The following is a 53,938-nucleotide window of genomic DNA, read 5'->3' as shown; positions in this document are numbered from 1 at the left end:
TTTACATAGTTATTAATAACGATTTTTTTTGGAAAACAGAGAAAGAAACTAAATTTCAACATGTTACTTATCCCTTATAAAATCAAAATAATTTCGCTACTCACAGAGGAATCTGCAATTTTAATATAAAAAAACCGATTACCTTACGATAATCGGTTTAATAAGTGGCTCATTTTAGAGATAAAAGTCGGAACTAATCTCTCAAAGAGGCACCGAACTTCTCACCAACAGAAGCGACAATTGAATCTACTGCCGCAGAAATATCCGCATCTTCTAGAGTACGTTCTGTTGATTGCAATGTCAGGGCAATGGCTAAACTTTTCTTGCCATCCTCAACGCCCTGTCCTTGGTAAACATCAAACAGTTTCGCTGCGGTAAGCAGTTCACCACCTGATGCCAAACATTCGCTCACAATGTCACCTGACTGAACATGTTCACCCACAACAACCGCAATATCACGGCGGTTTGCTGGGAACTTAGACAGTGCAACTGCCTCAGGAATAACGCGTGTATTAATGGCATCCCACTCGATTTCAAACATAATAGTACGACCATTCAAGCCAAATTTACGCTCTAGCTCTGGGTGTACCGTACCGATGAAACCCACTTCTTTTCCACCAACAACGATAGCCGCTGTTTGGCCTGGGTGAAGGGCCGGGTGCTTAGCGGCTTTAAACTCATACGCTAATTCGTTAGCAGTGAGTTCAAGAACAGCTTCTAAATCACCTTTAAGATCAAAGAAATCAACGGTGTTTGTTGCAATATCCCAGTGCTCTTCACCACGAGTACCAGCGATAATACCCGCAAGCATCATCTCTTGACGCATACCGTTTTCTGCTGATTCTTCAGGAATAAAACGTAGACCCGATTCGAACAGACGAACACGTGGTTGCTGACGTTTTTGGTTATGAACAACGGTATTGATCAAACCCGTCCATAGACTAAGACGCATCGCTGACATATCCGCAGAAATCGGGAATGGCAGAATCAGCGGCTCAACGCCAGGCACAATCAACTTTTGCTGTTCTGGCTCTACAAAGCTGTAAGTAATGGCTTCGTGATAACCACGATCAACCAGAAGATCACGAACGCGCTTCAGCGGTTGGTTTGCTTCTTTGTGATCATTCATCTTAAGCGCAGCAACAGGTGCTTGATTTGGAATGTTGTTGTAACCGTAAATACGACCGACTTCTTCAATTAGGTCTTGCTCGATGGCAATATCAAAACGCCATGATGGAGACGTTGCCGTCCAACCATTATCCGTTGATTCTACAACACAACCTAGACGAGTTAAGATCTCAACCACATCCGTGGATGGAATGTGATGACCTAGCAGACCATCTAACTTACTGCGACGTAATTCAACCGTGTTTGCTGTTGGAAGATCGGCTTCAGATTCTGCTGCAGAAATAGGACCGACTTCACCACCACAAAGCTCAACAAGAAGCTGTGTTGCACGCTCCATCGCTGTTGCTTGTAATGTAGAGTCGACACCACGTTCAAATCGTAGAGATGAATCTGTGTGTAGACCGTATGCGCGCGCGCGACCTCGGATATGATCTGGTGCGAAAAATGCACACTCAAGCATAATGTCCGTGGTTTCAGAGGTCGTAACACCTGATGCTTGACCACCAAAAATACCCGCGATAGCCAGTGCTTTAGTGTGGTCAGCAATCACTAAAGTATTGCTGTTTAATTTCGCTTCGTTGCCGTCAAGAAGAGTCAGTTTCTCATCTTGCTCTGCCATACGAACCACGATACCGCCGTTGATCTTCGCAAGATCAAACGCGTGCATTGGCTGGCCTTGTTCAAGCATCACGTAGTTGGTGATATCAACAATTGCATCGATTGAACGAATACCACAACGACGCAATTTCTCTTGCATCCAAATTGGTGTTTCCGCTTTTGCGTTTACGTTTTTGATAACACGGCCAAAGTAACGTGGACACGCTTCAGCTGCTTTAACATCAATGGAAACAGTATCGTCGATACTTGTTGTTACTGCTTCTACTGTTGGCTCTGTTACGTCCGCACGATTAAGCACACCCACTTCACGAGCTAAACCACGAATACTGAAACAGTCCGCGCGGTTTGCTGTTAAGTCAACATCGATTGCAACGTCGTTCAGCTCAAGAAGCTCACGAACGTCCATACCGAGTGCAGAGCCTTCTGGCAGTTCTAAAATACCGTCAGATTCAACATCAATACCAAGCTCTGAGAAAGAACAAAGCATACCGTGTGATGGTTGACCACGCAGTTTTGCTTTCTTGATTTTAAAGTTACCAGGTAACACCGCACCAACCGTTGCCACAGCAACTGTCAGGCCTAATCGGCAATTAGCGGCACCACAAACAATGTCTAATAACTCTTCTGCGCCAACATCAACTTTTGTTACTTGCAGTTTATCGGCATCAGGGTGTTGTCCACACTCAACCACTTTACCCACTTTAACGCCGGTAAACTCACCCGCAACAGGTGCTACTTCATCAACTTCCAAACCAGCCATGGTGATTTGGTGAGCTAGCGCTTCGCTGTTAATAGCAGGTTTAACCCACTCGCGTAGCCAAGATTCACTGAATTTCATAAATTTCTAGCCCCGAATTACTTGAATTGTTTAAGGAAACGAAGGTCGTTCTCGAAGAACGCACGAAGGTCATTTACGCCATAACGAAGCATAGTTAGACGTTCAACACCCATACCAAACGCAAAGCCTGAGTATGTTTCAGGGTCGATGCCAACAGAGCGAAGTACGTTAGGGTGAACCATGCCACAACCTAATACTTCTAACCATTTTCCATCTTTACGCTTCACATCCACTTCCGCTGAAGGCTCTGTAAATGGGAAAAATGAAGGACGGAAACGCACTTCCACTTCTTCTTCAAAGAAATTACACAGGAAATCGTGAAGAATACCTTTAAGCTGTGCAAAGTTCACATTCTCATCAACTAACATGCCTTCCACTTGGTGGAACATTGGTGTGTGAGTTTGATCGTAATCGTTACGATAAACACGACCAGGGGCAATGAAACGGAATGGGGGTTTGCCATTTTCCATGGTACGGATCTGAACACCTGATGTGTGCGTACGCAACATTAAATCAGGGTTAAAGAAGAACGTATCGTGGTCAGTACGTGCAGGGTGATCGTCTGCAATGTTTAGCGCATCGAAGTTATGAAATGCATCTTCGATTTCAGGTCCAGATTCAGTGCTAAAACCAAGCTCACCAAAGAACTGCTCAATACGTTCAACGGTACGAGTCACAGGGTGTAAACCACCGTTCTCAATACGACGGCCTGGCAGGCTTACATCGATCGTTTCAGCCGCAAGTTTTGCTTCAAGCTCTTCACGTTGTAGCGACGCTTTGCGCTCAACAAGAAGGGCTTGTACCGCTTGCTTCGCTTTATTGATCTCTTGACCCGCGGTGCGACGCTCTTCTGGTGGTAGTTTACCTAGGCTCTGTAGTTGAAGGGTTAAGTGCCCTTTCTTACCTAAATACTGAACTCGGACTTCGTCCAGAGCGACTAATGAATCAGCCTGCTCAATTGCTGCCGTAGCATTGGCAATGATCTCTTCTAGATGTTGCATCGTTTCCTCATCCACTTCAAAGGTGGTGTCCATAGCATCGTTAAAATTTTATCGATATATAGTAAAGAAACATGAGGATAAAACCAAACTGAAATGAGGGTTAAACAGGTTAAAAGTGAAATTAATTGCCATTTTAAGCGCAGATGGGGTAAAGCGTAGAGAAAATGGAGGTTTTGTTTACTTAAAATAAAAAAGGAGAGCTATAAATAGCTCTCCTTCGAAATTTAAGCGTTAAGGCTAGTAAGCCTTGTCTGTTCTAATTACAGAGCAGCTTTTGCTTTTTCAACAAGTGCAGTAAATGCAAACTTGTCGTAAACAGCGATGTCAGCAAGAATCTTACGATCGATTTCGATAGATGCTTTCTTAAGGCCATTGATTAGACGGCTGTAAGACATACCATTTTGACGTGCAGCAGCATTGATACGAGCAATCCAAAGTTGACGGAAAACACGTTTCTTCTGACGACGGTCACGGTAAGCGTATTGACCAGCTTTTGTAACTGCTTGGAAAGCTACACGATAAACACGTGAACGTGCTCCGTAATAACCTTTAGCTTGTTTTAGAACTTTCTTATGACGTGCACGAGCTTGTACACCACGTTTTACGCGAGGCATTATGTCTCTCCTAAACTAAATTAAATAAATACTAAAAAATTATGCGTATGGAAGCATACGAGCAATTGCAGCTAATTCACATTTTGGAAGTAGTGCATTTGGACGAAGCTGACGCTTGTTTTTAGTAGTACGTTTAGTAAGGATGTGACGCTTACCAGCGTGCTTAAATTTGATACCACCAGCCGTTTTCTTGAAACGCTTAGAAGCACCTTTGTTTGATTTCATCTTAGTCATGATGAATGTAACTCCGCATTGTTGCGTTAATAAACATAGTAACCAGGCGAATAAAACGGCGCTGCCCTAAAGCCGCGCCGTGCTTATTACTTGAATGCCTTAATTACTTCTTTTTCGGTGCAATAACCATGATCATCTGGCGACCTTCGATACGCGTTGGGAAGCTTTCAACTACAGCAATTTCTTCTGTATCAGCTTTCAAACGGTTTAGAACGTCAACACCAATGCTCTGGTGAGCCATTTCACGTCCGCGGAAACGGATCGTTACTTTGACCTTATTGCCCTCTTCAATGAAGCGAACCAGGTTGCGTAGTTTTACCTGATAGTCGCCTACATCTGTGCCAGGTCGGAATTTGATTTCCTTGATCTGGACCTTAGTCTGTTTTTTCTTTTGCTCTTTAGCAGCCTTGCTCTTCTCGAACAGGAATTTACCATAGTCCATCACACGACAAACTGGTGGCTCGGCATTCGGGCTGATTTCAACTAAATCCACACCAGCTTCAAGCGCAATTTCTGCAGCTTCGTTTAGAGAAACGACACCAAGAGATTCGCCATCAAGGCCTGTAAGACGTACTTCTGATACGTCAGTAATTTCACCGTTTAGACGATGTGCATTTTGTTTAGCCGGCTGTTGGGCTCTTTTTCCGCCTTTAATACCTTATTCCTCCACAATATTGAGCTTTCGGGTGCTAACGTCTTGCTGCAATAGTGCAACAAAATCATCAATCTTGAATTTACCCAAGTCTTTACCTTTACGAGTACGTACTGCTATTTCGCCAGCTTCCATTTCTTGGTCACCACAAACTAACATATACGGAACACGCTTTAATGTGTGTTCACGGATTTTAAAGCCTATCTTCTCATTTCTCAAGTCTGCTTTTGCTCTAAAACCACTTTTTTGCAGTTTTTTCGCAACTTCTTGAACATAATCAGATTGTTTGTCCGTAATATTCATCACAACGACCTGTTCTGGAGCCAACCACGTAGGGAAGAAACCAGCGTACTCTTCGATGAGAATACCGATGAAACGCTCAAGTGATCCTAAAATCGCTCGGTGAATCATTACAGGAGTATGGCGCTCATTGTCTTCGCCAACATAAGTTGCACCCAGACGTTCTGGAAGCGCGAAGTCTAACTGAACTGTGCCACATTGCCAAGCACGATCTAAACAATCGTGCAAAGTAAATTCAATTTTTGGTCCGTAGAACGCGCCTTCACCCTCTTGAACATCATATTCAATGTTCATCGACTCAAGTGCTAGAGTCAGGTCAGCTTCTGCTTTGTCCCACATTTCGTCGGTGCCAACACGCTGTTCAGGGCGCGTTGAAAGCTTAACCACAATGTTTTCAAAACCAAATGTTTGATAAACATCATAAACCATTTCGATACAGCTCTTCACTTCCGCTTGTACTTGAGACTCTGTACAGAATACGTGTGCATCGTCTTGCGTAAAGCCACGTACACGCATAATGCCGTGTAGCGCACCAGAAGGCTCATTACGGTGACAACTACCAAACTCCGCCATGCGAAGTGGCAAATCACGGTAAGATTTTAGGCCTTGGTTAAAGATCTGAACGTGTCCTGGACAGTTCATTGGTTTAATTGCGTACTCACGGTTCTCAGAGCTTGTTGTAAACATCGCTTCTGCGTATTTGTCCCAGTGACCAGAACGTTCCCAAAGTACGCGATCCATCATTAATGGACCTTTTACTTCTTGGTAATCATATTCAGTCAGTTTTTCACGAATGAACACTTCTAAGTCACGGAATATTGACCAACCGTTGTGGTGCCAGAAGACCATACCCGGCGCTTCTTGTTGCATATGGAAAAGGTCTAAATGTTTCCCAATTTTACGGTGATCACGCTTAGCCGCTTCTTCAAGGCGCACTAAGTGCGCTTTAAGCAATTTCTTATCTTGGAACGCGGTACCATAGATACGCTGCAACATTTTATTGTCGCTGTTACCACGCCAGTACGCCCCAGCAACATTCAGAATTTTAAAGTTCTGGCAGAAGCTCATGTTCGGTACGTGAGGACCACGACACATGTCGATGTACTCTTCGTGATGATATAACCCTGGACGATCGTCTTTCGACACGTTCTCATCCAAGATGGCAATTTTGTACTCTTCGCCACGCGCTTCGAACGCATCGCGAGCTTCTTGCCAGCTGACCGTTTTTTTCACAACTTGATATTTTGTTTTTGCCAGCTCTTTCATGCGCTTTTCGATCGCATCAAGATCTTCTTGAGTGAATGAGTGCTCAAGATCAATATCGTAGTAGAAGCCATTGTCGATGGTTGGACCAATCGCCATTTTTGCTTCAGGGAAAAGTTGCTTAACCGCATGACCTAAAAGGTGAGCGCAAGAGTGACGTAAAATTTCTAAACCATCTTCATCACGAGCGGTGATGATTTCAAGTTGTGCATCGTTTTCAATCAAGTCACAAGCGTCTACACGAACACCATCAACACGACCAGCGATACAAGCTTTCGCAAGACCAGGGCCGATGTCTGAGGCAACATCCATAGTAGATACAGCATTATCGAATTGACGTTGACTGCCGTCAGGAAGAGTAATTACAGGCATTGTTAGTCCTTCACAGTGGTGCTGCATACCAAGCAGCACATGGAAATTATTGTATTAATATTATTTAACTGATTATCGAGTAAAACAGCTTAAACGTTAATATGAAGTACAACGTTAAGCGCAAATACAGATGCACTTAATGTATGTATCTGCGCATTTTAAACAAATAGGAGAAAATCACAATGGCAAGATTGAGTTAACGCTTATAAACCGCCCGCTGTATCAATAAAGCTGCCCGTGGTAAATGTTGATTTATCACTGGCTAACCAGTAAATCGCTTCAGCTACCTCTATAGGCAATCCACCTCTTTGCATTGGTATTTTGCTTTTTAAACGCTCTATCCGATCAGGCTCCCCACCGTCAGCATGCATATCTGTATAGATCAAACCAGGACGGACACCATTGACTCGTATCTCTTCCGCAGCGACCTCTCTCGCAAGCCCAATGGTAAGCGTATCAATTGCCCCCTTGGATGCTGCATAGTCGATGTATTCATTCGGAGAACCCGATTTGGCAGCACCGGAAGAGACATTAACAATGGCACCTCCTGCCCCACCATACTTGGTCGACATTCTCTTCACCGCTTCTTTGCTACATAAAAAATAGCTGGTGACGTTATTGATTAAAATCGAATTGATTCGCTCGGCACTCATTGCATCCAATCGTGTCTGGGGCTTCAAAATACCCGCATTATTGACCAACACCGATACTCTGCCCAACTCTTGGTCTACCGTTGCAAACAGTCGCTGCACATCCTGCTCATTAGAGACATCAGCTTGAACGGTAATACAGCGCCCACCTTGTTCGATAATTTGGCGTGCTAGCTGTTCTGCAGGTGCTGATTGCGATTTGTAATTGATACATACCGCATACCCTTGTTGTGCAAATAGCTGAGTGGTGGCAGCACCAATCCCGCGGCTGCCCCCTGTTATGATTGCGATTTTATCTGCCATTGTTATGCATGCCCTAATAATCGATAATTCCAGTTTTCTAACTCACCCGTTTGCAAGCGCTTCGTTACGGTATTTTGCCAACTTTGTGAGAGTTTTTTCACTCCCTGTAAGCGTAAGAGCCCCTCTTGATTAAGCGGATCAGAAAAAAACAGTTCGCACACTTGTTTCACCGTTAGCGCGCTCTCTTCTCTCTCTATTAGGGTCAAGGGACTGTCGAAGCTAATCTTACCTGGTTTGATCACTCGATAGAGCCAACCACAACGACTTAGCTGCTGCATTAAGACGGACACGTCAACAGCCTCCCAACGTTGGTTTAACTTGTAACAAGGAGAGCGAGGTTGGCTTACCTCAATGATTGCCTCACCCCACTGGTATCGATCACCAATGCAGACATTCTCTTCATTCATGCCTAGTGTACTGAGATTTTCACCCATCCCTGGCGCTTTCCATTTCTCTGCAGGCTCCGCATACTGATGTTGCCAAAAGTGATAGTGCTCCGCGGGATAGTGATGCAATGCCCGCTCTGTACCTCCATGGAATTTGTGCTCCGCACACTCATCACCTTCTAAGCCTAATTCAGACAAAAATAGGGGCTCTGTCACCTGTTGCTTATTGATAGCACTCGTTAAACCAAATATCTGTTCAACCTTACCTATAAAAACGCGTGTCTCTATCGCTGGACTGTTTGCATCGCTCATTCGTTTTCTCTTCTATCGGTTGGGTTCATGCTTCTCATATCTAGGTAAGTTAGCATCCAACTCTTCCCAGTTTGCTTTAGACGGTATGAAGTTGTGTGAGATCGGTCTTTCGACAATATCAGAATCTAACGCGCCAAGTCGTAATCGAATTCTTTGGGGATCGTTTGCATTGGAGCTGAAGATAGGAGTGGCACACACTGAGCAAAAATGGCGCTTCATACCCACTTTTCGTTCAAAGTACTTGAGGGAAGTACTGCCTTTCGTAATTTCAAAATCTGATTGTTCAACAAAACCATTGGTCGCAAAAGCCGTACCTGAGGCTTTTCTACATAGTGAACAGTGACAATGGATAATGGAGGAGATCTCACCATTTACAGTGAATGCAATCTCCCCACACAAGCAACTTCCTTGATACATCTGACTCTCCGAAAATGATACACATTCTTATAGAGAATAAAGTATTCAGATATATCAAGTTCGTCAAGTATTAAGGTTTGCTCATCATAGGGGCAATATCGCCACTTGCGATAGGGTTGCTTTTATCTTCGCTCCATTCAAACCAGCCACCATCATATAGGCTGATGTTTTCCCACCCCATGACATATGCGTAAAAGAGCGTTTCTGATGCACGCCAACCAGTGCCGCAATAGAAAGAGACCTGTTGTTGCGGCTGAATACCCCAATCCCCCCATAATTGGGTTATCTCTTCTGGACTGCGCATTGTATTGTCTGGATTTCGGAAATCTTCCAGCGAGTTGGCGTTTGAGCCCGCGTGCCCCCATTTTGAACCATCAATCCGGCCTTTAGTCGGTATATATTTATAACCACTGGTATCTCCAATAAACTCTTCCCAGCTGCGTATACTGACTAGTGAACTCTGTTCAGGCGTTTTCAATATCTTTTTTGCCTGCAGAGTATCAATGATCACCTCTGGCTTGGCTGGAATTGCTCTACCAAAATCCACCGGTGTTAATGCTTTTGGCAACAAGGATTCGGTTTTATACCCTTCTTTCACCCATGCTGCCATGCCACCATTTAGCAAACGTACATCCTCTACGCCTGCATACATCATGGTTGTGGCTGCACGTGCGGCTGGCATAGTATCTCTGCCATATAATATCACCGTAGTATCATAACGAATCCCAAGGTTGGCAATGGTCTCCGTTAACTTCTCATCAGAAACTAAGTTCCACAGCGGCTCCTCTTCAATATTATTGGTGTTTAGATAGTACGCTGTTGGTATATGAGATAGTGCAAACTTAGCAGGAGGGCCCCAAGCTACTTCAACTAAACGATACCCATTTTTAGGCGCATGTTCGGTCTTCTCGCCATTAATTACTTTATTGACCCATTGTGGCGTCACCAACTGCTGATAGTTAGGTTGTGCCACCAGCTCATTTGGGTAGTGAGTCAATGGTTCATCGATGCTATAAATTTTATCAAAACCGACTGATTGCAACTTTTTAGAGATTCCCGCCAGACTCCCTGAGGCACAATAGAGATACGTCGGTTTATCCTTAACAATATTTTTTTTAGCGATGAGTGATTCGAGCTGCTTTTCGTTCAACTTGGTTAACCATTGAGCATCAATATTGATAGCACCTTGAATATGACCACCTCGACTCATTCCTTGCTCTGGCCATCCATTAAAAAAGTTACTCGATCGGCAATCAACAATCTGAATATCATCCTTATCTAACAAGGAAAGTTGTTCAAAAGAGGTGGCTGAAACAGACATGCTGGTCGCGACAGATGCCACGCTTAAAAATGTTAATATTTTCATTGCTACTACTTAATGGTTAACAGTCATTGGATGGAAAAAATATATACATAATGCCTCAATAAAACACACGTTTAGATCTCGTTCTTTAAAACTAGTACAAGAAATCATTGAAACATTTGACCTAGTTATCGCCGTAAATAGAAGCCCATATTACTGACACTTTTAACAGAATTAACTGCTCTTATCTTTTCAATTTATAAACTGAAGATTTAGTAAGAAGAACCTACAAATATTAAAAGTCGTAAAACCCAACCTATACGAAAATATCAGTTATTTGAACTGGATAAATACCAATAATGTGAAGTAAAAGTCAAAATTACGGCGATATATCCACTATTATCCGCCRCGTAAATTACTGGATAATTCGCTTATTTTTGGTGGGCTATATAGATGAACAACAATCAAAATCCTTCTTCCTTATATCTATTTTATACGATCATCGCAGCGACAAGCTTAGGTGCCGTAGCGACAATAGCAAAATACGCACAAGTGACCTCTGAAACGTTAACTTTTTATCGTATTTTTTTTGGTCTGGTTTTTTTAGCCCTCTATCTATTGAAAAGTAAACAGACCAATTTAATGTTCAAAAAACCAACCTGGTTACTGTTACTAAACGGTGTGTTTATCGCCGGAATGATGTCTACGTATGTTCAAGCAATGGAGTACATGGACATGGTGACAGTCATCATGATGATCTACCTTGCTCCCGTTGTTGCGTCATTGGTGGCACACTTCTGTATGAATGAGCGTTTAAGCTCTCTGCAGTTCACCACCATTATGTGCGCATTTTTAGGGTTTTCGATGGTCATGGAGTTTCAACTGTCCCTTTCTGGTGCTGAACTACAAGGCTTCATCTACTCCTTTATTGCACTAGGTTGTTACACCTCTTTTATTATTGTTAACCGATTGGTTGATGAGCGTATTCATGACTTTACTCGTAGTAGTTACCAGTTAATCGTTGGATCAATTTGTATGCTACCATTTGCCTGGCAAGATATGTTTGACCTCAGTATTGCTCAGTTTGGTTGGATGGTACTGGCCGGATTGATCCCTGGATTTTTAGGCATCGTATTATCTATTGTGGCATTAAGAAAAGTCTCTGCTGCCACATTTGGAACCTTAGCCTATATGGAGCCAGTCACGGTCATTGCTTTAGGTTGGTTGCTGTTTGGTCAGACCCTTTCATTCATGCAAATTTCAGGTTGTCTTGTCATTATCATGGCTGGCCTATTACAAGCAAAACTAGCACTTGGACAGCAGCAACAAATGGTTGCCGCCAACGACGCGATATAACGCGAAGGATGACCACAAAAAAAGCGTGTATGGGGGAACATACACGCTTGATTAATTAGCGAGAATAAAACAATCTACTCCGTAATAAGACCTTCTACTTTTTCACGGTACTCATTGAGTAAATTCATTGCATCTAAATATTGATAAAGGCTGTTACCGTCTAATTGCGATAAAGTAATTTGACCATTTTCAAATTGAAAGCCGTTCCCTTCCGCTTCTTCCCCAAGACCTGTTGCTTCAAGGATTCGGCATAGATTACCTCGGCAGTGATCTTCGACCTCTGCAATTTCAACTCTTAACTTATTATTTAACTCAAACAGGTCATCACGCTCTTTTGGAATCACTATCGATGGAGAGAAGCGATTGTGCATAAATTGTGAAAGAAAATAAGCGACAATAAGACCTGCAGCAGTGTATAAGTTTACAGCCCCAAGAACGACACTGATCAGAATAACCGATGTTGACAGTCCAACAGTCCAACCGAGGTGATAAAGCGTCTGTTTGTTCATCTGCTTACGCTGCGCTTTCACCAAATATGCATTGAGCTCTAATAACTGCTTACAGCCATCTTTTAGTGAACGATCATACAAGTTTAATGATGAGGTAATATCGGAATCTTGTACATGGCTCATTGAACGGACATCTTCATCACATCGAAAATCCTCTGGACTCACCACTGATGATGTGCCACAACCGCTCTGCCCAAGAACACCATTAATAGCGGAAGAGTGATCGCTTGGATTATCAACAATCAGACCCATTTTACGCCAAAATGTCACTCTACGGCCATGAGAGCTACTGCTATCATCACCAATGTCTGAAAGCTCACCTTTCACTTTAACCACTTCATTACTTAATAACTGATGATTGAAGTGGTACTGAAAAAATACCAGCGTCGAGTGTACCAACACAGATCCTTGATCTTGATTGCTCAAGTCCGTCTCCTCTGCTTTTCCGGTAAGATCGGTTAACTCAATGGCTGACAACTTATCGCCGTCAAACGCTAGATTACCCTGAAAGTGAATCCGCTTATCTTCAGGCTCAGCGTTAATATAAAGCCATGCATCAAAATGACCATCTTGATGTGGGAACTCAATTTCAATAATTTGCCCGTTCTGTCTGATGCTGTATTTTGTCTTCATTGGTACCCTCTTAGATCTTTGATAGAGGTAGGTAAATTACCTCGAGCAAACTCATCTGTTTCAGTAGATATTATCAGTAAATCAATTCACTGTTGTTGGCGTGATAACAAAAAAACACGCTTCAAAAAGCATTTTTGGTTTTTATGAATTTAATATCAAAACTCATTACATATTACCGCTTTGGACTCGGTAATAGATGTAAGCAAAGGAACCAACTGCAACCAAAAGAGTAATCGCAAACTTTATCCAAATATATTTCATATTAAGCCTGTTAAAAATATCCAACACTCTTGAAACTATGCCGACTTGAGCTCTACATAGCAATGCAATCGACCACTAAGTTTCATTTAATCTATTAAATTTTCGCCAACTAATTGAGCAAATTTTTCTGTCCGCGATGTAAACCTTTTGATACCACTTGATAATCTTCAAAACCAGTCGTTCGGTATCGCCTCTGAATAATGACTCTATCATCATCAACCTTTCTGCCTACACCGCCGCTGCTCTCAAGAGCCCCTCAGGGGCGCACTAAGGGGATCAATTTTTTTATTGATATACGGCGAGACTGACAGTAAAGAAAGTCTCACTACGGGCCCTCTAGCCCCCTTAAATTGGCTATTTTGATGATTTTAAGTCGCTGATTTGTATGGTGTTGTTTTTATTGCCATTTCACATCTAAATGATAGTCTCCTATTTCATTCAACGAGGGCTATATATGTCAAAAGATAATGAAGTATTTGATCAGGTCGATTTCTCGAATCAGGACTTAAGTGACTCCTATTTTTACCAGTGCAAATTTTATAGATGTAATTTTAGTCACTCCAATCTCAAAGACATTCGATTTGTTGATTGTGTTTTTATCGAACCAGGTGCTATCGAAGGTTGTCATTTTGATTACTGTGACCTGCGTGATGCGTCTTTTAAGGGCTGTCAGCTTTCAATGTCTAATTTTTCAGGAGCAAATTGTTTTGGCATTGAGTTTAGAAACTGTGATTTAAAAGGGGGGAACTTTAATCGTGCTAGTTTCGCTAATCAAGTAAGCCATAATTTCTATTTTTGCTCTGCTTATATCACTGGCTGTAATTTATCTTACGCAAATTTTGAAAGGCAAAACCTCGAAAAGTGTGAGCTTTTTGAAAATAGATGGATTGAGACTAACCTGCAAGGCGCTTCTTTAAAAGAATCAGATTTAAGCCGAGGGGAGTTTTCTGAAAGCTGCTGGGGACAGTTTAAAATACAAGGGTGTAATCTAAGTAACTCGGAGTTAAATGGACTCGATCCAAGAAAAGTTGACTTAACAGATGTCAAAATCTGTACTTGGCAGCAGGAGCAACTACTAGAACATTTAGGTGTTATCGTACTGCCAGATTAAGCAGAGTGTACTGGTGATGTCGCCAGTACACTGCCCTTTAAAACTCTACAGCTGGTTTTTAAGAACCTAATTAAAAATCGATAACAGCTGATTAGATGACTGAAGCAAAGCCTTTCTAATGAGATATTTTAAGTCGGTCGAAACATCCATTTGAAATCGTATTGGGAAGAGTTTGGCGGTAAGTCGAGAGAGTTTTCATTTATACAAATTAACAATTTAGTTGGATTTTCGAAATTCAGCCTATCAGACTGTTTTTATTTCAGATATCCTAATATCTTATAATTGATACTAAGCAGAAATATCCCTACTCTTCTTCAAATCTCCCATAACGTAACCAACTAACTTGCATTCTTTATATAACTATTACATCATTTGTATAGTCAATTACTATTTGGTCAAGCCCTATGAGCAATTCTCCCCGATATATTCAGATTCGCGACTTCATTAGTGAAAAGATAAGCTCGCACACCTGGATACCCGGAGCAAAAATCCCAACTGAGCTTGAGCTTACCAAACAGTTTGGTGTCAGCCGTATGACAGTAAACAAAGCGATTCGCGATCTGGTTAATGACGGGCTATTAGAAAGGACCCCTCGCTTAGGTACCTTTGTCTGTAATAAAAAAGTGGAGTCCCCCCTCAGTGATATCCGTAACATTGCTGATGAAATTCGCCAACGTGGCAAAACCTATAGTAATAAAGTACTGACTCAGATTACTTTACTTGCCGATGATGAGATGGCGATAAGGCTAGGAGTGAAAATTGAAACCCCTATCTTTTTTAGTGAAATCATTCATCTTGAAGATAACATCCCTCTTCAACTTGAATTACGATGGGTAAACCCTGAATTTGCACCTAACTACATTGATCAAGACTTCACTCAAGCAACCCCCAATGAGTATTTAACAAAAAACTGCCCTCTCAGTTCCATAGAACATACTGTTGAAGCCGTTATGGCCACAGATCACGTTCAAAAATACCTACATTTATCCAATTTTGAGCCCTGCCTCCTTCTGAACCGCAGGACCTGGAGCAGTCAAGATCTCATTAGTGTCGCACTACTCTATCACCCAGCAGATAAGTATAAGCTCAGTTTAAAAACCAACGTTTAACACAGACTGTTTCTCACCATTAGTGCCAATTTATTTCAACTGGCACTTTTCATCTTTTGCTCTCTTTTGTTTAACAAATAACGAACTTCATCACAACTTTTCGATCTAAAACTTGCCAATTGTATGTAAATTGTCTATTTAATTGTATATACATTTAAATGCGGTGAAAATCTGATGAATTTACTGTTAACTAACGCAACGATTGTCTCCATGGATCAAAGCGATTCTGATTACCAAGCTAAGCCAAATTCATTTATTGTCATTAACGACAGTAAAATTGAACAGATCGGCGATATGCGCCAACTCCCTTCGGATATCTTTGATCAAACGATCGATTGTAAAGGTCGTTTGGTGACACCAGGTCTTATCGACAGTCATACTCATCTTATCTATGCAGGCTGTCGTGCCAAAGAGTTTGAGCAAAGGTTAACGGGCGTACCTTATGAAGAGATCGCTCGTCAAGGTGGCGGTATTCTCTCTACGGTTTACGCAACGCGTGAAGCGAGTGAAGCGCAACTATTAAAGCTGGCACTAAAACGTCTTTCCGCCCTAATTAGTGACGGCGTCACGACTATTGAGATCAAGTCTGGATATGGATTGACGTTAGAAGATGAACTAAAAATGCTACGTGTTGCGAAACAGTTAGAACAGCATACTCGTATTAAAGTCTCGACCACGCTGCTGGCTGCCCACGCCGTTCCTCCAGAATATAAAGACGATGCCGTGAACTATATTCGTTATGTCTGTGACACCATTATTCCTGCGGCAGTAGAGGCAAAACTGGTCGATTATGTCGATGTTTTCTGTGAAGGAATAGGCTTTAACCTCTACCAAACTCAAGCGGTATTTGAAGCGGCGATTGCCCATGGCCTTGGCATAAAAGGCCATACCGAACAACTGAGTAATCTTGGTGGCAGCATGCTTGCCGCCAAAATGGGTGCATCATCAGTGGATCACGTTGAGTACCTCGATGAGAAAGGCGTGAAAGCACTCGCCAAACATGGCACCGTCGCCACGTTACTGCCAGGGGCTTTTTACTACTTAAGAGAGACCCAGCTGCCTCCTATCGAATTATTGCGTGAACACAAGGTTCCTATGGCATTAGCGACCGATTTTAATCCTGGAACTTCCCCAATCGCCTCATTAACTATGATGATGAATATGGGATGTACCTTATTTAGACTAACCCCTGAGGAAGCACTGCGTGGAGTGACTTGCCATGCCGCTCAAGCACTTGGTTTACAAGCGAGTCGAGGTCAAATACGTGTTGGATATGATGCTGACCTTGCTTTATGGAATATCGAGCATCCGGCACAATTAGCTTATGAAGTGGGAACCCCTCGACTTCATTTACGAATCGTCGATGGGGAGATCTGTCATGACTCATAAACAGAACAATCAACAGGCTTATGCCCCTACTGACTCATCCGTTTGGCAGGGACGCATTGACAGCGAAGATGGTCAAGCTGGCATGCGTTTTCACCAAAAAGTGAACCTGCTGCACCATGTGTCACAGATTGCTGAGCAACAACAATCTGGTGTCGCTCTGTTAGGTTTTGCTTGCGATGAAGGGGTAAAACGCAACAAAGGGCGCGTGGGAGCTGCTCACGCTCCTGATCAAATCCGTAAAGCATTGGCGAATACTGCTTGGCACCACGACTGTTCTAATCATGCTTCTCATCTCGTTGATGTCGGTAATGTTTATTGTTCAGATAGCGATCTTGTTAGCAGCCAAAAACATCTGGCGACTCATGTTGAGACGGCACTCAATCACAGTAATAAAGTGATTGTACTTGGCGGCGGACACGAGATTGCATGGGGAACCTTTCAAGGGCTAGCCCAACATTTCCAACATACTGGTATACGTAAACCAAAGATTGGCATCATTAACTTTGATGCGCATTTTGACCTACGTGCCTACTCTACTGACGATAAAAAATACCCCACCAGCTCTGGTACACCGTTCAATCAAATAGCAAACCACTGTCAACAACTAGGATGGGATTTTAATTACGCCTGCCTAGGTGTGAGTCGTGCCAGTAATACACAAGCACTGTTTAGCATGGCAGAGCAGTTAGGGGTGTTTTACATAGAAGATCATCAGCTTACCACTCAGCACCTTGCTGAGCGTATTGAGGAGTTAGCGGAATTCATTAGCGACGTGGATTATCTCTACTTAACCATAGATATCGATGTGTTCTCTGCCTGCACCGCCCCCGGTGTGAGTGCTCCAGCAGCACGGGGAGTGCCTTATGAAGTCATCGATGCACTGCTTCAACCTATTTTTAACGCCACCGATGAGCTTGGTCAAGCCAAACTCCTCGTGGCTGATTTAGCGGAATTCAATCCCAAATATGACGTTGATAATCAAACGGCAAAAGTGGCTGCTCGATTAACGTGGGATATTTCACGCGCCATGTTTCAACATAACGAATCGTAATTTTTAACACTCACCATTTACGTTACAACGTAGCGGGCTGCATGCCGCACGTTTAAAAAGGAAATTGTAATGACTGATAAACGTTTAGATACATCAAGGACTATTCTGGCCCCTCACGGCACCGAGTTAACCACTAAATCGTGGCAGACCGAAGCACCGTTAAGAATGTTAATGAATAATCTGCATCCTGATGTTGCTGAGCACCCTCACTCTTTAGTTGTTTACGGCGGTATTGGTCGTGCAGCTCGTGATTGGGAGTGTTACGACAAAATAGTAGAAGTATTAACGCGTTTAGAAGACGATGAAACCTTAATGGTTCAATCTGGTAAACCTGTCGGCGTATTTAAAACCCACAGTAATGCCCCACGTGTGCTTATCGCCAACTCTAACTTAGTTCCTCATTGGGCAAACTGGGAACACTTCAACAAGCTCGATAAAGAGGGCTTGATGATGTACGGACAGATGACGGCTGGCTCTTGGATCTACATTGGTTCACAAGGCATCGTTCAAGGTACTTATGAAACCTTTGTTGCCATGGCTAAACAGCATTTCGACGGCTCAGCAAAAGGCCGTTGGGTACTGACCGGTGGTTTAGGCGGCATGGGTGGTGCTCAACCACTAGCGGCAACCATGGCTGGTTTTTCAATGATCGCCGTTGAGTGCGATGAGTCACGTATTGATTACCGTCTACGTACGGGTTATGTCGATAAAAAAGCGACTACCCTTGATGAAGCGCTTGCCCTACTTGATGACGCTCTAAAAACGGATACCCCAACTTCAATTGGTCTTTTAGGTAATGCAGCGGATATTTTCCCTGAACTTGTTAAACGTGGCGTAGTGCCAGACTGTACCACTGACCAAACTTCAGCACACGATCCGCTCAATGGCTATCTGCCTCAAGGCTGGACCATGGAACACGCCGCAGCAATGCGTAAAGAGGATGAAGCTGCGGTAGTTGATGCGGCTAAAAAGTCGATGGCTATACAAGTACAAGCGATGTTGGATCTGCAAGCAGCAGGGTCCGCGACAGTAGATTACGGTAACAACATCCGTCAGATGGCACTCGAAGAGGGAGTCGAAAAAGCGTTTGATTTCCCAGGCTTTGTTCCCGCTTATATTCGTCCACTGTTTTGTGAAGGCATTGGTCCTTTCCGCTGGGCTGCGCTATCTGGCGATCCAGAGGATATTTACAAGACCGATCAGAAAGTCAAAGAGCTTATCCCTGATAATCCGCACCTGCACAACTGGTTAGATATGGCCCGTGAGCGTATTCAATTCCAAGGCTTGCCATCACGTATCTGCTGGGTCGGTCTCAAAGATCGTCAACGTTTAGGTTTAGCCTTTAACGAGATGGTAAAAAATGGCGAGCTGAAAGCGCCGATTGTGATTGGTCGTGACCACTTAGATTCAGGATCCGTTGCTAGTCCGAACCGTGAAACAGAAGGTATGATGGATGGCTCTGATGCCGTCTCAGATTGGCCACTACTGAATGCCCTGCTTAATACTGCGAGTGGCGCAACATGGGTATCACTTCATCATGGCGGCGGCGTAGGAATGGGCTTCTCTCAGCACTCAGGTATGGTGGTTCTGTGTGACGGAACTGATGATGCGCATGAGCGTGTTGGCCGTGTACTTCATAATGACCCAGCAACAGGTGTTATGCGTCACGCTGACGCAGGTTATGACATCGCAAAGAAATGTGCAAAAGAGCAGAACTTAGATCTGCCAATGCTTAAGTAATTAATGGAGACCAATATGTATCAACTTACTCTTAAGCCAGGACACCTTACACTGGCACAGCTTCGTCAAATTAGCCGTTCTCCAGTCACGTTATCCCTTGATCCTAGCTGTCATGCCGATATCCATGCTAGTACTGATATCGTTAACAATGTGATTGCTGAAGATCGCGTTGCCTATGGCATTAACACTGGGTTTGGCTTACTGGCTAATACTCGTATTGCCCCAGAAGACCTGGAAACACTGCAGCGCAGTATCGTTCTCTCTCATGCAGCAGGGATCGGTGAGTTCATGAACGACGAGACCGTACGTGTCATGATGGTACTAAAAATCAACAGCCTAGCTCGTGGTTTTTCTGGTATTCGCCTCTCTGTTATTGAAGCACTGATCCAACTGGTCAATGCAGAAGTTTACCCATGTGTCCCTAAAAAAGGGTCTGTGGGTGCTTCTGGCGATTTGGCACCTCTTGCACATATGAGTACCGTACTACTTGGTGAAGGTGAGGCTCGCCATCAAGGAAATGTGATTTCAGGTGCAGAAGCCCTTAGCATTGCTGGTATGGAGAAAATCACCCTTGCTCCGAAAGAGGGACTGGCACTACTGAATGGTACCCAAGCATCAACCGCCTTTGGTTTAGAGGGCCTATTTGCTGCTGAAGACCTGTACGCCTCTGCAACACTGTGTGGCGCAATGACGGTAGAAGCCGCGCTTGGAAGCCGCCGTCCGTTTGACCCGCGTGTACACCGTGTACGTGGACATCGCTCACAGATGGACGCTGCAGAGATGTATCGTCATATTCTGGATAGCCACAGTGATGTTGGAAACTCTCACACAGTCTGTGAAAAGGTTCAAGACCCCTATTCACTGCGTTGTCAACCTCAAGTCATGGGAGCATGCTTGCAGCAGATCCGCAACTCCGCAGACATCTACGAAGTTGAATCTAACTCGGTATCCGATAACCCGCTAGTGTTTGCTGATGATGGTGACATTATCTCTGCCGGTAACTTCCACGCTGAACCGATTGCCATGGCCAGTGATAATCTCGCACTAGCCATTGCGGAGATTGGCAGTTTGTCAGAGCGTCGTATGGCACTGCTTATCGATAGCGGTTTGAGCAAACTTCCTCCATTCTTAGTGAATAATGGCGGTGTAAACTCGGGTTTTATGATTGCGCAAGTCACCTCAGCAGCATTAGCTAGTGAGAATAAATCTCTAGCGCACCCTGCTTCTGTAGACAGTTTGCCGACCTCTGCTAACCAGGAAGACCATGTCTCAATGGCTACCTTTGCCGGTCGTCGTCTAAAAGACATGGCTGAGAATACTCGTGGTATTTTAGCGGTTGAATTGCTAGCTGCAGCACAAGGACTAGACTTCAGAGCACCGCTTAAGTCTTCCCCCTTGATTGAGCAAGCTAAAGCAGAACTTCGTGAACGCGTCGACTTTTATGACAAAGACCGTTATTTTGCACCTGACATCGAGAAAGCGAACCAGCTTATCCTTGAAGCCGCGCACAATAAACTGGTCTCTGCTGAGATGCTACCGAGTTTCTAAGAAATTGTGAAAAATAGAGACAATAAAGGCTTAAAAGCGTGCTGCTTTTAAGCCTTTTCTTTACCGCATTACTCTCATGGTAATAAGCTAGATCAAATGGTAGGAGATCACATACAGTTGCCCCAAATCAGGGTAAATCTCTTTAATCACCGCCTTTAATTCGCCTAATGTCATGTTCTCTTGCTTCGCATGATATTCAGCCAGGTCGTCAAACAAGATTGGCTCAACCGCATCTATCTGCAACTGACAGAACCAACGGGACTCTTCCAGCGTCTGTACATCGACCACGGATCCTACTTGGTACCCTTTTTCAGATTCATCGCGTATGGTGATCACTTTTTTACCTGACAAAATATCGGCTTCAAATCGCGCAAAAAATGTCAGGATCGTCGGTGGCTGTTGTAACTCTGTCATTATCTAAAACACCTCTCTGCCCAGTAGGTTAACCCTGAGGTAACCGATCCAAAATAGTCTCCCCCAATAATCTCTATATTTGGTAGCTGTTGCTGCAGAGCATTACGCAGAATCGGCGAACGCGCAGAGCCCCCTGTAATATAGATAACATCAGGTTTCACTTGTGCTTGTTTGATCGCTTCATCCACCAGCTCATTAATCTTTTGCTGAGGAATGGCAATCGCCTGCGCAAGCTCGTGCGCATTGATTTCTAAACTCTCATTAATATAGTCCAAATTCACACTATGTTGATTGTGCTCCGAGAGCGCAATTTTGGTTTTCTCTGCGTCACGCACAACACGATAACTCAGCTTTTCCGTATACAACTTAATTAATCGAGCAAAGATCTCAGGCTTCTGAGCATTTCGATAAAGTTGCTCTAAGTCACTGCGGTTTGCTTTCGCATAAAAGTCGCTCTGTGCAGCAACATTGTTAATCGCTACAGGGTTCCAAAACTGGCTTATTGGCATATCAATGCCTTTTAAGGTCTTAGTTTCGCTGCCAAACAGTGGCATTAACTTACGATGTGCAAGATGAATATCTAAATCGTTCCCCCCAACTCGACAACCTGTGTGCGCTAAGGTCCCTTGATGTCTATCGGTAGCGTTCAACCAAGAAGGGCCCATCTTAATGATCGAGCAATCTGTGGTTCCACCGCCAATATCAACCACTAGTACGGTCTTATCCAGTGTGAGCGTCTGTTCAAAGTTCAAACCTGCAGCAACAGGTTCGAGTTGAAATTCAATCTCTTTAAAGCCAGCACGTCTGGCAGCAGACTCTAAGATCGAGAGTGCCTGATGATTCGCGTCATCACCTTTATTACCTTGAAAGTTTACAGGCCGTCCAATCACTGTTTGACTGATCTCTAGCTGTAATACCTTCTCTGCTTGGCGCTTGATATTACTCATCATGGCACAGACTAAATTTTCAAACAGGGCTATCTGTACATCCTGTAGACCTGTGACCCCCAAAAACGATTTAGGCGATTTAACATAATAGACCTCCTCGGGATCCTCAACATAGAGATCCAGTGCCGCCTGACCAAACTGAAGCGACTGCGAATCAACGCGAATGTCTTCTTTTCGATTAAAAGCAACCGCTTGATGCAGAAGCTGTTCTCCAATTTGAGAGATAGGAGGAATATTCCAGTGCTTAAACAGATATTCACTCACCGCCTCTCGTGTTGGGGCACAAAGCGTAGAGGGGATAAAACAGTTTTCCCCTTCTAATTGAATCAGTTGAGGCTTCCCATCAACCATCTGAGCCATTGCGCAACTTGCTGTACCGTAATCAAAACCAACAAACATACCGATACCTTGAATTATTGAGGGCCGTTGATTTTACGGGTTATTTAGGCTTTAGCAATGTTCTTTAGCATCGTACGGCTAATTTTAATTAGTTAAGTGTGTCTTCTCTACGGTTACTTGCTATACTCCGCCAAATCTCATTTAAGGTATTTATTTATATTATTATGCAGCTAACCCAATTTTATTCAGAAACTGACCAAAAATTTCAATTCAGCCGTGAACAATCAAGTAACTTTGCAAAAAAAGTCGCTCGAGATTTCAACCCAATCCATGACGTTGATGCCAAACGTTTTTGTGTACCAGGCGATCTGTTATTTGCGGTATTACTGTCTAAAACGGGCATCAGTGAAAAGATGCATTTTGATTTTTCAGGTATGGTCAACGACGGTGTGCAACTCTCTATTTCGCACAACACCGACAATACCTATGCACTTGCATCGAGCGATGATGTCAATAAAGAGTTCTTAACGGTTACGCGTTCTGGAGAGATCAACAATAACCCTGAGTTTATTGAGCACGTTGTTGAGAACTATGTTCAGTTTTCTGGAAAGAACTTCCCGCACATTATGGTGCCACTTATGGAAGAGAAACAGTTAATGATCAACCCTGCTCGTCCATTGGTAATTTATGAAAGTATGGAGCTTGAGTTTACCCGCCTAGACCTTTCTAACCCTGAAGTTGAATTTACGGGTGCCACCATGGATATTGAAGGCAAACGCGGTGTGGTAAGTTTGAACTTTACCTTTACCGAAGATGGTATTGAAGTTGGCCATGGCATTAAACGTATGATTGCAACTGGCCTAAAGCCATATGAGCATGAAGCGATGGATGAGTTGGTGAATAGATTCAATCAGCGTAAAGAGCAGTATTTAGCGGCCAACTCAATCGCCGCTTAATTAACAAAACACAGTAAAAAGGCTTCTATCTAGAAGCCTTTTTTGTGCCTGTGGTTTATAGCACTTTCTTTTTATAACTCTTTTCGTTTATAACAAAGCTTGCAGCGGATGCTTCATCTTAGTGGAGTCAAGTCGTTTCGCTTGGCTACGACAAGAGTACCCAGTGGCTAAACACCGCTCTTTGGGTAACTTATCCAAATTGAGCTGCCAGCTTAGGGAGAAGATATCTTTCGACGTCTGTAACTTATCTGCTTCATGACCAAATGTACCCGCCATACCACAACAACCAACAGGAATGGTCTGTAGGGCAATGCCGAAATGGGTAAAGATTGCGCCCCACTCTTTTTCTGAGTTTGGTAACATGGTTTTTTCAGTACAGTGGCCAAACAAATACCAAGGTTTCAAATCTTGCGCCCCTAAGGAGTGAAATTCCTGTAATCTTGGCAGTAACCACTCATGCACCAACAACACATCAAAGTCACCTCGTTGCTCCCCAAGAGCATCTTTATACTCATCGCGGTAACAAAGCACGAGTGCAGGGTCTACTCCCACTAAAGGAATGTTAAGTTCAGCCACTTCAGCTAAAAATTCCGCTGTCGACGAGGCTGTTTTTGCAAACGCCTTTAAAAATCCTTTTACATGTTGCGCTTTACCGTTAGGTTTAAACGGCAGTAATATCGGCTTTTTACCTAAATTTTGTGCCAACAATACAAAATCAGCCACCACATCGGCATCATAAAAACTAGTAAACGGATCTTGTACAATAAGCACATAGCTGTTTCTTTCTGAATCTGACAGTGCCTTTAACCACTCTAAATCGAATTTAGCTGGATGTTGCCCTGCAAACCGCTCATTAAGAGTTGGCATCGACAATGCCGGTGTGTCTACATACCCAATCGCTAACTTGGTTAAATTTTGCACCCAACGCGGAGTCATCACCGCATTAATTACCGCGGGCATTTTCGCCATCAGCGGTAACATTGTCTCAATATTACCTACCAGGTAATCTTTAGCAGGACGCTGGTAGCGATCATAATAGATATTCAAAAAACGCGAACGGAAATTAGGAACGTCCACTTTAATCGGGCATTGACTGGCACACGCTTTACACGCTAAACAGCCATTCATCGCTTCGTAGACTTCGTGCGAGTAATCGTACTCTTTCTTTTTGTTATAACTGTTTTTAATTCGGTCAATGATCTGCTTGATACTTGGGCGCTTGGTGAGCAACTGTTGCTCAAGCTCAATAGGGTCTACGCCCTGCTCAGCCAATTGTCGTAACCATTCACGCACCAGACCCGCTCGCCCTTTTGGTGAGTGACGTCGATCCGCGGTTACTTTCATTGAAGGGCACATTGGCGAGTCGAGATCATAATTAAAGCAGAGACCATTGCCATTACACTCCATCGCTTGATTGAAGCTATCTCTCACCTCTATCGGAATTTGGCGATCATAAAAACCCCGTTTGGTGTCTGATACTTTAACCAACGTCGCATCACTATGAAGCGGCGTACATATTTTACCTGGATTCATTTTATTATCAGGATCAAACGACGCTTTCACTCTGCGCAATTCAGTAAAGAGTGCTTCGCCAAAAAATGCAGGGCTATATTCTGAGCGGAACCCTTTTCCATGCTCCCCCCACATAAGTCCGCCATACTTTGCCACCAGCGCCACCACGTCATCAGACACTTCGTGCATCAACTTTTCTTGTAGCGGATCGCACATATCTAACGCAGGCCTAACGTGTAATACCCCTGCGTCTACATGTCCAAACATACCGTAATGTAACTCTTTACTGTCGAGTAACTGACGAAATTCAACAATAAAATCGGCAAGGTTCTCTGGTGGCACGCAAGTATCTTCAGCAAAAGCAATCGGTTTAGCGCTGCCTTTTGTAGCCCCTAACAGACCAACCGCTTTTTTGCGCATGTTATAAATGCGACCGATACTGGCAATGTCATCACAGCGCTGATAACCAATGACACCGCACGCTTCAGTCTGTTGCATCTGCTCTAGCTGCTCCACTAAAGTGGAAACTTGTTGGTTTACTTGCTCAACATTATCCCCAGCAAACTCAACCATGTTAATGCCCTGCATCTCTTTGCCAGGTACATCACTAATAAGATCGTTAACACTGTGCCAAACGATATCTGCGCGGGCTAAATTCAAGACCTTAGAGTCAATAGTTTCCACTGACAGAGCATTCGCTTCAACCATAAACGGGGCATTACGTAGGGCTGAGTCAAAGCTGTTGTATTTAATATTGAGTAACACACGGGCTTTTGGGATCGGTGTAATGTTTAATTTAGCTTCAGTAATAAATGCTAATGAGCCCTCTGCACCACACAGTACTCGGGTAATATCAAATTGGGTAAGGTCATTATCATACGCATTTTTAAGATCGTACCCCGTTAAGAATCGATTTAAAGGGGGGAACTTATCAAGGATCTGCTGGCGGTTATGGCGGCACACCTGCTCGGTCACTTTCAGTGCCTGTGTGGCGAGACTGCTGTCGTTCAGTTGTTCAATATCGTCAATGGCATGGGGTTGAGTTTGCAACACAGAACCATCGGCAAATACTGCTTCAAGAGAGAGGACATGGTCTGAGGTTTTGCCATATTTTAATGAACCTTGACCTGAGGCGTCAGTATTGACCATACCACCAATAGTCGCGCGGTTACTAGTCGAAAGGTCTGGTGAGAAAAAATAGCCATGGGGACGTAAAATATCATTCAATTGATCTTTAACCATACCACTTTGAACTCTCACCCAGCCCTGTTCAACATTAAGTTCAACCAACTGGTTCATATGACGTGAGAGATCAACAATAATGCCTGGAGTAAGCGATTGGCCATTAGTCCCGGTACCACCACCACGCGCTGAGAACGTCACAGATAGAAACTGAGGTTTTGCCGCCAGTTGACCAATTAATATGACATCATTGGTACTTTTAGGGTGGATAACCGCTTGTGGCAGCTGCTGGTAGACACTGTTGTCGGTGGCCACCGCAAGACGACTGGCGTACTGTTTTTCGATATCCCCCGTAAATCCAGACTGAGCGAGCTGGTCTAAGTAATCGAGTGTGTGTGAATCAATTGCTGATTGGTATGGTAATGCCGGTATCATCGCTTCTTTCCTTTTCCCTATGTCTACTGAATCCATCAGTATGGGATTTTTATAATTACCTCCACTTTACAACATTCCGTTACAGTAAAAAATTCTAATATCAGTTATTCACATAAAATCTTTATAATTCAGGCGGCATGGCTGCACACTGCTGCTGTAACTGCTCTAAAGCCTCAACAAATTGCGTATTGCTAAATGAGTCTTCAGCAAATCGAAGCAATTTCGCGTTCTGCCAACTCTGAGTAGATGCTCCGTTGCCATAGAGGATCTGATACACAAACCACTCTCCCTCTTGTCGTAAATACTCTAGATTGGCCGCCACGCGTAACGGTCTAGTCTCGTGATTCAAATAGAAATTAAAATCTCCATTACAATCTCTGGCTACCATAGACCCTTGCTCATTTTTAATCGCAATATAAGGGATAAAAGTATTCAAATAATAGCGAAGCTGCCATTGACCAGCCGTTTGAGAAGGCAAGATGTAGAGAATCTCTTCTGGTGCTTCACTCTCTGATTTCACTAAAGAGGAGTGGCCAATTTCCGCAGGCTCAGTGTCCAGCTTTGTCTCAACCTCCTTTTCTACTATTGGCGGTATAGGTGTGTGGTTAATCAGTGACTGCATCCACTCAACCACAGTCCATTCCACTTTGTGATACGACATGTATCCAGCACTAAGAGCCATAATGATGATAAACAAAACCGCGATAGCGATGGAGCGCAGTGAATGACTCTTTTTATCTGATGATTGATAACGCGGGCTTTGCCTGTTTTTAAACGCTAAAATTTGTTTCTCAGCCTCGGCAAGAGAGATCCTTGTTTTCATCAAGGCTTCATTGGCTTGATTCAGTTTTTGCTGTTGCTTGGTATAGTGCTGATTCTCTTGTTGCAGCTTGCTATTCTCTTGTTTAAGTTTCGCTATCATCTTATGCATGGATTGAGCTTGAATCACTGTTTCAGCATCTACTGAGCTTGAGCTATACACATCCTGCACCCCACTACCTGAAAGGACTTTTTCATAGGCTCGGTTGATCAGCAGCATCAAAGCGGGGTTGCCTCCTTTATCTGGATGCACCCTGTTACTCAGCAATTTATACTGGCGCTTTATCTCTTGTTCACTACTATTGGGAGTAGTGCCTAGAATATCGTGATAGCAATCCATTTAACTAATATCCTGATTAAAAAAACAATTGATGAAAGAAGTACGACTTTATATAGCCTTGATTCTAATTTAGTTATCGGATGAAATAAACAAAGCTTGAATATAAGTAGTTGAAGCCCTATCTCTCATTCTGATGCTTTATCGGTATACACACTACCTAAAATCAGGCATAAATCGGCTATAGGTCTTTTCTGAGAATTAAATGATGAAAAAAACAAAAACAGTCACTACCGAAGATATCCTGCTTAAACTATGCCAATCCGTTACTGGTGTGTTGTCTAAAGCAACAGACGCTTCCATTAACTACTCTGCAATGGTTCAAAAAATCAACAAAACCAGCTTAAAACCTGATGTGGGTTGTTTTGTTCTTTTTGATGGTGGTTTTTCAGGTCTGGTTGTCACTAACTTTACCTCTCAAGCTGCGTTAGAGATCTACCAAGATTACATGCTACACATGGGCATGCCCCTTGAAGAGTTAGCGATCATGCACACCTCTGATGAAGTGGCAAATGTACTGGGTGAGTTAATGAATCAAATCATTGGTGATTTCACTGGTAAAGTACAAAAAGATCTACAGACGTCAATTACACAGAACCAACCAAAAATGCTAGCGTTGAATAAGCAAGTTAACTTGTCGGTTGATACTAACTTAGATCGCCCACAAGCTCGTCGCGTCACCTTTACTACGCAGAAGAACAACATCTTCTATCTTGAGCTAGCAATGGACAAAACTGAGTTCATTCAACTGCACGACTTTGAAAAAGAAGAAGACACTTGCCCTGATAGCATCATCGAGCAAGAACGACTCTCTCAACAGCAAAAAAAGGCAGAGACTGAAACTAAATCGCAAGCTGAAGTAGACAACGATCTCCTCGATGAACTAGGTATCTAACACTCATATCTAGTAGCTTCCTACGATAATCCATCTCGTATTAGTCACATATTGATACGGGATGCATCGATTGAATTCCCCATTCAAACAGTTTTACCTTTCACATTTCTTCATCATCAAGTAAAATAAGCGCCCTTTTTAGAATTTGGATCTCTCTATGTCGAACAGCAAGCAAAAGGCACTGAAGAAAATAGCGAAGTGTCTTGAGCTGGGTAATTCAGCAAACGTCAATGAAGCCGCTCAAGCTATAAAAATGGCTCATCGATTGATGCTAAAGTACGGTTTAGACAAAGATGACATTGAATTTATAAAACTTGGTAAAACCAAGTCTACTCACCTACTACCTACAACGATTAGCTCTACGGTTCTTAGAATTATCCGCGGAATTAATACTCGATTTGGTGTTGAAGCGGTGCTAACCAATCATAAAGGGTTAAAACGTGCTGAGTTCATCGGAGAAGCAGATCGTGCGATATTTGCTGCCTTCGCCTTTGACATTATCTATCGTGAATTAAATGAACACAGTGGTTTGTTTAAAAACAGCTTCTCAGGATCTGGGACAAGTACCGTTGAAGTGACTCGCCGAGTCAGTTCATTTGTGGCTGGCTGGGTAGAAGGTGCGTTGGAAAAATTGCCTATTATCAGTCCAGATGACGATTCAAACAATAAAATCAATGACTATATAGATAAAGAGTTTCAGAACATCGACAGAGAGACCTTTAAACAGCAATTGCGTGACGCGATGGGTAAGATCACTGCCGATTATGAAAAAGGACTGAAAAAAGGACGTAAGCTCTCTGTAAGCCGACCTATTGACGGTGCACAAGCACCGAAAATGCTACGTTAATACTATTACTCTTGAGTTTCGCCTTTAGTGGCTAACTCTTTTTTGACTCTTAGTGCTGCAAAGCGAGCCATTCTAAGCGCTTCATCACCATGACGCTTGATACTGAATGATTTTGAGCATTTGCGGCCATTAAAGTCTCGCCACTCAACAGACCACGCTTCATACTGCTTTACCGTCTCGTCTTTCATCTTTTTCACTTGGACAGTTTTGCGAATATTCACCCCTTTTCCACGATGAAACTGTTTACGATACGCGCCCTTTTTAATCATGGCCCACTTACTTGATCCCCAGATCTCCCGACCTACAGTATTTAAGTATTTTATGGCTTCGGCTTTCGGGTCTTCATATTTGGATTGGCTGAAATGCTTTATGTGGTAGCTGCCTTCAGGCTCAGGAATTTTCGCCCGGTAAGCACCATGTTTTAAAGCAGTAATTCCGTACATTAAAATAACCTCAAAAAAATTATGACAAATCCATTCATGCGAGCTAGATATCATCCCTAAGCGCTATCTTCATATATTATAATACTTATCTACTTAACTGTAGGGTTCGAAGTAAGATTCGGCCTCTTTTTACTTCACGGTTTCTTTATTTATTGTGAAATTTAACATTGTTGCAACAATGATGTATTATGTGCTTGAAAATACAGTTTATCTAGAAAATAAATGATATATATAATAATCATAGAGGAATAAAAATGTTTGGAATAGAAGGGATTTGTGATTGGTGCCATCGCCCAGCGATGCTGCTTCAACACAATTATTGTGATGGCTTAAAACATTATTCCTGTGAAGAGTGTAATGATCACGCTCAGCAAGATGTTCGTCAATTCAATCAAGCTGAAATGGCATTAAGCAGTGCTAAGGCAACAGTCAATAGCTAGGTCTCTCGTATAAGATTGAAGACCGTGAAAGGCAGAATAATCATTATTCTGCCTTTACTCTTTTATATGCCCTTAGATTCACAACCTACCACACGATAAATCATGGCCCCGAGTACTGCCCCAATCACAGGTGCTAACCAGAACAACCACAACTGCGATACAGCCCAGTCCCCTGCGAACAAGGCAACACCAGTACTTCTTGCTGGGTTTACCGAGGTGTTGGTAACAGGAATACTAATCAAATGAATCAGCGTTAAGCAGAGTCCAATAGCAATTGGGGCAAATCCGGCTGGTGCACGTTCATCAGTTGCACCAAGAATGACGATTAAGAACATCATAGTCATTACAATTTCACACACCAAGGCGGCCATTAAAGAGTACCCCCCTGGAGAGTGATCACCATAACCATTCGAAGCAAAACCTGTAGTCACATCAAACCCAGTTTGACCGCTAGCAATCACATATAAAACACCACCGGCGATCAGACCACCGGTTACTTGTGCCACAATATATGGCACTAACTGACTCGCAGGGAATCGTCCTGCCGTACACAAGCCAATCGACACGGCTGGATTCAAATGGCAACCAGAAATATGCCCGATCGCAAATGCCATGGTTAATACCGTTAAACCGAATGCCAGTGACACTCCAACAAAACCGATCCCCATTTCAGGGAAACCCGCCGCTAGTACGGCACTACCACAACCACCCAACACTAACCAAAAGGTACCGATACATTCGGCCATGTACTTATTCATTATTATTTCCTGTTCTATTTCAATATATTAACCTTCCAAAAAGCATAACGATCATTTGGAAAATAACGTGTTTCTTCAATGAGACTGTTCGGAATTATTGAATATGAGAAAAAAAATCAGAGAATAGAGACAGTAAGCCACTGTAGATTGCCAGTGTGGTTCTCATCAATGAAGTTTACGATAAGCATGAAATAACCCGAAGTTAACATATTGATATTTAGAATCATTGTGTACCACCGTAATAGAAACAAACAATAGCAAAGATTCAATTTGCAGTTTTTTTACACAAATCGCTTGCCAAGTAGCCGATTTGAAAGTACTGTATATATCCACAGGCTGTATATATGATCACTACTTAATTATAGGGAATTCAGCGATGAGCAATCAATACACACTACATAATAACGCGCTTGCTTTTAACAATGGCTATAACCGTAAAAACCCTCTTTCAGGCATTCAAACCTCAACAGTCGACAACAGCGATGCAGACCAGCTATTGAAGACATTAAAAGAGCTTAGCCGATTGAATAAATGGATTTTCATTACACATACCGCTGACATTCCCGAGAGAGGTATTTTAGAGGCCGCTGGTATTGATTTAAGTAAACTGGTTGTTCTAAAAGAGTCCTCTTCTCTTTCGGATTTAGAGGTTATTAATAAAGCGCTCTGCGCCAATACTGCAAGTGCTATCATCAGCGCAAAACCTGAGCACCATAAAGATGCCCTGTCTGTTTTACAACACGCTGCAGAGTTTACAACCAAGGTTATGTTTACTAGTTCTGCTGTTTCTCTACACTAAGTAATACAGAGTATTACCAATCGTTAACAATTTATAAATATTAGCGTCTGAGAAGGTGTTCTACCTCAGATAATCGGCAAATTTGTAAATCTAAAGCTCCACGCTAAGTGAAAACGCTATATAATTCTGAGCTTCATTTTTGCTCAGAGGTTCCTTTGGAGAAAAAACTTGGTTTAGGCTCATTGACTGCATTAGTTGTTGGCTCAATGATAGGTGCGGGGGTATTTAGCCTACCGCAAAATATGGCGGCAGTCGCCAGTCCGGCAGCAACATTGATTGGCTGGATAATCACTGGAATAGGCATGACTTTTCTTGCTTTCTCTTTTCTCTTCTTATCTCGCATCAAACCTGACATTGAAACTGGCGTATTTGGATACGCTCAAGCGGGTTTTGGCAACTTCATCGGCTTTAATTCAGCCTGGGGTTACTGGCTCAGTGCCACACTCGCTAACGTCTCTTACCTTGTTATTGTTTTCAGCACGTTTGGAATGCTCTTTGATACTCCGGATAATATTCTGTTCGGTGACGGAAATACCTACCTCTCTCTCGCAGGCTCTTCCCTTCTACTTTGGGCGATACACCTTTTAGTCTCAAAAGGCGTACAAACCGCTTCTTTGATTAACCTGGTTACCACCATCGCAAAAATTGTCCCGCTAGGTATTTTTATTGTTTTTGCTTTTATGGCATTTAAATGGGACACCTTCGTATTTGATTTCTCAGGCCTCCATTTTGGAGAAGAGACGGGGCTTTTAGATCAAGTTAAAGCCTGTATGTTGATTACGGTATGGGTGTTTGTTGGTATCGAAGGGGCTGTTATTGTTTCGAGCCGTGCTAAACATAGACAGGATATCGGACGAGCAACCATTATGGGCCTTGCCACGGCCTTAACGATCTATGTGTTAGTTAGTCTACTTTCAATGGGAGTCATTAAGCCGGTTGAACTCGCTGGGTACGACAATCCATCAATGGCGGTCATACTTGAACATATCATTGGACCATTTGGCCGACTATTAATTTCTATTGCTCTACTTATCTCTGTGTGCGGTGCATTTTTAAGTTGGACCGTTCTGGCTTCAGAAGCGCCTTATTTGGCTGCTAAATCAAACATGTTCCCTTCTGTTTTTTCCAAACAAAATAGCGCTGGCTCACCAATTAATGCTCTGCTATTAACTAATGGTGGTGTCCAAATTTCACTGTTATTGGTAACTTATCTTGGTGGTACTTATGACAAGCTGTTAATTATCGCTTCTGAGATGATTTTGGTCCCTTACTTTTTAGTGGCTGCTTATATGCTTAAAATTGCGATTGAAACTAAGAACCGTGGTTCGCATTTGTTGGTAGGTATACTGGCAACAGTATATGGAATATGGTTGCTGTACGCTTCTGGTTTAGAGTACCTATTGCTTTCATCACTGCTCTACCTGCCAGGTGTCTTCTTTTACCTTAAAGCAAGAAAAGAGCATCAATTAACGGCATTCAACACGAAAGATATTGGTCTCCTTATCGCGTTAGTCATCGCCTCGATGATGGCCGTGTATTCACTGTTTAGCGGCTAAGGCTACCTGCTTCAAAGTACACACTTTCAATGACAATAAACCCCACCAGCGTGGGGTTTATCGAATTACATGCCTAACCCTTCACTGATCGAGTCAATTTCATTAATGTCCATGTTGTGTATGTCCAGTTCTTGGTTTAGCTCAGAGCGTCGCTGTTTCAAGCTATCTAATGCATTACAAGAATCTGAAGCACTGTCCCAGCCCTTCCCACTCTCATAAGCTTGGCAGTCTGCTGTCATTCTTTTGATCTTAGCGGGTAAAGTATTCAGCTCTTGCTCAATAATAATCACCTTCTCTTTCAATACCAATTGACGTTGAAAAAGCTCTTTTGCACGGCTAAGCATCGTTAATTGCAAACCGACTTGATTATTCAACTGATCGACGGTGGCATTCAGAGATTCAACTTGGCTATCCAACTCCTCATTTTGTCGATTCATGTCAGCGTTTTTCGTTTTCAGCGTTTGGTTTGTCTCTTCTAGCTTTGTTAGGTTGGCTTTCAGCTTTAGCTCTTCCTGATTAACCACCTCTACTTTCACCTCTTGCTGTTTTTGCTGCGCTTCAATGATTGATTGACTTAATTTTTCAAGATTCTGCTTGTACTTCTCAACGGTGTGATTCGAATCAGCCAGTTTCAATTCGATTTTTTGATACGCTTCACGCCACTTAGTAGAGGAGAGGTGATCGCCTATGAATCCCCCCACAGCTAGACCAAGTAATACACCAAGTAGTGCGACCCAATAGAAACCCGCTTTATGTTCTTCAATGACGACCACGTCACTATCGTTCATCTCTTGATGTTTGTCGTATCTCTGTTTCAAGCTTAACCTCGTGACCTATCTAAATAATTCCATTGTCATCACTACCAATATATAGGCAACCAGCGATCCTAATACGCTAATAATGACAAATTTTTGCAGTTTTTCATTGGTTCGGTAGCGAATTAGAAGAAAACTCACTAGCAAAAGACCAAATATTGCACCGATTCTCAACATAACTCACTCCCCAATATATACCGCTATCACTTTAGCATATCCATGTCCCGTTTGATTGATTTTTACAGCTTTATCATACACTTTGACTTTTCGAGAACATTAAGAGCTTTCTTTTGTGCTAATTTAAATACTGTATCTCGATTTATTAAGCGGAGCATCATGCGTAACCTTATCTTAGTACTGTTTTTACTTATTTCACCGCTGTTTTCAGTGCAAGCCGAAAGCACGCCAACAGAGTTACTGCGTACACTCGATCAACTCAATGAAGATTTAGTTAAATTGGCCGTGGAATCCATTGAGTTCAGTGGTAGTGACCTCGAAATTGTTCGTGCTCAACGTTTAGATAAAAACATCGCACTGCGTAAAACCATTGGTCAGCTCATCAAACTTGATGACCCTTCTGTTCACAGCCGACTGATTACTGAAGTAAATAAGCAGCTAGCCTATACCAATGAAAGCATTGAGTTTGTCAGTAAAACCATTAAACGGCTACAAGAGAGAATAGACAATGAGAGCTATGAAAGTCGCCTCTCTTTACAAAATAATTTTAACGACAAGCAGAGCCTGCTGTTTCACATTTACCACGACCAATGGCAAAACTATCAGTGGTTGACCTATTTAGGGGTAACCAATACAGACTTGCGAGATAAGTTTCGTTTACTGATTGATCAAAAAATAAAATTTTCATCTGCTTCATTGACGTTTGATCTCAGTAATTTCGATCTACTCAACGATCAGATTACCCACTCTTCTGAAAGCGAAAAAGCTAAGTTACAACCTCAACATCTGTATATGCAGAGGAAGATTGATAATTCAACCAACCAATTCGCTTCATTAATTGATCTTGCCGATCAACTCGGTTTACCTACGACCGATTTTAAACGCCAAATCTTCACCACCACCGGTAACCTCACTGAAGGTATATTTACTCTGTCAGTCATTACCTCAATTAGTAAAGAGTGGATTGAAACGTCGGTTAATTGGATTCTTACCAACACTCCTGATTTACTCTTTAAGCTCTTTATCTTTGCATTACTGGTTGTGATTACTCGTAGTCTATCGAAAATTACGCGTAACGTGGTAAAACGAGCGGTGGTCGCACCTCACTTAAAGATGACTCAGTTGATGCAGGATTTCTTTGTATCAATATCAGGAAAAGCAGTCTTCTTCATCGGTTTATTGATCGCTCTCTCTCAGATTGGATTAAACCTAGCACCAGTGCTCACCGGTTTTGGTGTCGCGGGTATTATTATTGGTTTTGCATTGCAAGACACCCTATCTAATTTCGCCTCTGGCATGATGTTACTCATCTATCGCCCCTTTGATGTCAATGACCTGGTTGAAGCTGGCGGGGTTCGAGGTAAGGTAAGCCACATGAGCTTAGTGAATACCACGATTCGAACCTTTGATAACCAGATCATCATCTTACCAAATAGCAAAATTTGGGGTGATGTCATCATGAATGTCACTCATGAGCGTGTACGACGTGTGGATATGGTTTTCGGTATTGGTTACAGCGACAGCATTCCCCACGCCGAACGGGTATTGGCGGAGATTATCGATAACCACGAGAAGATTTTAAAGAAGCCCGAGTGCAATATCAAAGTACAAACACTCAACACCTCCTCCGTTGATTTTGTGGTTCGTCCTTGGGTAAAAACGGATGATTACTGGGATGTTTATTGGGATGTAACTCGTGAAGTGAAAATGCGCTTTGATGAAGAAGGCATTTCAATCCCCTTCCCACAACAAGATGTTCATATTCACAACGTGGCAAAAAAGAGCAGCGATCGCATGACGCAGGTAGCGGGAGCTAAAATTGGAAAGGCGCTCTCAACTTTTAGAAAGCGATCTACAATAGACGAAGATAAACCTACTGGCGGTTAATGATTAGCTGAGCGCCAAGCGCAATGAGTACCGCCCCTGTGATTGACTCAATTCTTCTGTTAACCGCAGGGTTGGCCATAATGCGTTTGGCCTTTTCAACCAACAGCGCCACTATAGTTTGCCACACCATTGCAATCATAAAATGCAGTGCCGCCAATATCATCGATTGAGCAATTGCCGAGTAGCTTGGGTCAATAAACTGAGGCAAAAAGGCCAAATAGAAGATGGCCGTTTTGGGGTTCAATACATTCGAGAGTAACCCTTCTCTAAAAGAGCGTTTCATATCTAATGTTGAACCGGCACATGCATCAAAACGCATCGACTCAGACTTTCTAGCAGAGCGAATACTCGACACACCTAACCAGATCAAATACGCCGCTCCTAACATCTTAACAGCTTCAAATAACCAGGCAGAGTTTAGTAGTAATACAGAGATACCAATAGCGGAAAATAGTGCGTGTACAAATAGACCACTACAGATCCCCAAGCTACTGATTACCCCATCTTTCCATCCTGCACGACTGGTATTTCTGATCACCAGTGCCGTATCCAATCCTGGGGTTAACGTTAGCAGCGTAATCGCAATTAAAAATGCCCAAATATCCATATCATTACCTCTTTTCTGTGCTGTGAATCACTTTACGTGAACACTAGCAATCTGGCCATCAATGATTTGCTTTGTTTCCTCTGCATGCCCCTATATGATGGGCGCAACTGAAGGATTCTAAAACAACAATATCTCTATTGTTAAGCCTGTCTAAGGAGACTCAATGAGCCATTATCAAAAACTCGTATCTCACTTCCATAAGATTTCTCGCTTTAACCACCTTGGCGCAATCTGTGGCTGGGATCAAGCCGCTGTCATGCCAGCAGGCGGTAACCAAGCTCGATCTGAAGCAATGGCTGAACTCTCTGTTCATGTCCATCAATTAACCACACAGCCTCAATTAGGCGAATGGTTTGATAATGCCCATACAGAAGCTCTCTCCGTTACTGAAGCGGCAAGTTTACGAGAGATGAAACGCCAATGGCAACAAGCGACTGTGTTACCAGAGGCGCTTGTTGAAGCCAAGTCTCTTGCGGGCTCAAAATGTGAACATGCTTGGCGCGAACAACGTGGTCAAAATGATTGGGAAGGGTTTGCTAAAAACTTCAAAGAGGTGGTTGAGCTTTCTCAAGAAGAGGCTCAGATTCGTGCTCAAATAGCGGGGAAAACACCTTACGATGCGATGTTGGATCTTTATGAACCAGGGGCTACTTCAGCCTCTTTAGATACACTTTTTAATGACACCAAAACCTGGTTACCTGACTTAATTGCTCAGGTCGGTGACAAGCAAGCCAGTGAGACCCTCATTACCCCTGCGGGCACCTTTGATAGAGATATCCAGCAGAAACTCAGCCTTGATGTAATGAAAATGCTAGGCTTTGATTTCAATCACGGCCGCCTCGATATCAGTGTTCACCCTTTCTGTGGTGGTGTGCCTAGCGACGTACGTATTACCACTCGTTACGAAGATGATGAATTCATTCAAGCCTTAATGGGCACAGTACATGAGTCAGGTCACGCCCGGTACGAACAAGGCCTTCCCAATGAGTTTGCTGGACTTCCGGTTGGTGATGCTCGCTCAATGGGCATTCATGAATCACAAAGCCTATTTTTTGAAATGCAATTAGGCCGCAGCAGTGAGTTCATGAGTCACCTTGCGCCAATGACTGCCCAAGCGTTTGGTCAGCAAGATAGTCCTCTCTTCTCAAAAGAGAACATGCTAAAACTTTATACACGAGTAAAACCTGATTTTATCCGTGTTGATGCGGACGAAGTTACCTACCCAGCACACGTCATATTGCGTTATGAGCTTGAACGCGATCTGATGAACGGTGATATCAGTTATAAAGATATTCCTGAGTTGTGGGACCAAAAAATGCAGCAGTATCTTGGCCTATCTACCGCAGGCAATTATAAAAATGGTTGTATGCAAGACATTCATTGGACTGACGGGAGCTTCGGTTACTTTCCAAGCTACACGTTAGGCGCGATGTACGCAGCGCAGTTTATGGCAGCGATGAACAAAGACCTGAATGTGATGGAGTCTGTTGCTAATAACAACCTTGCTCCAATCTTTACTTGGTTGGGTGACAACATCTGGTCAAAAGGCAGCACGTTAACCACCGATGAGCTGGTTAAAGGTGCAACGGGTGATACCTTAAATGCCAAGTACTTCCAAGATCATTTGAGAAGTCGTTACCTTTAATTAAGTCTATTCATATATCTGGTTCAGCCTTTAGAATCAGATATATGAAAGCTTGCATGGTTTTTTTTAGCTTCTGCTCCTAAGAACTTGTCACAAATTAGAAAGCTCTTTTCGAACTATTTCTGCACCTGCACTTAGGGCATTGAGCTTCGCTGTTGAGACCTCACGAGACAAAGGGGCCATTCCACAGTTAGTACAGGGATAAAGCTGTTCAGCATCAACATACTTTAGTGCTTCTCGCAACGTATTAGCGACTTCCTCTGGTGTTTCTATTTTGTTGGTCGTAACATCAATCGCTCCGACCATCACTTTCTTACCTCGAATAAGTTCAAGCAGATCCATAGGCACTCGTGAGTTGTGACACTCTAACGAGATAATATCGATATTGGATTTCTGCAATTTCGGGAATACTTTTTCGTATTGTCGCCACTCAGTGCCTAACGATTTTTTCCAATCAGTGTTGGCTTTAATGCCATAACCATAACAAATATGAATTGCAGTTTCGCACTTCAACCCTTCGATGGCTCTTTCTAAACAAGCAATCCCCCAATCATTGACATCATCAAAAAAGACATTAAATGCGGGCTCATCGAATTGAATGATGTTGACACCCGCCGCCTCTAATTCTTTCGCTTCTTCATTAAGGATCTTAGCAAATTCCCAAGCCAGTTTTTCGCGGCTCCCGTAATGCTCGTCATAAAGCGTATCAATCATCGTTATAGGTCCAGGCAACGCCCACTTAATAGGTTGCTTGGTTTGCTGACGCAGAAACTTAGCATCTTCAACAAAGACTGCCTTTTCGCGACTCACTGGGCCAACAACGGTCGGTACGCTTGCCTCATAGCGGTTACGAATTCTAACCGTTTTCCGATTTTCAAAATCCACACCGCTAAGGTGCTCAATAAACGTGGTCACAAAGTGTTGGCGAGTTTGTTCGCCGTCACTAACAATATCTAGCCCTGCAAGCTCTTGTTCTTGCAAAGAGACTCGTAACGCATCGCGCTTACCATCAATAAGTTCTTCACCTTGCAGCTTCCAAGGGGACCAAAGAGTTTCGGGTTGAGCCAACCAAGAGGGTTTAGGTAAGCTACCAGCAGTGGAAGTCGGTAATAGTATTTTCATTGTCATTCCTGTCTAGATTCTCGTTATTAATTAAGCGTAATTTGCAGACCATTTGGTAAGAATCGATTGATAGGGCTTGATAAAATACTCCTCGGCAAACTTGCCCTGTTCAATCGCAAGTTGGTTCCGCTCTTTGCGGTCATAAACGATTCGAGTTAACGAGTGATCTAGGTTCTTCAAGTTCGGTTGGTAACACTTACCTGCAACCGCATTGGCATTGTAGATCTCTGGTCGATATATTTTTTGGAACGTCTCCATGGTGCTGATCGTGCTGATTAGCTCAATGTTCGAATAATCATTGAGCAAATCACCAGAAAAGTAGAATGCCAAAGGTGCTACGCTATTCGTCGGCATAAAGTAACGAACTTGTAAGCCCATTTTTTGGAAGTATTGCTCAGTTAACGACGACTCATTTGGCTGATATTCAAAACCCAAAACAGGATGTTGATTTTCAATTCGATGATAAACTTTATTGTCCGACACGCTCAGACAGATCACTGGCGGCTTTTTAAAATGTTGTTTGTACACATCTGACTTAACGAAATACTTAAATAACTTTCCATGCAGATCACCAAAATTATCTGGAATACTAAATTGAGGCTGATTCTTGTTGTGATCCAGCAGTAGAACGCTAAAGTCGTAATCACGCACGTAAGAAGAAAAGTTGTTGCCAACAATACCTTCAATACGTTCGTTGGTTTTGTGATCAACAATGTTGGTTTTCAGTACTTCAATAGATGGGAATGTTTCATCACTGTCTTGAATACTTATATCAACGGAGATGATTTCAAGCTCTACCGAGTAACGGTCACCTTTCGGATTGTCCCAATGTGTCAAAGCATTGAATCGATTGTCGATCATTCTCAGTGCATTGTGCAGGTTCTCATGGTGACTTTTTCCTCGGGCTAAATTGGCAAAATTAGTCGTAATACGTGTATTGTCTGATGGCTGATAATTTTCATCAAAGCGAATGCTTTTGATGGTAAATGTGAAATCGTTTTTCATTGTGATTCGGCATCCTTTTTCCTAGTATAAAAGCAGACTGCATGTTTACTCTGTAAGTGAAATAGTATTGAATTTTTTAATGTTGTCACTGTGGCCAACACCAGATCAGTCTGTTTGTTATACTTGAACAACTAATTGAATAACATTAGTTTTTTTTCACATGAAACATGAAGATTATTCATAGTTTGAATCACTGAGAGTACTCTTCGATTAAATACCACTACGTACTTTTCGGCATGAATTCATCAGCGAAGAGCTTGGTGAGTCGTAGGTGGACATTTAAGAGGCCGTATTGGTAACACTTAGAAACTAGAACAAACATGAAGAGATGCCCCTCACAATTGAGGGGCATTTTTAATGTGAATAAAGACATCAAACCAAATTATTCGGTAAATATATTCTCTTTCCCATTATGCGGCCCTCCAAGCAGAATCAACCGCTAATTGAACCTCATGTGGCAAAGTCCCAGGAAGAATACTTTCAAAGCTCGATCCGTCATTCGCCTGATAACCAGCCATCACTTCTACTAACTTGTTAACTTGATTTGCAGCAAGGGTAGAACCGTCACTATTGGTAAATTGATCAATTCTCGAAACATCATATTTATACCAGCCTCTAATACTGACTTCATCGGTGGACCCTAGTATTTTAACATCCAGATTAAGGCCATTTCGCTCGAACCAAATATTCTCAGTAGCGACTCCGTCAAACGTTAAAGTATCGTTTCCTTCTGTGTCAAAGTTATAGACATCATCCTGACCATCCCCAGATGCGAAGTAGTAAGTATCGCTACCATCCCCTCCATACAGTTTGTCATTCCCCTGTCCACCTATTAGATGATCGTCACCTTCATTTCCATACAAGAAATCATTACCACTCCCTCCAATGAGAACATCCACATTAATCCCACCTTTTAAGCGGTCATTTCCAGAGCCGGCCATCAGTAAGTTATTACCCGCAACACCAATCAGAAGGTCATCTCCTTGTTGGCCAAACAGTTGATCGTTGCCTTCTCCACCAATCAATCTATCTCGGCCCAAACCACCCCAAGATATATCATTTCCACTGCCTGAATGAATAAAATCATTTCCTTCACCACCAATTAACCAATCGTCTCCATCACCGCCACGCAGTTGATCGTTACCGTTGCCGCCATCGAACATTACATCATGGCTACCGTCAGTGGAGATGGCATCATTGCGTACCCCGCCAATAACCACATGAGCATTTTCACCAGATAAGCTAAGTCTATTATCTATATCATCAGAGAGAAGCTTAATTCCTACACCATCCGTTTGAATATCAATGGAGCCATCTGAGGCTTTACGGAAAGAGAAGTCTGAATACTGTAGAGCGGTATCAGCAAAGGTGTGAGTCGAACCGTCAGAGCGAGTATAGTTTCCTAATCCGTAGATGACGTTACCACTACTCTTGTGTTGATTTTGATCTGATGAAAGGTCGATGGACGAGATGCCCATATTTTGCATCGATGTAAACTCACCGATATCAGTTTCACCATCTTGGTCTTTATCTTGCCAAACCCCAAACTGTTTCCACTTGTCATCTTTATTATCCAGAACGCCATCATTGTTACTGTCAAATGCGGTCAAACCTTCAAGGTCCGTTTCAGCCCCTAGTTTGTAATCGACAAAAGCAATCTCATCTCGATCTTTTATTACCCCATCTGAATCTTTATCGAACGCCAAAATCCCATCATCTTTACCAGCCCAACCCACTCTATTTCGATAGCCATCACCTGAAATATCGTAAAATGCCGAAGACTCATCCAGCGAGGTCAGTTCAACACCGTCCCCGTCTAAATCAAGGATAATTGGTGGGCCGAAACGTCCACGATCATTGCTATTACGTGAGTCTCGATAGCGATCATTACGGCTACCAGAGCTTCTTCGTTCTCTCCTATCACTGCCACTTTCTCGATCAGGCGTTTTATTTATCACGTTTTGATATACTGCTTCAGGGCCGTTTACATCACTTGCGCCACTCTCTTCGGCTAATGCTACATTCTCCGGTTGACTCCAATGCTCTTTATACTGTTCTCGTTTCTCACTGCCATTTTTATCAGGGTCAAAGCTGCCATTTGTAATATTCTGCTCAGCTTCATATTCACCATTTTGGTTGTAGTTGTGGTCCAACGCTTTCTCTTCTTGCGCTTTTCCTCGTAAGTGTTCAGGTCCATGCCATAAGTCAGGTCTTGGTACGTACTCTGATTGAGGGAAACTGTAATTGGTCATCTTGTATACCAAACGACCAAATGTCTCGCACACCATGTATTCGGCATCAAGCCAACTAGCAGCTGCAACACCAAGTGCAGCTCCAGGAGCAAACCCAATCCCTGCCCCAACCGTCCCACCTATAGAACCAACCACAGCTTTGCAAGCCGCATCATAGATTCCTGCGACTTTATTGTCTGAAGTGGTAATTGTGTATGTTGCGGAAACAAATCCATTCGTTTTGGATACATACTTTCCAAACGCTTTGTAATCATCAATTGTTGAGTTTGCCATTCCCTCTGCCAGTGCTGCGTGACCAGTGATAACAGCATCAATAATCGTTTGACCTGTTGTCTTATCTTGCTTCTCTTCCTTGTTCATTTGATCTCTCCTTTATCTTTCAGTATTAGGATGTAAATTGAGGTAACAAAGGCTGGTATTCCACGCATAGAGCCATAAGCACACATTACATACATTGTATAACCGGGCAGACTATCAATAGGGTTCCATAGAAATGAAAGCCGCCCTGATGGATCTGGCTGACCTACGGTGCTATAGGCTAAAAAAATAGAAGAAATAAATAGTATCCCCCCTAAAAGCGCCGCAAAAATTCGCCAATTTGATGGGGATAGTTCACTCAAAAATTCGGCAAAATTAAATCTCATCAAGAATAGAACTTCCAATAAAGATAGATATATCCCAAGTACAATACACATCGGAATTAAAATCATCAATATCACTGTAATATTTGAAAAATCAATTTCGTCCCCACCTAATACAATCACCTTTGAATATATTGAAGACATAACATCAAGATTCGACTTAATATAAACGAACATTTCTATGGGCAATATATTACCCAAATCAAAACCAGCGATAACATATATTGTAATAAATACAGCGATGAGCACATATCTAGATATTTTCATTGTTTTTACATAACGAAGCATTAACTCTCGACTATTGTTTTGATGAAACGCTTCTACATCTTGACCATAGAGGCTAGGACTGTAGAAATTACTGGCTGGCACGTTTAGATGACTATAATTATTTTTGCTTTCCGGCATTGTCCACCTCCGTGTTTATGGTGCTGAGTAAATAACTCATGACGGTTCTCCTTCCTAGTTTGATCTCTGCTGTTAATGACATGCCTGGTTCAAGTTGTCTGACCTTGCCGTCAGCAGTTATCTCGTCTTCACTGATATTAATGATCGCGCGGTACACTAACCCTAATCTTTCGTCTTGAATGGCACCTGCTGATATATTCTTTACTTGACCATTCAATTTCCCATAACGCGAAAAATCAAAAGCATCCAATTTAATGGCCACATCGTTGTTGTTTTCAATAAACCCAATATCCTTATTCAGGATCATAACTTCAGCTAGCACCTTTTCATTGTCCGGTACAATAACCAACAATGACTGACCTTCAATCGCCATTGCACTCTTATCTCGATAAAGTAAATCTTGTACGTAACCAGAAACCGGAGAGCGAATCGTATATTTCTCTAGCTCTAAATAGAGTTGTTCTAACTCTTTATTCGTTATTAACAGCTGCTCATCAAATTCAATTATCACCTCATTGCTTTTTAAAATAAGGTCCGATAGAAAAAGTGATTTTTCATTATTTATGGTGACAATATTTATTAATGAAGAGGCAACTCTATCTTTTAAAGACTCCACATCATATTGAACTTTCACTACTTCCTTTTTAAGGTCAATATAGTTATATGATGATAGCATTCTCTTTCTCTCCAATATTTCTAATGACGAGAGTTGTTGGTTTATTAACGGAAGCGTCGAACTTAAAGACTTTAGGTTTGACTTCTTTATCTTTATTTCAGATCTCTCTTTCAATATTAAACCATCATATTTTTTCATAACGGATTGAAATCGATTTATATCGATAGTTGCATGATATCTGCTCGTTTTATCATTGATGCTCTGCTTAGCCGTCTTGATGACTTCTGGTGTAAGTTTTTCAGCTTGATAGACCGTCATCACCGCCTGATAACGCTGTCGTTTTGTCTCTAGACTCTTTTTCCGCAATTCAATTTCTTGGATTTGGCTGATGATTTTTCTGTCGTCAAGAGCAACTAAAACCTGATCTTTGCCAACATACTGGCCCTCTTCTACATTTATCGACGTGATTTCGGCCGATACTAATGGATGAATGGGCCGCGCTAAACCACTAACAGTCAGTTGGCCTCTTGCAACTGCTACAACATCAATACGGCTGTAGGCTGCCCAAATGATCGCACTGATAATCAGAGCTAATATCACATATATGATGATACGACTCACCTTTGAAGGCGGTGTCTGTTGAACTTCCAGCACTGCCGGTAAAAATTCGGTATTAACCAGTTTGGCCTTCATACTGCAACCTCACCGTCGCCCAGTTGCATCGAATTTAGACGTGCATAGACTCCACCGTGATTGAGCAGCGAGAAGTGGTTGCCTCGCTCAATCACTTTGCCTTTTTCCAGAACAATAAGCTCATCACAGTGCCTTACTGTCGATAATCGGTGTGCAACAATCAGCACCGTGCGCCCCCGGCTAATTGCTCCCATGTTTTTCCGAATAATACGTTCAGACTCATAATCAAGCGCACTGGTCGCTTCATCGAAGATAATAATTTTTGGATTGGTTAATAACGCGCGAGCTATACCGATACGTTGCTTCTGCCCGCCTGAGAGCCGCGAACCATGCTCACCGACAACAGTGTCATACCCTTGTGGGAATTCTCGAACAAACTCATCAGCGCCAGATAACTGAGCAACCTTAACCACCAGCTCTAAAGGTGCAGCAGGCATGGCAAGCGCAATATTTTCTCGAATGGAAGTGTTGAACAGTATCGTTTCTTGTTGAACCACACCGATTTGGCTCCTAAGCCAAGATGGGCTCACTTGTGAAATATCGATGTCATCAATAAGTACCTGTCCATTTGAGGGTAAATATAAACGCTGCAATAGCTTAGTTAACGTGCTTTTCCCTGACCCAGAGCGCCCCACTAAGCCGTATTGCTTGCCTGCTTTAAAAGTAAGGTTGATTGCTTGCAAACACATTGGAAGGTCGGGCTGATATTGGAAATTGATCGCTTTGAACTCAATATGACCTTTAAGGTTGGGAAGTGTCGCTTTGTTGACTTCTAATGCGGGCTCTGACGGTGTATTTAAAATATCCCCGAGTCGTTTTACAGAAAGTGAAGCTTGTTGAAACTCTTGCCACAGTTGAACCAAGCGTAAAATCGGTCCATTAACCTGACTGGCAAACATGTTAAAGGCGATTAGCTGACCTACCGTCAACTCCCCCTTTATGACTAAATGAGACCCTAACCAAAGAATCACTAACGTAGTAATTTTGCTGATCCACTGAGACACTTGTTGAGCAATATTACCTAAATTCTGAGTTGAAAAGGTACTGGTGACAAACGCAGCCAGTTGTTCATCCCACTTTCTCTCCATCTGAGGCTCAACGGACATGGCTTTTACCACTTCAATGCCAGACACCGATTCAACAAGAAAGGCTTGATTCTTTGCCCCTTGTCGAAACTGCTCGTCCAGTCGCTTTCTCAATATTGGTGTCACCAAAGCGGACAAGAATATATACGGAATCAAGGAGATGAGTACGACCATAGTTAACGTACTGCTATAGCTTGCCATTACCGAAATAAAGACAAAGGTAAACAGCACATCTAAACATAACGTTAACGTACTGCCCGTTAAAAATTCCCGAATATTTTGCAGCTCGTGAACCCTTGCAACGGTAACTCCTACTTGTCTTGACTGAAAATACGCTAAAGGGAGGCTGACGAGGTGCTTATACAGCCTTGAACCAAGTGTGACATCAATTCTGTGAGCCGTATGTGCCAATTGATAATTACGCAGCCCCGTAATGACCACATCAAAAGAGATGATTAACACCATGCCAATGGCAAGTACATTTAAGGTCGAAAATGAGTGGTGTGTTAGTACCTTATCTACAACCACTTGAAAAAATATGGGTGATACCAATGCCAAAACCTGAATAAACAGGGAAGCCACAATCACTTCTAAAAGCAGTTTTTTATGCTTAACAAATGAGGAGATAAACCACTTAAAATTAAATTGGTTACTCAGACCTTCGAGTGTTCTTCGCTTTGTAAACAGATAAACATAGCCCGAAAGGCTAGCGGTAAATTCATCTTCTTCAACAATTTCAGGTGAGGATTCAACAGGTCTCTGAATCAAGAACTGGCCAGAACGGTACTGCGCAACAATACAGTACTCCCCTGTGCCTGATTCAACCAAAACAGGAAAGGTTTGCTTTGAAAGAGAGAGGCGGTGGCATTTGATCGCTTTGCATTTTAATCCCACGGACTTAGCGGCCCGTGGAATTTGAATCTTAAGTTGTGTATTGCTATCAATATAAAAGCGCTTCTTTAACATGCTTGAATTACATGAAAGATCGTAAAATGTTGCGACGATTTCTAAGCATTTCCATACCGACACTTGATTATCCTTTTACTGAGTTCATTTCTGATACTGCTAGTAATAGGTTTACCATACCTGGACTGATTCCACTGATTATCACTATTTTTTGGGCAGTAGAGCTGACAAGTTAGCCACCTCACTCACAAACTTCCCCTTCACGTTTCATCTATTTCACGCTTAAAACCCACTGGCTCGCAGTTAATGTATCTGCACCGCTAATCAATAAGCACCTCCAAGGGAAACTATCCGATCAATTGGCTTAATATAGAGTATGATTCTCTTGTCGGTTCAATCGAGGAAAAAGCATGTCTAAGAACGTTAGCAATACCCTGTTAATCAAAAACGCCAAGCTTCCATCTCAGGAAGGTCTTGTTGACATTCTGATTGAAGATGGTCAGTTCAAATCCATCTCTACAACCGGTCATCAAGGTATTGCTCCTGAATCTGTCATCGATGCTGAAGGTGGACTCGCTATCGCGCCATTTTGTGAACCTCACATTCACCTAGATACCACTCAAACTGCTGGCGAACCAAGCTGGAATATCTCTGGTACGCTATTTGAAGGCATTGAGCGCTGGGCTGAGCGTAAACAAACCCTCTCTATTGATGATGTAAAATCAAGAGCGAAGCAAACCTTAAAGTGGCAAATTGCGAATGGTGTACAGCATGTTAGAACCCACGTTGATGTTTCAGACCCAACATTAATTGCCCTAAAAGCCATGGTTGAGCTTCGCGAAGAGATGAAGCAATGGGTGGATATTCAGATTGTGGCCTTTCCACAAGAGGGCATACTCTCCTACCCGAACGGTAAAGAACTTTTAGAAGAAGCGGTCAAGCTAGGTGCTGACGTTATTGGGGCGATCCCACACTTTGAATTCACCCGAGAATATGGCGTAGAGTCACTGCATTACACGTTCGAACTTGCGCGTAAATACGACTGTTTAATCGACGTACACTGTGATGAAATTGATGACGAACAGTCCCGCTTTGTAGAGACACTTGCCGCGCTAGCGCTTAAATTTGAAATGGGTCATAAAGTCACGGCAAGCCACACGACAGCAATGGGTTCGTACAATGGCGCTTATGCGTCTCGCCTATTCCGTTTATTGAAAATGTCTGGCATTAACTTTGTGGCCAACCCATTGGTTAACATTCATTTACAAGGCCGATTCGATGATTACCCTAAACGCCGTGGTGTCACCCGAGTGAAAGAGATGTTGGCTGCAGACATTAATGTTTGTTTTGGTCACGACGACGTATTTGACCCTTGGTACCCACTAGGAACAGCCAATATGCTGCAAGTTCTGCATATGGGTTTACATGTTACTCAAGTGATGGGTTACGATCAGATCAACCACTCGCTCGATTTGATCAGCACCCACTCTGCACGTACATTGAATATCCAAGATCAGTATGGTATCGAAGAAGGTAAGCCAGGTAACTTGCTCATTCTGCCAGCAGAAAATGGATTTGATGCGGTTCGTCGCCAAGTTCCGGTTCGTTATTCGATTCGTGCTGGTAAACTGATTGCTCAAACACAACCAGCTACGACGACGATTCATTTGGAAGAAGATGAAGCGATCGACTTCAAGCGTTAAGCAGTGCACTTTTTTATCGATGTAAATAACCACAAAGGGAGCAAGTTGCTCCCTTTTTGAGTTTTGTGTGTAGCTATGCCGCTTTAACTACGTCCTATTAAATCTGATCATATGTACATGGCACCGAGCCCATGACTGACCCTTGTTGAACGAAATTACACTCCGCAGAGTACAAAAATCGAGTTATCAATAACTAGTAAATGATTTGACATTATCTGGAATTGCACTTGTAATGAACAGGTTATATTCGATATGCAAGGAGTTATTATCGTGAAAAAACTGCTTAGCCTAGTACTTGTTTGTTTTGCATTATCGGCTTGTACAATACCGCCCTATTCTAGTTTTTTATCTGCGTTTTGGTTCTAACTTTAAATAGCCATTACACCTTGCTGCTTCACTTTTTCAAGCCATTTTATCCGCTGATTTTCATTAGATTTCAAAACAGAGCCAAACTCAGTAACTTTAACCTGACTGAAACCACAAAATTCAAATACGGTTTTTTTCATCATTTTTGTGGCTGGAGATCCATAAAAGAGTTTGTAGTACCAAATTGGAGTGTCCATTGTGAGAATGATTCTTGCAGACCTTCCTTTTAATAGACGTTTTGGTAACACATCACTTTTCTCATATTTGAATGCAAAACCTGGTAAAAAAATTCGATCTACCATTCCTTTCAATAATGCTGGCACTGACCCCCACCAAACCGGAGAAACAACCACCACATGATTAGATTCTTCAATCTTTTCCTTAATGATTTGAAGTGATTCTTCTAAAGGCTGTTTATTCTCATAACCAGATTTGAGGACTGTGCTAAATTCACAATCTGCTAAATGAAACACATCAACGTCATGGCCTGAAGCCGTTGCACCGTGCGCGTATGTTTCTGCTAATGATTTGCAGAGGCTTTGCTTTTTTGGGTTTCCATTTATAACCAGTATCTTCTTCATTATTGTCACCCTGACTCAGAAAGAACACATAACGCCCTGCTAATAAGTGAGCCATGTGCTGGCGGGCGATTTTCTCAGCAAATGGCATGACAGCCTTGGTAAATCTACATTTAGTAAGAAAAAGTGTCTGTCCTCGTAATTCCATTGACTCAATATTTGATTCGTTAACTTTCTCTATTTCTAACATTTTGTTTCCATACTATTTAATCGCATAGATATAACGGAGATCGTGATTCGTCGGTTCTTACTCACGTTTACAGCGGGGCAGACACTCATATCTATAGGGAGTATCACCAATAAAAAGTGTCTGTTCTCGTAAGTCGACACAAACTCAAACTTCACAATTTACTATATAGGAGGGGTTTAAGGCTTGTTCAACACCGCCTTATTCTAGTTTGTTAGAAGCGGATGGTTAGGATTGCACAACGGTCAAGAATATGTTTTTCATAGGTTCGTAGTTTACATAAACACCGTCGATATTTGCTTGCACCCATTCAGACGTATCGACATGCTCCCAATTTAGCTCATATCCTGCAGCTAGAGCTAAATGTTCGAACAAAAGTCTCTGAACCCTACCGTTCCCCTCCCTAAAAGGGTGAACCATATTGAACTCGCAATAGTATTCGGCTAGTTTTTCACAAAACTCTTCCCGCTTTAGCCCTTTAAGCCAACCATCTTTAGCTAAATTATCAAACTGCTTGGCTGATTCAGCTTCAATACGTGAGCATGTACAAAAACGAGTACCTCCTTTTGATATATCAACAGCTCTAACCTCACCAGCCCAGCTGTACAAGACAGAAAAAAGCTCACGATGCAGACTCTGCATATACGCAAGATCGTAAGGGGGTTCAGAAAAAGTAACGTTTGCCACTGTTTTAGCTGTAATGTCGCGCTCTGCAGCTTCCAACGTGTCTATATCTTCGATGTTTAGCAAATTGACTAAAGTCGAACTATTCTTGTAGCAGTAATGATCGTTAGAAGCATCATACTTATCCATGTTTCACTCTATATTTAGCTAGAATACTTTCCAATGATTGTTCCGGCATTTGATTGGAAATATCTATACCTTCTAATCTAGAACTATGGACAAAATTTCTAATTTTAGTTGATTCAAACCGCTCATGGGCGCTGATCACGGCTTGAGAAAATACGGATATTAATGATCTCAGCATTTCCTTAAGTTTAGATAGTTCCTTTACATCTATTTTAAAGCCTAGAACATTATTAGCCTCTCGCTTAGCTTCTACAAAAGACTTAGCATCTGGAATTCTTTCTAACTCATTTTTACTTTTTGAAACCAACGATTTAAGGGACTTTATACGGTTGAAAAAAGACTCCCATCCCTTTACGTGCAGCTTAAAGCCTAACTTATCTTCAACTGACCTTTTCAATCCTAAATAAGAATCTAGCGACTTCAGCTCTTCAACACTCTTACAAGCCAAGATCTTAGTTATCGAAACATTCATACTGGAAACCTAATATCTTAATCATACTCCCATTATATCACGAGCATCGTTTAAGTGGGTCCTATTGGTATAGCAAGCTTCTAACGCCCACATTAACAGGTAAAAAATTGTTGGCGAAAATAGTGACGAAGGAACAAAAACCACTATTTTTTGTCCTTGTTTAATTGCTTGTTGAACGAAGCCGCTTCGCGGCGGAATAAAAACCATACTACCCTAACTGATTGTTATTAAACCAGATTAAGTGGAGATCTGTTATGGATATTCAACAACAAAAACGATACGAATTACTGTACCAACATCACCTCGATAACCTCAAACTTCAAGGAAAACGACCTGCCACCATAGATGCGTACTCACGAGCCGTAACGCGAGTGACTCAATATCTCGATTGCCTGGAAAAGTGCCAGTCCCCGTTAATTCATTATGTGCCTTGTAAAGTGACTTCATTTGAAATATAGTTACCATGATAACTAAATTTCAAATGAAGGATATATTTATGAATAAGCATACGTTTATTTTTGCAAAGATAACGCCAAAACCAGAATATTTTGAGGTATCAAAAGAGGCTATTATAGAAATTATATCGCAGACTCGGAATGAATCTGGGTGCTTAGAGTTTACACTCCATGAAGATGGAGCTGGTAGTTTATACCTATACGAAGAATGGATTGATGACAATGCTTTGAAACTTCATCATGAAATGGGTTATACAAAAGCTGTTTTTGAAGCTTACACTGACTGGTTAGCAACCCCACCTGAAATTTCTAAACTTATTAAACTAGCCTAAAGGTAAAATATGTTTTTTCTAAAGGAACTTCCGACCAAAGCAATGCTTGATAAATACACAAGTGATTTAACAAGTAATGAGAAGAACACAATAACTGAAGCTCTTTGCATAATGCGACAATCAAGCCTGCTAGTAAGGAATATAGAAACCTATTTTTCTAGTCATGATCTTTCACAGCTAAGGTTTTTAATACTTATTGTTATTGATCGAGAGCCCGATAGAACCAGTCTCTATGCACATGAAATCGCATCCCGTTTAGACGTGTCACGGCCAGTACTGACAAGGACGTTAAAAAGGTTAATTGAGGATGGCTTACTGACTTCGAGTAATGATGATACAGATAAAAGAGCAAAGAAAATTTCACTAACAAAAAAAGGAATTACCTGTTTATCCAATGTTCTTCCTGGATATTTCAATGAAATAAATAAATTAATGGGATAAATATGAAGAAAAAAATATTTAGAATTATTTTAACTTGGGCGTGTGTTTATCCTATTGTGACATTACTAATATTTATACTCACAAACCTAGGTTTTCAATTACCTCTGTGGCAACAAACCTTGGCAATAACAATAATTTTAGTTCCTATCATGGTTTTAATAATTGCGCCTAAAGTAAGTGTGACGATAGATCGAGTAGCACAATAGTAGGCACATAACGAGGCTGTAGGATTTCTCCACAGCTATTTTAATACCGTCTTCTACGTTAAAAAGTAGAAGCCTTTAGCGGTTGAACCTATCTAGATTTCACGTAGTTGCATGATTATTCGTCCGAAAATGCGTCCATTAAGAAAAAGTGTCTGTCCCCGTAATTCACAAAAACGGTACGAGCTGCTCTAGCAAAATCACCTCGATAACCTCAAACTTCACAATTTACTATATTATAGAGAGGAGCTTCGGGCTTGTTCAACACCGCCCTATTCTTATTTGTTATGTGCGATTTTTTAGAAAAGTATTAACCGCATCAACCATTATTTGGGCATCTTTTAAATTACGTGTACGTAATATATGCATAATCTGACTTCCATCCTCTCGATAAAGCGTAACTACGTACCACTGTTTAAATTTTCTTGTCCAGTCTAATAATTTCACTTCAGCAACTTCGTCATAGTAAACCCGATCTGAGACTCTATGAGTTGTGCTGGAAGAGCTAGAAAAAACAATACCACTATCACCTACTACACTTCCGACTCCACTTGTTGTAGATTCATATCCAAAATCCCAACCAAAGTAATGTTCAGTAATGACAAAATAATCTGGTTTCCATGCACGATGCTGAGTCATTATCATCCTATCAATTAGCATCGGAGCTTTCTCAATATCAACATCATTTGGCGTGTAAGCCATACGAGTTGTACCACACCCCACTAATATACTTAAAACAACTGATATAAATATAATAC

At 42.3% G+C, this 53,938-nt stretch carries 49 protein-coding genes and 1 pseudogene; 20 read left to right on the top strand and 30 right to left on the bottom strand.

Going from position 1 to position 53,938, the window contains the following annotated elements:
- Nucleotides 1–193: 193 nt before the first annotated feature.
- From pheT to L4C32_RS10035, 10 genes are all read right to left on the bottom strand, one after another.
- Entirely contained in the window at nucleotides 194–2,584 is a 2,391-nt protein-coding gene (gene pheT, locus L4C32_RS10080; protein WP_428196748.1) for a phenylalanine--tRNA ligase subunit beta, read from the bottom strand.
- A 17-nt stretch (nucleotides 2,585–2,601) separates the two neighbouring features.
- Nucleotides 2,602–3,585, bottom strand: coding sequence for a phenylalanine--tRNA ligase subunit alpha (gene pheS, locus L4C32_RS10075; RefSeq protein WP_428196751.1), 984 nt, complete (start codon nucleotides 3,583–3,585; stop codon nucleotides 2,602–2,604).
- A gap of 260 nt (nucleotides 3,586–3,845) precedes the next feature.
- Nucleotides 3,846–4,199, bottom strand: a complete 354-nt coding sequence (gene rplT / locus L4C32_RS10070; protein WP_428196747.1) for a 50S ribosomal protein L20 — start codon at nucleotides 4,197–4,199, stop codon at nucleotides 3,846–3,848.
- 39 nt (nucleotides 4,200–4,238) lie between these two features.
- Entirely contained in the window at nucleotides 4,239–4,433 is a 195-nt protein-coding gene (gene rpmI / locus L4C32_RS10065) for a 50S ribosomal protein L35 (RefSeq protein WP_428196746.1), read from the bottom strand.
- Nucleotides 4,434–4,536: 103 nt separating this feature from the next.
- A complete protein-coding gene (infC, locus tag L4C32_RS10060) occupies nucleotides 4,537–5,088 on the bottom strand; it encodes a translation initiation factor IF-3 (RefSeq protein WP_428196750.1) in 552 nt (183 codons plus the stop codon).
- A gap of 3 nt (nucleotides 5,089–5,091) precedes the next feature.
- On the bottom strand, nucleotides 5,092–7,020 hold the full coding sequence (gene thrS / locus L4C32_RS10055) for a threonine--tRNA ligase (protein WP_428196745.1): 1,929 nt from the start codon (nucleotides 7,018–7,020) through the stop codon (nucleotides 5,092–5,094).
- Nucleotides 7,021–7,223: 203 nt separating this feature from the next.
- On the bottom strand, nucleotides 7,224–7,973 hold the full coding sequence (locus tag L4C32_RS10050; RefSeq protein WP_428196744.1) for an SDR family oxidoreductase: 750 nt from the start codon (nucleotides 7,971–7,973) through the stop codon (nucleotides 7,224–7,226).
- Nucleotides 7,974–7,975: 2 nt separating this feature from the next.
- Nucleotides 7,976–8,671, bottom strand: coding sequence for an MOSC domain-containing protein (locus L4C32_RS10045; RefSeq protein ID WP_428196743.1), 696 nt, complete (start codon nucleotides 8,669–8,671; stop codon nucleotides 7,976–7,978).
- A gap of 12 nt (nucleotides 8,672–8,683) precedes the next feature.
- A complete protein-coding gene (locus tag L4C32_RS10040; RefSeq protein ID WP_428196742.1) occupies nucleotides 8,684–9,088 on the bottom strand; it encodes a GFA family protein in 405 nt (134 codons plus the stop codon).
- A gap of 70 nt (nucleotides 9,089–9,158) precedes the next feature.
- On the bottom strand, nucleotides 9,159–10,454 hold the full coding sequence (locus tag L4C32_RS10035) for a rhodanese-like domain-containing protein (RefSeq protein WP_428196741.1): 1,296 nt from the start codon (nucleotides 10,452–10,454) through the stop codon (nucleotides 9,159–9,161).
- Between the two features lie 390 nt (nucleotides 10,455–10,844).
- Here L4C32_RS10035 and L4C32_RS10030 point away from each other — a divergent pair, with 390 nt between their 5' ends.
- The gene (locus tag L4C32_RS10030; protein ID WP_428196740.1) at nucleotides 10,845–11,747 is read left to right on the top strand and encodes a DMT family transporter; all 903 of its coding nucleotides are present in this window, start codon (nucleotides 10,845–10,847) and stop codon (nucleotides 11,745–11,747) included.
- A gap of 74 nt (nucleotides 11,748–11,821) precedes the next feature.
- Here the strand turns inward: L4C32_RS10030 and L4C32_RS10025 are convergent, their stop codons facing one another.
- Entirely contained in the window at nucleotides 11,822–12,889 is a 1,068-nt protein-coding gene (locus L4C32_RS10025) for a hypothetical protein (protein WP_428196739.1), read from the bottom strand.
- A 715-nt stretch (nucleotides 12,890–13,604) separates the two neighbouring features.
- Between L4C32_RS10025 and L4C32_RS10020 the strand changes: the two genes are divergently transcribed.
- The 6 genes from L4C32_RS10020 (at nucleotide 13,605) to hutH (ending at nucleotide 21,098) form a co-directional block, all read left to right on the top strand.
- Nucleotides 13,605–14,261: a Qnr family pentapeptide repeat protein gene (locus tag L4C32_RS10020; protein WP_428196738.1), complete on the top strand. Its 657-nt coding sequence runs from the start codon at nucleotides 13,605–13,607 to the stop codon at nucleotides 14,259–14,261.
- Nucleotides 14,262–14,665: 404 nt separating this feature from the next.
- A complete protein-coding gene (gene hutC / locus L4C32_RS10015) occupies nucleotides 14,666–15,370 on the top strand; it encodes a histidine utilization transcriptional repressor HutC (RefSeq protein ID WP_428196737.1) in 705 nt (234 codons plus the stop codon).
- Nucleotides 15,371–15,544: 174 nt separating this feature from the next.
- Nucleotides 15,545–16,759 carry an imidazolonepropionase gene (gene hutI, locus L4C32_RS10010; RefSeq protein WP_428196736.1) on the top strand — a complete coding sequence of 405 codons (1,215 nt, stop codon included), beginning with the start codon at nucleotides 15,545–15,547 and terminating at the stop codon, nucleotides 16,757–16,759.
- A complete protein-coding gene (hutG, locus tag L4C32_RS10005; protein ID WP_428196735.1) occupies nucleotides 16,749–17,810 on the top strand; it encodes a formimidoylglutamase in 1,062 nt (353 codons plus the stop codon). The genes hutI and hutG overlap by 11 nt, the downstream gene beginning before the upstream one ends.
- Nucleotides 17,811–17,879: 69 nt before the next feature.
- On the top strand, nucleotides 17,880–19,550 hold the full coding sequence (gene hutU, locus L4C32_RS10000) for a urocanate hydratase (RefSeq protein WP_428196734.1): 1,671 nt from the start codon (nucleotides 17,880–17,882) through the stop codon (nucleotides 19,548–19,550).
- A 15-nt stretch (nucleotides 19,551–19,565) separates the two neighbouring features.
- Nucleotides 19,566–21,098: a histidine ammonia-lyase gene (hutH, locus tag L4C32_RS09995; RefSeq protein ID WP_428196733.1), complete on the top strand. Its 1,533-nt coding sequence runs from the start codon at nucleotides 19,566–19,568 to the stop codon at nucleotides 21,096–21,098.
- Nucleotides 21,099–21,185: 87 nt separating this feature from the next.
- Here hutH and yqfB read toward each other — a convergent pair whose 3' ends face one another.
- Together yqfB and yegD are read right to left on the bottom strand one after the other, a co-directional pair.
- Nucleotides 21,186–21,512 (bottom strand): N(4)-acetylcytidine aminohydrolase, encoded by a 327-nt coding sequence (yqfB, locus tag L4C32_RS09990; protein WP_428196732.1) that lies wholly within the window; start codon nucleotides 21,510–21,512, stop codon nucleotides 21,186–21,188.
- Complete coding sequence (gene yegD / locus L4C32_RS09985) at nucleotides 21,512–22,858, bottom strand: molecular chaperone (RefSeq protein WP_428196731.1); 1,347 nt, start codon at nucleotides 22,856–22,858, stop codon at nucleotides 21,512–21,514. The genes yqfB and yegD overlap by 1 nt, the downstream gene beginning before the upstream one ends.
- A gap of 164 nt (nucleotides 22,859–23,022) precedes the next feature.
- Between yegD and L4C32_RS09980 the strand changes: the two genes are divergently transcribed.
- Complete coding sequence (locus L4C32_RS09980; protein ID WP_428196730.1) at nucleotides 23,023–23,754, top strand: DUF3581 domain-containing protein; 732 nt, start codon at nucleotides 23,023–23,025, stop codon at nucleotides 23,752–23,754.
- Nucleotides 23,755–23,841: 87 nt separating this feature from the next.
- Here L4C32_RS09980 and ydiJ read toward each other — a convergent pair whose 3' ends face one another.
- Both ydiJ and L4C32_RS09970 read right to left on the bottom strand, forming a co-directional pair.
- A complete protein-coding gene (ydiJ, locus tag L4C32_RS09975; RefSeq protein WP_428196729.1) occupies nucleotides 23,842–26,883 on the bottom strand; it encodes a D-2-hydroxyglutarate dehydrogenase YdiJ in 3,042 nt (1,013 codons plus the stop codon).
- 121 nt (nucleotides 26,884–27,004) lie between these two features.
- A complete protein-coding gene (locus L4C32_RS09970) occupies nucleotides 27,005–28,042 on the bottom strand; it encodes a J domain-containing protein (protein ID WP_428196728.1) in 1,038 nt (345 codons plus the stop codon).
- 205 nt (nucleotides 28,043–28,247) lie between these two features.
- Here L4C32_RS09970 and L4C32_RS09965 point away from each other — a divergent pair, with 205 nt between their 5' ends.
- Nucleotides 28,248–28,934 (top strand): DUF3334 family protein, encoded by a 687-nt coding sequence (locus L4C32_RS09965; RefSeq protein ID WP_428196749.1) that lies wholly within the window; start codon nucleotides 28,248–28,250, stop codon nucleotides 28,932–28,934.
- A gap of 157 nt (nucleotides 28,935–29,091) precedes the next feature.
- Nucleotides 29,092–29,781 carry a DUF2786 domain-containing protein gene (locus tag L4C32_RS09960; protein ID WP_428196727.1) on the top strand — a complete coding sequence of 230 codons (690 nt, stop codon included), beginning with the start codon at nucleotides 29,092–29,094 and terminating at the stop codon, nucleotides 29,779–29,781.
- A 5-nt stretch (nucleotides 29,782–29,786) separates the two neighbouring features.
- On the opposite strand, the gene L4C32_RS09955 is transcribed toward L4C32_RS09960, so the two are convergent.
- Nucleotides 29,787–30,224 (bottom strand): hypothetical protein, encoded by a 438-nt coding sequence (locus L4C32_RS09955; RefSeq protein ID WP_428196726.1) that lies wholly within the window; start codon nucleotides 30,222–30,224, stop codon nucleotides 29,787–29,789.
- 254 nt (nucleotides 30,225–30,478) lie between these two features.
- On the opposite strand from L4C32_RS09955, the gene L4C32_RS09950 reads away from it, so the two are divergent.
- On the top strand, nucleotides 30,479–30,664 hold the full coding sequence (locus L4C32_RS09950; protein WP_428196725.1) for a hypothetical protein: 186 nt from the start codon (nucleotides 30,479–30,481) through the stop codon (nucleotides 30,662–30,664).
- Nucleotides 30,665–30,726: 62 nt separating this feature from the next.
- Here L4C32_RS09950 and aqpZ read toward each other — a convergent pair whose 3' ends face one another.
- Nucleotides 30,727–31,422, bottom strand: a complete 696-nt coding sequence (gene aqpZ, locus L4C32_RS09945; RefSeq protein WP_428196724.1) for an aquaporin Z — start codon at nucleotides 31,420–31,422, stop codon at nucleotides 30,727–30,729.
- 376 nt (nucleotides 31,423–31,798) lie between these two features.
- Here aqpZ and L4C32_RS09940 point away from each other — a divergent pair, with 376 nt between their 5' ends.
- Both L4C32_RS09940 and L4C32_RS09935 read left to right on the top strand, forming a co-directional pair.
- The gene (locus tag L4C32_RS09940) at nucleotides 31,799–32,221 is read left to right on the top strand and encodes a hypothetical protein (protein ID WP_428196723.1); all 423 of its coding nucleotides are present in this window, start codon (nucleotides 31,799–31,801) and stop codon (nucleotides 32,219–32,221) included.
- 155 nt (nucleotides 32,222–32,376) lie between these two features.
- Complete coding sequence (locus L4C32_RS09935; RefSeq protein ID WP_428196722.1) at nucleotides 32,377–33,777, top strand: basic amino acid/polyamine antiporter; 1,401 nt, start codon at nucleotides 32,377–32,379, stop codon at nucleotides 33,775–33,777.
- A gap of 65 nt (nucleotides 33,778–33,842) precedes the next feature.
- On the opposite strand, the gene L4C32_RS09930 is transcribed toward L4C32_RS09935, so the two are convergent.
- Together L4C32_RS09930 and L4C32_RS09925 are read right to left on the bottom strand one after the other, a co-directional pair.
- Nucleotides 33,843–34,595 (bottom strand): GumC domain-containing protein, encoded by a 753-nt coding sequence (locus L4C32_RS09930; protein ID WP_428196721.1) that lies wholly within the window; start codon nucleotides 34,593–34,595, stop codon nucleotides 33,843–33,845.
- A 15-nt stretch (nucleotides 34,596–34,610) separates the two neighbouring features.
- Nucleotides 34,611–34,769 (bottom strand): hypothetical protein, encoded by a 159-nt coding sequence (locus L4C32_RS09925; protein ID WP_428196720.1) that lies wholly within the window; start codon nucleotides 34,767–34,769, stop codon nucleotides 34,611–34,613.
- 159 nt (nucleotides 34,770–34,928) lie between these two features.
- On the opposite strand from L4C32_RS09925, the gene L4C32_RS09920 reads away from it, so the two are divergent.
- Nucleotides 34,929–36,656 carry a mechanosensitive ion channel family protein gene (locus L4C32_RS09920; protein ID WP_428196719.1) on the top strand — a complete coding sequence of 576 codons (1,728 nt, stop codon included), beginning with the start codon at nucleotides 34,929–34,931 and terminating at the stop codon, nucleotides 36,654–36,656.
- On the opposite strand, the gene L4C32_RS09915 is transcribed toward L4C32_RS09920, so the two are convergent.
- A complete protein-coding gene (locus tag L4C32_RS09915) occupies nucleotides 36,643–37,263 on the bottom strand; it encodes a LysE family translocator (protein ID WP_428196718.1) in 621 nt (206 codons plus the stop codon). The two genes, L4C32_RS09920 and L4C32_RS09915, sit on opposite strands and share 14 nt — an antisense overlap.
- A 163-nt stretch (nucleotides 37,264–37,426) precedes the next feature.
- On the opposite strand from L4C32_RS09915, the gene L4C32_RS09910 reads away from it, so the two are divergent.
- Nucleotides 37,427–38,908, top strand: coding sequence for a carboxypeptidase M32 (locus L4C32_RS09910; RefSeq protein WP_428196717.1), 1,482 nt, complete (start codon nucleotides 37,427–37,429; stop codon nucleotides 38,906–38,908).
- Between the two features lie 90 nt (nucleotides 38,909–38,998).
- Here the strand turns inward: L4C32_RS09910 and L4C32_RS09905 are convergent, their stop codons facing one another.
- The 6 genes from L4C32_RS09905 to L4C32_RS09880 all read right to left on the bottom strand — a co-directional run bounded on the left by L4C32_RS09905 (nucleotide 38,999) and on the right by L4C32_RS09880 (nucleotide 47,756).
- Nucleotides 38,999–40,030, bottom strand: coding sequence for a methionine synthase (locus L4C32_RS09905; RefSeq protein WP_428196716.1), 1,032 nt, complete (start codon nucleotides 40,028–40,030; stop codon nucleotides 38,999–39,001).
- A 30-nt stretch (nucleotides 40,031–40,060) separates the two neighbouring features.
- Nucleotides 40,061–41,035, bottom strand: a complete 975-nt coding sequence (locus L4C32_RS09900; protein ID WP_428196715.1) for a DUF1852 domain-containing protein — start codon at nucleotides 41,033–41,035, stop codon at nucleotides 40,061–40,063.
- Nucleotides 41,036–41,445: 410 nt separating this feature from the next.
- Nucleotides 41,446–43,647: a calcium-binding protein gene (locus L4C32_RS09895; RefSeq protein WP_428196714.1), complete on the bottom strand. Its 2,202-nt coding sequence runs from the start codon at nucleotides 43,645–43,647 to the stop codon at nucleotides 41,446–41,448.
- A complete protein-coding gene (locus L4C32_RS09890) occupies nucleotides 43,644–44,333 on the bottom strand; it encodes a hypothetical protein (RefSeq protein WP_428196713.1) in 690 nt (229 codons plus the stop codon). The genes L4C32_RS09895 and L4C32_RS09890 overlap by 4 nt, the downstream gene beginning before the upstream one ends.
- Entirely contained in the window at nucleotides 44,314–45,642 is a 1,329-nt protein-coding gene (locus tag L4C32_RS09885; protein WP_428196712.1) for an HlyD family type I secretion periplasmic adaptor subunit, read from the bottom strand. The genes L4C32_RS09890 and L4C32_RS09885 overlap by 20 nt, the downstream gene beginning before the upstream one ends.
- Nucleotides 45,639–47,756 carry a type I secretion system permease/ATPase gene (locus L4C32_RS09880; RefSeq protein ID WP_428196711.1) on the bottom strand — a complete coding sequence of 706 codons (2,118 nt, stop codon included), beginning with the start codon at nucleotides 47,754–47,756 and terminating at the stop codon, nucleotides 45,639–45,641. The genes L4C32_RS09885 and L4C32_RS09880 overlap by 4 nt, the downstream gene beginning before the upstream one ends.
- A 287-nt stretch (nucleotides 47,757–48,043) precedes the next feature.
- On the opposite strand from L4C32_RS09880, the gene L4C32_RS09875 reads away from it, so the two are divergent.
- On the top strand, nucleotides 48,044–49,336 hold the full coding sequence (locus L4C32_RS09875; RefSeq protein ID WP_428196710.1) for a cytosine deaminase: 1,293 nt from the start codon (nucleotides 48,044–48,046) through the stop codon (nucleotides 49,334–49,336).
- 368 nt (nucleotides 49,337–49,704) lie between these two features.
- Here the strand turns inward: L4C32_RS09875 and L4C32_RS09870 are convergent, their stop codons facing one another.
- The 3 genes from L4C32_RS09870 to L4C32_RS09860 all read right to left on the bottom strand — a co-directional run bounded on the left by L4C32_RS09870 (nucleotide 49,705) and on the right by L4C32_RS09860 (nucleotide 51,749).
- On the bottom strand, nucleotides 49,705–50,283 hold the full coding sequence (locus L4C32_RS09870) for an NAD(P)H-dependent oxidoreductase (RefSeq protein ID WP_428196709.1): 579 nt from the start codon (nucleotides 50,281–50,283) through the stop codon (nucleotides 49,705–49,707).
- A gap of 412 nt (nucleotides 50,284–50,695) precedes the next feature.
- Complete coding sequence (locus tag L4C32_RS09865; RefSeq protein WP_428196708.1) at nucleotides 50,696–51,280, bottom strand: putative adenosine monophosphate-protein transferase Fic; 585 nt, start codon at nucleotides 51,278–51,280, stop codon at nucleotides 50,696–50,698.
- Complete coding sequence (locus L4C32_RS09860) at nucleotides 51,273–51,749, bottom strand: YhfG family protein (RefSeq protein WP_428196707.1); 477 nt, start codon at nucleotides 51,747–51,749, stop codon at nucleotides 51,273–51,275. Before L4C32_RS09860 ends, L4C32_RS09865 begins: the two co-directional genes overlap by 8 nt.
- A 254-nt stretch (nucleotides 51,750–52,003) precedes the next feature.
- On the opposite strand from L4C32_RS09860, the pseudogene L4C32_RS09855 reads away from it, so the two are divergent.
- The 4 genes and pseudogenes from L4C32_RS09855 to L4C32_RS20800 form a co-directional block, all read left to right on the top strand.
- Nucleotides 52,004–52,138 (top strand): annotated as a pseudogene (locus L4C32_RS09855) (integrase); the annotation flags it as partial.
- Between the two features lie 107 nt (nucleotides 52,139–52,245).
- Complete coding sequence (locus L4C32_RS09850; protein WP_428196706.1) at nucleotides 52,246–52,536, top strand: putative quinol monooxygenase; 291 nt, start codon at nucleotides 52,246–52,248, stop codon at nucleotides 52,534–52,536.
- A 9-nt stretch (nucleotides 52,537–52,545) separates the two neighbouring features.
- Nucleotides 52,546–52,977 carry a MarR family winged helix-turn-helix transcriptional regulator gene (locus tag L4C32_RS09845; RefSeq protein ID WP_428196705.1) on the top strand — a complete coding sequence of 144 codons (432 nt, stop codon included), beginning with the start codon at nucleotides 52,546–52,548 and terminating at the stop codon, nucleotides 52,975–52,977.
- Between the two features lie 2 nt (nucleotides 52,978–52,979).
- Complete coding sequence (locus L4C32_RS20800; protein ID WP_489672086.1) at nucleotides 52,980–53,183, top strand: hypothetical protein; 204 nt, start codon at nucleotides 52,980–52,982, stop codon at nucleotides 53,181–53,183.
- Nucleotides 53,184–53,465: 282 nt separating this feature from the next.
- Here the strand turns inward: L4C32_RS20800 and L4C32_RS09840 are convergent, their stop codons facing one another.
- Nucleotides 53,466–53,936: a hypothetical protein gene (locus L4C32_RS09840; RefSeq protein ID WP_428196704.1), complete on the bottom strand. Its 471-nt coding sequence runs from the start codon at nucleotides 53,934–53,936 to the stop codon at nucleotides 53,466–53,468.
- Nucleotides 53,937–53,938: the final 2 nt, after the last annotated feature.

The sequence above is a fragment of the Aliivibrio kagoshimensis genome (assembly GCF_050337105.1).
Classification (GTDB): Bacteria; Pseudomonadota; Gammaproteobacteria; order Enterobacterales; family Vibrionaceae; genus Aliivibrio_A; species Aliivibrio_A kagoshimensis.
Note: the sequence above shows the minus strand (reverse complement) of the source record. Positions and strands in the feature narration are given on the sequence as shown.

Coding starts and splice junctions, on each gene's coding strand:
- L4C32_RS10050 (WP_428196744.1), bottom strand. CDS start 7,973: ATGGCAGATAAAATCGCAATCATAACAGGGGGCAGCCGCGGGATTGGT.
- L4C32_RS09865 (WP_428196708.1), bottom strand. CDS start 51,280: ATGGATAAGTATGATGCTTCTAACGATCATTACTGCTACAAGAATAGT.
- L4C32_RS09875 (WP_428196710.1), top strand. CDS start 48,044: ATGTCTAAGAACGTTAGCAATACCCTGTTAATCAAAAACGCCAAGCTT.
- L4C32_RS09955 (WP_428196726.1), bottom strand. CDS start 30,224: ATGTACGGAATTACTGCTTTAAAACATGGTGCTTACCGGGCGAAAATT.
- thrS (WP_428196745.1), bottom strand. CDS start 7,020: ATGCCTGTAATTACTCTTCCTGACGGCAGTCAACGTCAATTCGATAAT.
- L4C32_RS09970 (WP_428196728.1), bottom strand. CDS start 28,042: ATGGATTGCTATCACGATATTCTAGGCACTACTCCCAATAGTAGTGAA.
- L4C32_RS09885 (WP_428196712.1), bottom strand. CDS start 45,642: ATGAAGGCCAAACTGGTTAATACCGAATTTTTACCGGCAGTGCTGGAA.
- L4C32_RS09845 (WP_428196705.1), top strand. CDS start 52,546: ATGTTTTTTCTAAAGGAACTTCCGACCAAAGCAATGCTTGATAAATAC.
- L4C32_RS09950 (WP_428196725.1), top strand. CDS start 30,479: ATGTTTGGAATAGAAGGGATTTGTGATTGGTGCCATCGCCCAGCGATG.
- ydiJ (WP_428196729.1), bottom strand. CDS start 26,883: ATGATACCGGCATTACCATACCAATCAGCAATTGATTCACACACACTC.
- pheT (WP_428196748.1), bottom strand. CDS start 2,584: ATGAAATTCAGTGAATCTTGGCTACGCGAGTGGGTTAAACCTGCTATT.
- L4C32_RS09960 (WP_428196727.1), top strand. CDS start 29,092: ATGTCGAACAGCAAGCAAAAGGCACTGAAGAAAATAGCGAAGTGTCTT.
- rplT (WP_428196747.1), bottom strand. CDS start 4,199: ATGCCTCGCGTAAAACGTGGTGTACAAGCTCGTGCACGTCATAAGAAA.
- L4C32_RS10020 (WP_428196738.1), top strand. CDS start 13,605: ATGTCAAAAGATAATGAAGTATTTGATCAGGTCGATTTCTCGAATCAG.
- L4C32_RS09860 (WP_428196707.1), bottom strand. CDS start 51,749: ATGAATGTTTCGATAACTAAGATCTTGGCTTGTAAGAGTGTTGAAGAG.
- yqfB (WP_428196732.1), bottom strand. CDS start 21,512: ATGACAGAGTTACAACAGCCACCGACGATCCTGACATTTTTTGCGCGA.
- L4C32_RS09920 (WP_428196719.1), top strand. CDS start 34,929: ATGCGTAACCTTATCTTAGTACTGTTTTTACTTATTTCACCGCTGTTT.
- L4C32_RS09870 (WP_428196709.1), bottom strand. CDS start 50,283: ATGAAGAAGATACTGGTTATAAATGGAAACCCAAAAAAGCAAAGCCTC.
- yegD (WP_428196731.1), bottom strand. CDS start 22,858: ATGTTTGTTGGTTTTGATTACGGTACAGCAAGTTGCGCAATGGCTCAG.
- L4C32_RS09940 (WP_428196723.1), top strand. CDS start 31,799: ATGAGCAATCAATACACACTACATAATAACGCGCTTGCTTTTAACAAT.
- hutI (WP_428196736.1), top strand. CDS start 15,545: ATGAATTTACTGTTAACTAACGCAACGATTGTCTCCATGGATCAAAGC.
- aqpZ (WP_428196724.1), bottom strand. CDS start 31,422: ATGAATAAGTACATGGCCGAATGTATCGGTACCTTTTGGTTAGTGTTG.
- hutH (WP_428196733.1), top strand. CDS start 19,566: ATGTATCAACTTACTCTTAAGCCAGGACACCTTACACTGGCACAGCTT.
- L4C32_RS10035 (WP_428196741.1), bottom strand. CDS start 10,454: ATGAAAATATTAACATTTTTAAGCGTGGCATCTGTCGCGACCAGCATG.
- rpmI (WP_428196746.1), bottom strand. CDS start 4,433: ATGACTAAGATGAAATCAAACAAAGGTGCTTCTAAGCGTTTCAAGAAA.
- L4C32_RS09890 (WP_428196713.1), bottom strand. CDS start 44,333: ATGCCGGAAAGCAAAAATAATTATAGTCATCTAAACGTGCCAGCCAGT.
- L4C32_RS10045 (WP_428196743.1), bottom strand. CDS start 8,671: ATGAGCGATGCAAACAGTCCAGCGATAGAGACACGCGTTTTTATAGGT.
- hutC (WP_428196737.1), top strand. CDS start 14,666: ATGAGCAATTCTCCCCGATATATTCAGATTCGCGACTTCATTAGTGAA.
- L4C32_RS09850 (WP_428196706.1), top strand. CDS start 52,246: ATGAATAAGCATACGTTTATTTTTGCAAAGATAACGCCAAAACCAGAA.
- L4C32_RS10025 (WP_428196739.1), bottom strand. CDS start 12,889: ATGAAGACAAAATACAGCATCAGACAGAACGGGCAAATTATTGAAATT.
- L4C32_RS20800 (WP_489672086.1), top strand. CDS start 52,980: ATGAAGAAAAAAATATTTAGAATTATTTTAACTTGGGCGTGTGTTTAT.
- L4C32_RS10030 (WP_428196740.1), top strand. CDS start 10,845: ATGAACAACAATCAAAATCCTTCTTCCTTATATCTATTTTATACGATC.
- L4C32_RS09915 (WP_428196718.1), bottom strand. CDS start 37,263: ATGGATATTTGGGCATTTTTAATTGCGATTACGCTGCTAACGTTAACC.
- pheS (WP_428196751.1), bottom strand. CDS start 3,585: ATGCAACATCTAGAAGAGATCATTGCCAATGCTACGGCAGCAATTGAG.
- L4C32_RS09980 (WP_428196730.1), top strand. CDS start 23,023: ATGCAGCTAACCCAATTTTATTCAGAAACTGACCAAAAATTTCAATTC.
- L4C32_RS09910 (WP_428196717.1), top strand. CDS start 37,427: ATGAGCCATTATCAAAAACTCGTATCTCACTTCCATAAGATTTCTCGC.
- L4C32_RS09925 (WP_428196720.1), bottom strand. CDS start 34,769: ATGTTGAGAATCGGTGCAATATTTGGTCTTTTGCTAGTGAGTTTTCTT.
- hutG (WP_428196735.1), top strand. CDS start 16,749: ATGACTCATAAACAGAACAATCAACAGGCTTATGCCCCTACTGACTCA.
- L4C32_RS09965 (WP_428196749.1), top strand. CDS start 28,248: ATGAAAAAAACAAAAACAGTCACTACCGAAGATATCCTGCTTAAACTA.
- L4C32_RS09900 (WP_428196715.1), bottom strand. CDS start 41,035: ATGAAAAACGATTTCACATTTACCATCAAAAGCATTCGCTTTGATGAA.
- hutU (WP_428196734.1), top strand. CDS start 17,880: ATGACTGATAAACGTTTAGATACATCAAGGACTATTCTGGCCCCTCAC.
- L4C32_RS09895 (WP_428196714.1), bottom strand. CDS start 43,647: ATGAACAAGGAAGAGAAGCAAGATAAGACAACAGGTCAAACGATTATT.
- L4C32_RS10040 (WP_428196742.1), bottom strand. CDS start 9,088: ATGTATCAAGGAAGTTGCTTGTGTGGGGAGATTGCATTCACTGTAAAT.
- L4C32_RS09905 (WP_428196716.1), bottom strand. CDS start 40,030: ATGAAAATACTATTACCGACTTCCACTGCTGGTAGCTTACCTAAACCC.